A 57671-nucleotide genomic window follows, 5' to 3' on the forward strand; every position below is an offset into this window, starting at 1 on the left:
ATCTTGCGGTAAGAAAGCCGAGGCGGCGGAGTGCCGCGCTGAAGCAGCAGGAAGGTGCTGCTGACGATCAGGCCTAATAGCAGGCCAGTGATCACTTCTGAGGTGGAATGGACGTGAATCGCCAAGCGTGAATAACCTACCGCGATGGCCAGCACATACCCCACAATCACCGCCACGCGCCGCACTATTGGTGAAAAACGCCCGCTAAGCAACCACAACATCACTGGCCAGATACTGGCCGACAGCGCCGAGTGGCCGCTGAATCCGGTGAAATCAAACTCGCGGCTGCCAATACCCCAGCCCATAAATGCCAATTTTGATATACACACCACGGCTCCGACGCCGCCGAACAGCAGTGTCCATTCCCAGGTGGGTTTTCTGCTGGCGGGTGCGAACATCAAAATAATAAAGATAATGGCTGCACAGGGTAGCAGCAGCATGCTATCACCGAAAAAGGTCAGGAAATGCCAGTTCATGTGCGGCGGCACTCCACGGTGGGAAATAAATCACGTTGTTTCACGGGTTTGAAGACTCGTTGAAAGTGAGCAGGATATTAATAAGACGATTGTACGCTGAGAGCCGGGTTTGCAGTAGCGGAAATGTTCTGAAAACGCCGTTCGGCGTCTATACAAAAATAATTCGAGTTGCTTGTAGACGGCAAGCACTGGAGAGCCCAAGAGCACAGATCACTATGTGACTGGAGCGACAGAGCGCAGTCAACACCCAAGCAACTTGACGTATGAAGTGTGTAAAGGGATAAACACTGGCGTCATATGGGGTAACTCCCTATAATCAGCCCGTTCTAGTTCCCCCTTTCCTCACTATAAATCAGGTCTTTAATTTTATGACTGACAAGCCGCATCAGTGCGTCATTATTGGTATCGCTGGCGCATCTGCCTCCGGAAAAAGCCTTATCGCCAGTACTTTGTATCGTGAACTCCGCGATCAGGTGGGGGATGAACATATCGGTGTGATCCCGGAAGACAGTTACTATAAAGACCAGGCCCATTTGACCATGGAAGAGCGGGTCAAAACCAACTACGACCACCCGAGCTCCATGGATCACGATCTGTTGTTTCAGCATCTGCAAATGCTGAAGGCTGGTCAGGCAATTGAATTACCGCTGTATAGCTACACCGAACATACGCGTAAAAAAGAGACGGTTCTTCTGCAGCCGAAAAAAGTCATCATTCTGGAAGGCATTTTGTTGCTGACGGATATCCGCCTGCGTCAGGCGATGAATTTCTCGATCTTTGTCGACACACCGTTGGATATTTGCCTGATGCGCCGCATGAAGCGCGACGTGAATGAGCGCGGCCGTTCGATGGATTCCGTGATGGCGCAGTACCAGAAAACCGTTCGTCCAATGTTCCTGCAGTTTATTGAACCTTCCAAGCAGTATGCCGATATCATCGTTCCGCGCGGTGGCAAAAACCGTATTGCGATTGATATTCTGAAAGCCAAAATCAGCCAATTCTTTGAATAACACGCTTTAATGGCTGGAAAAGCGCATTTTTCCAGCCATTGGCGGACTAGTTTGCGCTCTGACATAGACCTTCGGTCTGTTATGTGGCAATTTTTGTATGAATTCATACCCAAAGTACTTGGAGTTGCAGGTAGGCGGCAACTGAGAGAATCCCCAGGAGCTTACTCAAGTAAGTGACTGGGGTGAGTGAAGGCAGCCAACATCCCTGCAACTTCAAGTAAGAAGGGTATATGCGCTTTGATGGAATGGAGATAACTAAATGAGACTGTGCGACCGCGATATAGAAGCCTGGCTGGATAGCGAAAAACTGGTCATTTCGCCTCGTCCGCCGATTGAGCGTATTAACGGGGCCACAGTGGATGTCCGCTTGGGCAATCAATTCCGCGTATTCCGTGGTCATACAGCCGCATTTATCGATCTGAGCGGGCCCAAAGACGAAGTGGGCGCTGCGCTTGATCGCGTGATGAGCGATGAAATTGTGTTACCAGAAGGGGAAGCTTTCTTCCTGCACCCGGGTGAGCTGGCGCTGGCGGTAACGCTGGAGTCGGTGACGCTGCCAAACGATCTGGTGGGCTGGCTTGATGGCCGTTCTTCCCTAGCGCGCCTGGGTTTGATGGTGCACGTTACTGCGCATCGTATCGATCCGGGTTGGCGCGGCCGAATTGTGCTGGAGTTCTATAATTCAGGTAAGCTGCCGTTGGCGCTACGCCCCGGTATGTTGATCGGTGCCCTGAGTTTTGAACTGCTTACCGGGCCAGCTGCGCGCCCTTACAACAGCCGCCAGGATGCGAAATACAAAGATCAGCAAGGGGCAGTCGCCAGCCGCATCGATAAGGACTGACCGCGCTGGGTGTTTGCCGGTGTTGTGCTGATAATGAGGATGGCATGAGAAGATTACTGACAGCTTTGGTGATTTTGCTGGTAGTGCTGGTGGCAGGTATGACTGCTTTGGTGCTGCTGGTCAATCCGAATGATTTCCGTGCCTATATGGTCAAGAAGGTTGAACAGCGCAGCGGTTATCATCTGACGCTGGAAGGTGACCTGCGCTGGCATGTCTGGCCGCAGCTCAGCATTCTGGCAGGGCGCATGACCTTGACCGCGCCGGGGGCCAAAGCGCCGGTGGTCAGTGCTGATAATATGCGGCTCGATGTTAAACTTTGGCCGCTGATTTCCCACCAACTGTATGTCAAACAGGTGATGCTGAAAAATGCCGTCATCCGCTTGACCCCCGATAGCGAAGAACAAACGCAGCCGAATGCGCCGATCGCCCCTGGCGGTAACCAGGCAGATGATACCACCGAGTCCACGTGGAAATTTGATATCGATAATCTGCGCGTGGTGGACAGCCTGCTGATCTGGCAGCGCGCCAATAACGAACAGATTAACGTTCGCGATATCAATTTGACCTTGCAGCAAAACGGCCAGCATCAGGCACAGATGGAACTTTCCAGCCGGGTGAACCGCGATCAGCGCGACCTGACGTTTATAATGGCCGCCGATCTCGATCTGCAGCAATATCCCCGCCAGATTGGTGCCAAAGTCACACAGTTCAGCTATCAGTTTGAAGGTGCAGATATTCCTGCCGCAGGCATCAGGGGGGAAGGTAGCGTACAGGCGGTGTATCAGCAGTCGCCACAGCAGATCGCCTTCAGCCAACTGATGTTCAGTGCTAATGACAGCCAACTGGCCGGTGATGCCAGCGCGCAGTTAGGATCGATCCCCAGCTATACCCTGAATCTCAGTTCAAGCCATCTTAACTTTGATGCGCTTTCCGGCTGGCAGAAGAAAAACTCTGATGAAGCGCAACAGACGGCGGCAATGACGTCTGCGCCGGTTATTGCCAATCAGCTAGACGATCCACAACAGAATTTGCAGATGCTGCGTGATTTTAACGCCCAGTTGAGTCTGAAGGCTGAGCAGGTGACCTACCGTGGGCTGAGCATCAGCCAACTGGTGGCGCGGGCGGATAATCAACGGGGATTACTGGCGGTAAAAAACTTGTCTGGCAATGTGGCCGGCGGGGATTTTGCCTTGCCGGGTTCGCTGGATGCTCGCGGCAGCAAACCGGTCATCAAATTACAACCGGTATTGCACAAGGTTGAGCTGGGGGAGGTGCTTAAAGCGTTCGGGATGCCATTGGTGTTAACCGGAACCTTCAGTATGCAGGGGGATCTGACGGGCGATCGCCTGACGGCCTCTTCTTTTGAGCATCGCTGGCAGGGTACGGCTGAAATGGCTATGCAAAACGCCCAGTTGCACGGATTGAACATTCAGCAACTGATTCAGCAGGCTGTAGCACGTAGCAATAGCAGCGTACACGGGCAGGATAGCTATCAGCGCTATACCGAAGTGAAGCAGGTGAGTGCCAAAGGTAGCCTGCGTAACGGGACTATCAGCCTCAACGATCTAGCGGCAGACTCTGAACTGTTCAGCCTGACCGGTGGCGGCACGCTGGACATGCCGGGTAAACAGTCTGATATGACGCTGAACGTGCTGGTGACCGGCGGTTGGCAGGGTGACAATGCCTTGATTGCACAGTTGAGGAAAACGCCGATCCCACTGCGGGTTTATGGGCCGTGGGAAGAGCTCAATTATCAGCTACAGGTCGATCAGATTCTGCGTAATGCGCTGCAAGATCGCGCCAAAGATGCCTTGAATAAGTGGGTAGAGAAGAACAAGAGTTCGCGCGAAGGGCAGGATCTGAAGAAACTGCTGGATAAACTGTAACTTTTGGCCTGATGTGTAAGGTGTTCTACTTGGGTAGGGGAGACACCCCTAACCCTCTCCCACAGGGAGAGGGAACTGTCACCAGCGCGCATTAAGTTTATTTTCAGCACCCTCACCTTTGGGGAAGGGATTGTCACCAGCGCGTATTAAGCTTTTATTGCTACTATTTTTTGCCCCCTCTCCTTTGGGTAGAGGAGAAACCACAATCTGCCTCACTTATCAATACCACCGCAATCCCGCCTGAAGTTTCATTATTTCTTGATAGTTTCCTCTCGCAACGTTGATGAATGTCATAATGTCCTATGCCGATTTTCTGCAGAGTGTGGCGGTATTCTTCGGCCATAGTCGGTTGGGCTGAAACAAAACAATTAAGTTGAGGATTTATGATAGAACTTCTGATTGGTGTGGTAGTAGCGGTAGGCGTTGGCCGTTACATTATCAAAGGTTATTCGGCCACAGGAGTGCTGATGGTCGGAGGGCTGATGCTATTGACGATCAGCGCATTGATGGGCAAAAGCGTGTTGCCTGCCAGTGCAACGTCAACCGGTTGGCGCGCTACAGATATTTTCGAGTATGTGAAAATCCTGCTGATGAGCCGCGGTGGCGATCTCGGCATGATGATCATGATGCTGTGCGGTTTTGCCGCTTACATGACACACATTGGTGCCAACGATGTGGTGGTGAAACTGGCCTCGCGCCCGTTGCAGATGATCAACTCCCCTTATTTACTGATGATCGCCGCCTATTTCGTTGCCTGCTTGATGTCATTGGCGGTGTCTTCTGCCACCGGCTTGGGCGTACTGCTGATGGCGACGCTGTTCCCGCTGATGGTGAATGTAGGGATCAGCCGCGGTGCGGCAGCGGCTATCTGTGCCTCCCCAGCGGCGATTATCCTTTCACCGACCTCCGGTGACGTGGTGCTGGCGGCCAAGGCGGCTGAAATGCCGCTGGTTGATTTTGCCTTTAAAACCACGCTGCCTATTTCGATTGCCGCCATTGTTTGTATGGCGATTGCCCATTTCTTCTGGCAGCGCTATCTCGATAAGAAAAACAACGAACAGCATCACATTGTTGATGTGAGTGAAATCACCACCCATGCACCCGCTTTCTATGCCATTCTGCCGTTTGCGCCGATCTTGGGTGTGCTGGTGTTTGACGGTAAATGGGGCCCAGAGCTGCATATCATTACCATATTGGTGATCTGCATGTTCCTGACTGCGGTGATTGAGTTTATCCGCAGCTTCAATGCAAAAACCGTATTTACTGGGCTGGAAGTGGCTTACCGTGGTATGGCGGATGCGTTTACCAGCGTGGTGATGCTGCTGGTTGCTGCGGGGGTCTTTGCGCAGGGGCTGAGCACCGTTGGGTTTATCAGTGGCTTGATCGGCCTGGCGCAGTCGTTTGGCACCGGTGGCATTATTATGATGCTGGTTCTGGTGGTGATTACCATGCTGGCGGCAATGACCACCGGCTCCGGTAATGCGCCTTTCTACGCGTTTGTTGAACTGATCCCGAAACTGGCCGCCCAGATGGGGATTAACCCAGCTTATTTGGTGATCCCGATGTTGCAGGCATCAAACCTTGGCCGAACGCTGTCGCCGGTTTCCGGGGTGGTTGTGGCGGTGGCTGGGATGGCAAAAATATCGCCGTTCGAAGTAGTGAAGCGCACTTCTGTGCCAGTGATCGTAGGGCTGATTGTGGTAGTAGTGGCAACGGAACTGCTGGTTCCATTACGCTGATAGCCGATATTGCTGTACTAAAGCCCCTCTCCCTGAGGGAGAGGGGGAAAACATGACTAGTGTCTTCTCCTTTGTGGACAGGGGGAAGTTAACCGCACTACAAATCCCCACTCTGTTCTTCCACAAGATGAAAGGGAAACGCCGGTCAGTTCCTTCTCCCTTGGGGTTAGGGTGAGGGGGCGATCACCGCACTACAAGGCCCCATTCTGCACTTCTACAATTCAAACTTCGTAGTCTTCTTCCGGCGCGATTAGCGGGGTGATTTTTACTTTCATGATGCGGTGGCTGCTGATCTCCAGCGGTTCAAACAGATAGTCGCCAATCTGCAATTGTTCACCTTCTTGCGGAATGCGCTGGCAATGCTCCATCAATAAACCGGCCAGCGTATGGTATTCACGCTTTTCTTCTATTGGCAGCGGTACATATAACACCAGATCTTCCAGCGGCATGTGACCATTGGCGATCCAGCAGCCGTTGGCGGTTTGCTGGATGTCGTGGCGTGCGTCGATCTCCTCATCCGCTTCTGGCAGGTTACCGGCGATGGTTTCCATCACGTCGGTCAACGTGACGACACCCTCGATCGAACCAAACTCATCGACGACAAAGGCAAAGTGCGTTTTTGCCTGGCGGAATTGTTCCAGTGCAGAAAGTAACGTCAATTGCTCAGGGAAGATCAGCGGTTGGCGCACCAAGGCGCGCAGATCCAGTGAATCCTGTTGCAACTGCTGTTTCAACACGTCGATGGTGTGGATCACCCCCAAGGGTTCATCGCTGGCGTTGTCTTCTGTTACCACGATGCGCGTATGCTGGTTTTTACCCAGTAACTGCGTCAGCTTTTCTTGTGCGTCGTTGAGCGCAAGATATTCCACATCATGCCGTGAGGTCATGATACTGCTGACCGTACGCTGCGCCATGCCCAGCACGCGCTCGATCATGTGGCGTTCCTGCCGGTTGAAAATCTCACCGCTTTCACTGGTGCTGTCCGCCAGCAGGCTGGCAGAATGGCTGTCTACTTCTGCTTCTTCATGTTTGCCGCTCAACATACGTAATACCGCTTCAGCGGTGCGTTCACGCAGGGGGCGAACCTTGGAAAGAAAGCGACGCCGATTGAATTGCGCCAGTTGGTTCAATGCTTCGATCATTACTGAGAAGCCAATCGCAGCATAGAGATAGCCTTTCGGGATATGATAGCCGAACCCTTCCGCGACCAGGCTGAAACCGATCATCAGCAAGAAGCTGAGGCACAGAATAACGATGGTGGGGTGAGCATTAACAAAGCGCGTAAGCGGCTTGCTGGCAAGCAGCATCAGGCCAATCGCGATACAGACGGCGATCATCATTACCGCGAGGTGATCGACCATCCCAACAGCCGTGATTACCGAATCCAGAGAGAATACCGCATCAAGCACGACTATTTGCGCGACGACCGGCCAAAAACGAGCCCCTTTACGCTGCCCGTGCTGCTCTTCGTCTTTGCCTTCCAGCCGTTCATTTAGCTCCATCGTGGCTTTGAACAGCAGGAAGATACCGCCGATCAGCATGATCAGATCCCGGCCACTGAACGGGTGACCCGCGGCTGTAAACAGGGGCTTGGTGAGGGTTGCCAGCCATGAGATTGAGGCAAGCAGAGCCAAACGCATCAGCAGTGCCAGCAAAAGGCCAACAACGCGTGCTTTATCTCTTTGTTTTTTCGGTAACTTTTCCGCCAGGATGGCGATAAAGATGAGGTTATCTATCCCCAGTACAATCTCCAGCACAACCAGGGTGGCCAAGCCGGCCCAAATTGTTGGATCTGCGATCCATTCCATACGCCCAATTTCACCTTTATGTTCGGCGGCACATGCCGCGATCGGAATGATGGACGCTGATAAAGGGGAATTCAACTTTAAATCAACATATAGGAAGTTAGACAATAGAAAAGGTGAGTAATTAAGCATTACAATGGCTTTTTGATGGGGTGATAGGCGATGCAAAAAAATCGGTCAGTTTTTTAGGTATAATCCCAAGGCCTAAATTATATTCTTTTAAATCAATAAATTATTTATGTTGCAAAATGCATTAATGTGCACGGTAAAACCACAATAGTAGTCTTATTCTGAAAAGGCCTATACATGTTTATCTAAGGCTTGTTTCAATAGGTCAATAGTATAAGAATCTTAGCCCATCTATAGATGATGATAAGTGCCGTTAGCTTGTCAGCAAGGTGCTGCATTCTCGTTTTATTGTGAACTGTGTCTCATTACATTGAGTGCAAACCCCCAGATTCATCATAAGGTGTGGTGCTAGTCACGCCTTTTGATTCAAACATTTTCTACAGTGCATTGGTAGCTGAAAGCCAGGGGCGGTAGCGTGTAAAAAATTAGCATAACGGTTTGATGGTTTTTCACAATACAATGATTTAAAAGAGAAATTTTAATCCGCTAATATCGTTGCTCTTTCTGGTTCTGTTATACTTCTTGTTATTTTTCGGTGGAAAGAAACTATGCAAAAGAGATTAAAGGCCGTGATCCCCGTGGCGGGTCTGGGTACACGCATGCTACCTGCGACCAAGGCTATCCCGAAAGAAATGCTGCCGGTGGTGGATAAACCACTGATTCAGTACATCGTTAGCGAATGTGTAGCGGCAGGCATTAAAGACATTGTTCTGGTCACGCATTCATCTAAAAACGCGATTGAAAACCACTTTGATACCTCTTTTGAACTGGAAGCGGTGCTTGAAGCACGCGTGAAGCGCCAATTGCTTGCCGATGTACAGGGGATCTGCCCGCCGGACGTAACCGTTATGCAGGTGCGTCAGGGGCAAGCTAAAGGCCTTGGTCACGCCGTGTTATGTGCCAAACCGATGGTGGGTGATGAACCTTTTGTGGTGTTGTTGCCGGATGTGCTGCTGGATGATGCCACTGCCGATTTGCGCAAAGAAAACCTGGCCAAGATGATCCAGCGTTTTGAGCAAACCGGTTTCAGCCAGATTATGGTTGAACCTGTGCCTGAGCAGGATGTGTCTAAATACGGCGTTGTAGACTGCGGTGGTGCAAATCTAGCCGCTGGTGAAAGCACCCCGATGACCGCAGTGGTAGAAAAACCCGCGCGCGAAGATGCCCCTTCGAACCTTGCTGTAGTGGGCCGCTATGTGCTTTCGGCCGATATCTGGCCACTGTTGGAAAAAACTCCGCCGGGTGCGGGCGATGAGATCCAGTTGACCGATGCAATTGCCATGTTGATGGAACAGGAAACCGTTGAGGCTTTCCATATGACCGGGAAATCGCACGATTGCGGCGACAAACTGGGCTATATGAAGGCTTTTGTGCAATATGGCCTGCGCCACCCTTCTGAAGGTGAAGGTTTCACCCAGTGGTTGAAGCAGACGCTAAACAGCAAGTGACAGCTAAGACCGCTGGCATGATCAGAAGATTCAGAGAGGGTTATCATGACTAAGATGTTGAAAGCTGTCATTCCCGTTGCTGGTTTGGGTATGCGCATGTTGCCAGCAACCAAGGCGATTCCAAAAGAGATGTTGCCGATCGTCGATAAGCCGGTGATCCAATACATCGTGAATGAGTGTGTTGCCGCGGGCATCAAAGAAATTGTTCTGGTGACGCATTCCTCCAAGAACGCAATCGAAAACCATTTTGATACCTCTTACGAACTTGAAGCCATGCTGGAAGCGCGCGTGAAGCGCCAACTGCTGGATGAAGTGAAGTCGATCACTCCGCCGGGCGTTACCTTGATGCACATCCGCCAGGGGCAACCTAAAGGGCTGGGGCATGCGGTGCTGTGCGCCAAGCCTTTGGTAGGCGATTCACCGTTTGTGGTGCTGTTGCCGGATGTTTTGCTGGATGACGCGAAAGCCGATCTGAAAAAAGACAACCTGGCGCATATGATCGCCCGCTTTAAAGAAACTGGTTTGAGCCAGGTGCTGGTGCAGGCGGTAGATGAAAGTGTGTTGTACAACTACTCGGTGGTTGAGTGTGAAACTAACACTTTGCAGCCTGGTGAAAGTTCGTTCATGACGTCGATCATTGAAAAGCCGAGCCGTGAGATTCAACTGAAATCTAATTATTCTGCCGTTGGCCGCTATGTGCTTTCTGCCGATATCTGGCCGATTTTGGAGCAAACCAAGCCGGGAGCTTGGGGGCGCATTCAGTTGACCGATGCTATTGCAGAACTGCTGAAGCAAAAACCGGTCGAAGCCATGAAGCTGGTGGGGGAGTCATTTAACTGCGGTGAAAAGCTGGATTACCTGCGGGCATTTGTGACCTTTGGCCTGCGCCACCCAACGCAGGGCAAGGCATTCCGCGAATGGGTAGAGAAGTTGGAATTGTAAGCATTCGTAGCGCTTTGCTGTTTATCTAGGCAGTAGCAGCAACAAGCTAAAATTAACGCCCCCTCTCGCTGAGGGAGAGGGCCGAGGTAAGGGGGACTAGCAACAGCGATGCCCCTTCACTTCGTAAAAATGCACAATAACGTTGCACCAAGCTGAAATTAACGCCCCCTCTCCCTGAGGGAGAGGGCAGGGGTGAGGGGGGACTAGCAACGGCGATGCCCTTTTTACCTCCGCAAAAAATGCACAATCGTGTTGCACCAAACTGAAATTAACGCCCCCTTTCCCTGAGGGAGAAGGCCGGGGTGAGGGGGGATTAGCCACAATTGGGCTTGCAATCAGGCGCGTGTTGCCTGCCAGCCTATATATAATCGTCATCAATAATTCCCCATGGTATTAATGAGTTTGCTGCTGAGGTTTTATAAAAGCGAAATCGTTATTTGGTCTTATTTTCGCAATCTGCAAAATTTTAATTATTTTAATTAAAATCAGATAATTAAAAATTATTATCAGCGTAAAAGTCTGCGTGTAGACACGCAAATAGTGGTCTTATTCTGAAAAGGTTTATGTGGCCTTTCTGAGGCTTGTTTCCATAAGTCAATAGTATAAGAATCGTATCATCACAATTTGGCATTAGTTCAGATCTTATGCGGTTACGCCTGGATTTTGCATTCGTGATGCTATGACGGATGAGATATTTACATCTTTTTGATTTCCATAAGAAAGCATGGAGCACTCGGGTATTTACGCTAAAGAATTCTCACAAACAGAACATGGTAACTGAGAATCAAGAACTCTAGCGTGCCTGTATTATTTGGATTTGGAGTTATAACTATTTGATTATGGTGAGAAAATGCAAGAATCGATGGTGGTCTTCGTCGGCGCGTTTCTGATGCTGCTAGCAGCAAGAAAGGTCGCTTTTTATGTTGGCTTGGTTGATAAACCGAATGCCCGTAAAAAGCATGATGGGCACATTCCGTTAGTGGGTGGAGTGTCGATTTATTTGGCACTGTGGGTGCTTTATGTGTTGCACCCAGACTGGATGCCGCAATTTAGTCTTTACATGATCTGTGCAACAATTTTACTGGTTGTTGGCGTATTGGACGATAGGTTTGATTTACCTGTGTTACCAAGGGTTGGGGTTCAGGCCTTAGTTGCTGCCGCCATGATGTGGTCTGGGTTGGTTTTGACAAGCCTTGGATATGTTACTGCGGATATTGAGCTGGTACTGGGAGTGTTTGGTTACTCGTTAACCTTGCTTGCAGTATGGGGAGCAATCAATGCTTTTAACATGGTTGACGGCATTGATGGCCTGCTGGGGGCATTATCATGCGTTACGTTTGCCGCCTTAGCCGTAATGTTCCAACTCGGCGGCAACTCAGAACTCGCAAAATGGTGCGTGTGTCTGTTAGTGGCATCCTTGCCGTACATTATGTTGAATCTTGGCATCCCAATGGGGAAAAGATTCAAGGTGTTTATGGGGGATGCGGGTAGTACGCTGATTGGCTTTACCGTTATCTGGCTGCTGGTGTTGGCTACCCAAGGTGATAAAGCTGTGATGCGGCCGGTATCTGCACTGTGGGTAATTGCGGTACCATTAATGGATATGGCCGCGATCATGGTGCGCCGGATCCGCAGGGGGGATAGCCCGTTTAAACCCGACCGTGAGCATCTTCACCACATCCTGATGAGAGCCGGGTTAGGCCCACGCCAGACGCTGTTGGCGATTGTTGGTTTTTCAGCGTTGTTGGCGGCAATTGGCATTATTGGTGATAATGCCGGGGTGCCTGAATTGCTGATGCTGGTGGGATTTTTGGTTGTTTTTGCAGCTTATTTTTGGTCTATTATCCGGGTTTGGAAAATTTTGACCTGGATCCGAAAGGCAGGCCGTAAGCAAGGGATGAGTGAGATCGGAAATTCGCCTTCAAACAAGTAATTAGCCACTTGCTTGGCAGGTACTTTGCTCTTTTTGAGCAGCTTTCCGTTTATAGAACTCGAATGTTAGATTGGATTGCTTTCCTTATAATAGCGAATAATTGGATGACAAAAGTTACGTTTAAACTGATATCAATACTGATATCTGCAAGTTTTATCAGTGGATGTACCATAGTGCCAGGGTCACATCTTTCGACATCAGGCAAGGCTGTTGTAAAGCAATCCGATGCAGATTTTAATATCGACGAGCTGGTCAATGTCTACATGATGACGCCGCAGTTGATCGAGACAATGCGCCCGAAAGCGGTTGTGGCCCAGCCGAACAAAGATTTAGAAAACGAACTTAAAAATTACGAATATCGCATCGGGGTTGGCGATGTTTTGATGGTAACAGTTTGGGATCACCCAGAGCTGACAACACCAGCCGGGCAGTATCGCAGTGCAAGCGACACCGGTAACTGGGTTAACGCTGATGGCACCATTTTCTACCCTTATATTGGCAAGCTTAAAGTTGCAGACAAGACGATAGCTGAAATCCGCAGCGAGATCGCCAGCCGTTTGGCACAATATATTGAAAGCCCGCAGGTGGATGTGAGCATTGCGGCTTTCCGTTCGCAAAAGACCTATGTGACAGGCGAGGTGGCGAAATCTGGCCAGCAGCCTATTACCAACGTGCCGCTCACCGTGATGGATGCAATTAATGCCGCTGGCGGCCTGACCGAAAACGCAGATTGGCGTAACGTGGTATTAACCCATGACGGCAAAGAGAAACGAATCTCCCTTCAAGCCTTGCTGCAAAAAGGTGACCTGACCGAAAACCACCTGCTTTACCCCGGTGATATTCTTTACATCCCCCGCAATGATGACCTGAAAGTGTTTGTGATGGGTGAGGTGAAAAAACAAACCACGTTGAAGATGGACCGCAGCGGCATGACCCTGACAGAGGCATTAGGTAATGCAGAGGGGATGGACCAGGCAATGGCAGATGCCACCGGGGTGTTTGTGATCCGCTCATTACGCGGTAGCGAAGGCAAAAAAATGGCGAACATCTACCAGTTGAACGCATCAGATGCCAGTGCGTTAGTGATGGGGACAGAATTCCAGCTTCAACCTTATGATATTGTGTATGTGACCACTGCCCCAATAGTGCGTTGGAACCGCGTTGTCAGTCAATTAATGCCAACAATTACGGGTGTTAATAACATGACTGAATCCGTGCGTTGGATAAGGAATTGGCCGAACTGATGTTTAACTCGATACTTGTGGTATGCGTTGGCAATATTTGCCGTTCACCAACCGGGGAGCGATTGTTAAAAGCCCGTTTGCCCGGTAAACGGATTGATTCTGCCGGGCTGGGAGCATTGGTGGGTAAACCTGCCGATGCCACCGCCAGCGAAGTTGCCAGCCAAAATGGCGTTTCGCTATTGGGGCACCAGGGGCGACAACTTACTGCCGAAATGTGCCGGGAATACGACCTGATTTTGGTGATGGAGAAAGGGCATATTGAAGCCGTTTGCCAGTTGGTGCCAGAAGCCAGAGGCAAGATAATGCTGTTTGGCCACTGGCTGGCCAAACGGGATATTAACGACCCTTATCGCCAAAGCCGCGAGGCATTTGAGTTTGTATATCGTCTTCTTGATGATTCTGCCCAAAAGTGGGCAGGCGCTTTAAGTCGCTAGTTAGCCGGGATTTATAATGTCAGAGAAAAACAGAGTAAATATTAGCAGAAACGAAAAGAACGATGAGATTGACTTAAAGCGTTTATTTGGAGAGGTTCTTGATAATCGTTGGTTAATAATCGCTGTGACCTCGGTCTTTTTGACCTTGGGGATTTTATATAGCCTACTGGCAACACCTGTTTACCGTGCTGATGCTTTGATACAGGTTGAGCAGAATTCTGGTAATTCGTTATTAAAGAATATTAACCAGATGTTACCGAGTGGGCAACCTGACTCTGCCCCAGAGATTGAATTGCTTAAATCCAGAATGGTTTTAAGCAAAACGGTTAATGATTTAAATCTTGAAACAGTAGTGGAGCAGAACTACTTCCCTATTTTTGGTAAAGGCATTGCGCGTTTAACCAAAGAACCCGAAGGTAAGATTGCCGTATCTAGGTTAATGCTCCCGGCAGAATGGGAAAATGATCCTACTATTGAGGTGGTAATAAAAGATGATAAACATTTTAATGTTAATAGAGATGGCGATCTTCTTGCAGAAGGTACTATTGGGACATTACTAAAAAGGGGGGGGGTCTCAATACTTATTAGCGATGTGGATGCAAAACCTGATACATCGTTCACTATTACTAAACTTCCAGAACTGAAAGCTGTTAACTCTATCTTGGATACATTTAATGTTCAGGATAAAGGCAAAAATACTGGAGTGTTGGGACTCACCTACACGGGCAATGATCCAGTGTTGAATCAGAAAATATTGAACAGCATAACAAACAACTACCTTGCTCAGAATGTCGAAAGAAAATCTGAAGAAGATGCCAGGAGCTTAGATTTTTTAAGGGAACAACTACCCAAAGTACGTAGTACACTTGATACTTCTGAAAATTTATTAAATAAATATCGGCAACAGAATGATTCTGTTGATCTTTCTTTAGAGGCTAAATCTGTACTGGACTCTATCGTTTCTGTAGATGCGCAATTGAATGAGCTGACGTTTAAAGAAGCAGAGATATCCAAACTATATACTGTGGAACACCCGTCATACCGAGCACTCTTAGAGAAAAAGAAAATTCTGGAGGACGAGCGTAATAAATTGAATAAGCGTGTCAGCAGTATGCCAAAAACTCAGCAAGAGATTTTAAGGCTAAGCCGTGATGTTCAATCTGGACAAGAGATATATATGCAACTCTTGGCTAAAGAACAGGAGTTGAGTATTTCTAAAGCCAGTACTGTAGGTAATGTGCGGATCATTGATAATGCGATGACACAGGACATTCCTGTAAGTCCTAAGAAGTTACTTGTCATAGCACTCAGCCTAATATTGGGGGGAATATGCTCGGTAGGTTATGTATTGGTACGTTCTTTCTTATACAATGGTATAGCAAGCCCAGAACAGTTAGAAGAGCTGGGAATAAATGTCTATGCCAGTGTGCCGTTATCTGAATGGCAGCGTAAACAAGATATTGCGATAGGGGAGAAGAGAAAAAATAAAAGAACTGATACTTCCCAGAATGTGCTATTAGCATTTGGTAACCCCGTAGACCCATCCGTTGAAGCGATACGCAGCCTACGGACAAGCTTGCATTTTGCAATGATGGAATCCAAAAATAATGTGCTAATGATATCCGGTGCTAGCCCTGGCATTGGTAAAACCTTTATCAGCGCTAACTTGGCGGCTGTTATTTCACAAAGTGGGCAGCGGGTACTATTCATTGATAGCGATATGCGCAAAGGTTATGCCCATGAATTGATGAGTGTTGATGGTAAATATGGTCTTTCAGATGTGCTTTCTGGCAAGTTAAGCGCTCAAGATGCCATTCAAAAAACCAAATATAATAATCTTGATTTTATTGCACGCGGCCAGATCCCCCCTAACCCTTCAGAATTATTGATGCATAGCCGTTTTGCAGAGTTAATTGAGTATGTTGCAGAAAATTATGATTTGGTGTTGGTTGACACGCCCCCGATTTTGGCAGTGACTGATGCCGCAATTATTGGCACGCTTGCAGGAACGTCGCTAATGGTGGCGCGTTTTGAGCGGAATAGCCCGAAAGAAGTAGAGATCAGCATCAAACGTTTCGAGCAAAATGGTATTGATATCAAAGGCGTGATTTTAAATGCGATAGTGAAAAAGTCAGCTAATTATTACAGCTATGGCTACTATAACTATGAGTATAAATCTGACAGCTAAGAAAAAAGCTAACTGTTACTCTGCTATCAAGAAACTCTGTCTAAACGTTGTGTCTGGAGTTTTGTTGAATAAATTGAATTTACGCGATTTTGGGACATGGGTGCTCTTGTAAATAACTGATTTATCATTTTTAACAACTTTCTTTTTGACCATTCGTCCAAACGGAAGTTGTTTAGGTCCTATTTCGTTTAGGGTCATTTTCACTTGCCATTCTGAATCTGTACTGTGTTCGAAATATTTATTACTCTGTGTTCGTTGCGGTTTCTGCGCGTTGTGTAACCAAAGTGCCTGCGCTAATAACACTATTGGCACGGGCACTTAATTGATTAGACGTAAACTATTTAAATCGTAAAAGACAGCATTAGATTAATTGTTGTTCAATGTGCTCTCTCGCCCTGATTTAAGATACGGTCTAGAAGTTTAAAACGATATCTTTTACATCAAGCATAAAATTCTCTTGATGTTAAAACATTACTATTGCCAGTGAAACCATGTCGTTTGGGATGCGGCAATAGCAACTCCTATTATAGTTGGTAACAAGATTGAATTCATGCATAATTTTATAACCAAAAATAGATCAGCGTTATACTCAATCTGTTCGTTATTTCTAAAACTGATGAGTGGGCCATTAGCGGTCCTTTTAGTTGCTACTAAATTAACCCCCGAAGTACAGGGGGTTTATTATACTTTTATTTCTATATCTACTATTCAGTGGATATTTGAAATTGGTTTTTCTACTGCTATTGTGCAGCATTTGTCTGCAACTAGAGTTAAAAAGCACTTTAATAGTTATGTTAAAGTCGCCTTGTTCTTTTTCACTATTATGTCAGCATTAGTGTTTTTATGTTCTCAATTATACGCGCTGTGGGTTTTCTCTGACACCACTAAATCAATATGGTTAATTCCATGGCTTCTATACTCTCTTCTGTTTTGCATAAATATAGCAAATAATACTGTTTTGCTTGTTGAAGAAGGTAGAATTAACGCTGAGAAAGTTTACTTATCAAAACTAATTAGTGGTATTTCATACTCAGCTGGATTGATAGTATCATTGTGGTTAGGTGCTGGTTTATATTCTTTGTTTTTTTCACAGCTAACTATGCTTTTGGCAAACATATATTTATTTAAAAGTGATTATTCAGTTGTATTTTTTGAATATAAGGATAGTTCGACAAAAAGAGCTATTGTTGTAGCTAAAAAAATGTTGTCATTTCAGTATAAACTTTCCTTAGTTTGGATTTTTGGTTACTTTTATTGGAATATTTATTCTATTTATTTTTATAAATTTATAGGGCCTGTTTTTGCTGGTCAATATGGAGCAACAAATTCAATTATAAATGCTCTGGCAATTGCAATGACTGCTTGGATTCAGACCAAAAGATCTCATTTAGGTAGTCTTGTGGCGGAGAATAGAGTTCTAGAAACGATACCCATATTAAAGCAGGCATTTTATTTTGGCCTGACCGGTTATATTTTCATCGTTTCATTGTTTGTTATTTTCCTGAAGCTTGATATTTTAGATTTACAGCATAGGTTTCTTGCTACGGGGTTATTGTTACAGCTAGCAATAATGAGGTTTGCTATTTTAGTTCATGAAATAGTGTTTATGTATTTTAGAACATTTAAAGATGAACCATTCTATCGCTTATCTATAGTAAACTATATCGTTACTCCTTTGGTTGTTATCTTAGCTCACCGATATAACTCTCTCGAAAATTGTTTTATATTTGCGATAGCAATACAATACATAATGATTGTGCCAATTTATTTTAAATCTAAAAGAATGATTATGGGGCGAATTTAAATGATTAGCGTTATTATGCCAGTTTATAATGGCGAGTTGTATTTGAGAGAGGCAGTTGAAAGTATATTAAATCAAACATATGCCGACTTTGAGTTAATTTGTATAGATGATGGTTCTACAGACAATACATTATGCATTTTAAATGAGTATTCAGCTATTGATGAGCGTATTGTTATTATTAGTAGAGAGAACAAGGGGTTGATTGCCACCTTAAACGAAGGGATTTCACGGTCAAAATATGAATATATTGCAAGAATGGATGCTGATGATATATCACTACCAACCAGATTTGAAAAACAGATAAATTATCTAATGTCACATGAGGATGTAGGGGTTGTTGGTTCTTCATATATATATATTGATCAAAAAAGGAATGTTCTTGGCGTGAGACGCTTGTGGAATATAAATTATGTGCTTAAAGCAATATGCATATTTGGGGCGCCCTTTGCACATCCTAGTATTATGTTTAATAAATCGATCTTGGGCAAGGAGTTTTATTATTCATGCAAATATAAGCATGCCGAGGATTATGAGCTATGGACGAGGCTTGAAAAAATAACAAAATTTGCTGTTTTAAGAGAACCGCTATTAGAGTATCGAATTTTACAGACAAGTATTTCACGGGAAAACCAAATGGAACAAAAGGAAAATATGCTTATTGCAGCATGTGATAATCTTTTGGTCTGTCACCCTAAGAGGATGAATTCTGTCCTGAGTTTTTATCTGGATGGGAAAGTTAATTTAGATTTCATCCGATTTCTTTTCCTACAAAAACGCATCAACAACATATTTATTCAGCTTTGCTATCTTTTTGTGAGATGTATTAAATGGAAAACTTAATTCTGTTGTCGATGCTGTTTTCGACTAAATATATGCTCCCTTCTGTTATGGGGATAAGTAAGTATCTATTGTTTATCTCTATGATAATTAATATCTCAGGGGTTGTATGGAATAGTTTTTCCCATCAATGGTTGACAAGAAAAAAACTTATTGTAATAGTCTTATTTTTTATTACAATGACATTCATTAACTTGGCTAAATTAAATTCTATTTCATTCACTTTGGATGATATGTATCCAACCGATATTTATATATTTAGTGCGGTCTTGTTGGTTATATCTACAAAGTATAAGCCGTTACTTAATGCTACTGTAAAATATTTAAAAGTTAATGCACTGATAATTTTTCTTGGTATCCTTCTGTTTTCTTTAGATGCGTTTAATTTTATTCGTCCTATTGGTCTGGTGAGTGCACCAGATCATGCAAATCTGGACGGTTATCAAAATTTATATTATTTAGCATATTATCCCTCTTGGATAACACTCGATCTTTCTGGGATTACTATACATCGTTTCACCTCTGTTTTTTGGGAGCCTGGGACTCTTGGACTGTACTTAATAGCATTTATTTTAATTGAAGCATTGTTTTTTATTTATAATAAGCAGTTTGCGAGTTGGAAGCGTGGTGCCATATTTTTTATTGCAGGGTTTCTATCATTATCATTATTATTTAACTTGCTAATAGTCCCAGTGATATTATTTATTTTAGCTTTAAATAAACGATGGGGTGTTTTATTTGTCATTCTTTTCGTGCTGTCACTAGTGGCTATCTATTTTTATAATCAGTTGTATGATTTGATTTTTTATCGATTGGAGTTTGATGCTGAGCGAGGTTTCGTAGGGAATAATAGGGCGAGTGCATTTGATATTATGCTTAGTTCTATGATGAGTGCTGATTTGGCAACAGTTTTGATTGGCCACGGACCGAAGGCTATTTTTCTTGGCGACTCGACTTCCTTTCCAATTAAAATATATCAACGAGGAGTATTAGGGATAGGAGGGTTGGTTTTTGCATTAGTTTATTCAGCTATTACTTTTCCGAAATATAAAACAGCTACATTTTTTGTATTTATACTGATGTGTGCATTGTTTACTTTAACGCAAATAGAAGGTGCTATAATAATGCTTTACTTTGGCATTTTAATGCTGGCTTCTTATAATGAATTTTATGAGCACATTAATAAGGTTAGATGATGATATCTATTTCTATATCTACTATATCTACGCGTATAGAAAAAATAATACTTCCCAAAGCATTAAATATCGAATATGTGATCGTTCATCAAAAGCCACATGAGGCAAAACAATCAATAATTAATGAATTGATGTCTCGAAGTGATGTTGTTTATACTCCTCTACAAGAAAGCGGATTAACTAAAAGTCGGAATGTTGGGATTGCTAAAGCATCTGGTGATTATGTTTTAATCATGGATGATGATGTAACATTCTCTATTGAAAGTGTATATGAACTAGTAGATATAATGACTAAGGAGCGTGTTGATGTAGCGACTTATTATCATAAGTTTCTTGATGGCAGAACAACAAAAAAAACAAATAAGAAGTATTTGTTAAATAAATTGACTATTGCGCAACCATCTTCAATTGATATTTGTTTTAATAAAAGAGTACTGACTGAACACAATATTAAGTTTGATGAGGATTTTGGGTTAGGTGCAAAGTACCCCTCTGGCGAAGAAATGATATTTTTATCAGACTGTCTATCTTCTGGGCTTGTTGTTAAAAGATATCCATTAGAGATATGCGTACATCCCCCTATTACCTCTGGAGTGGATTTCTATAGTTCTCAGCAAAAAATTTCTGCTAAAGCCGCCATGTTTGCAAGAGTTTATAATAAGTGGTGGCGTTTTATGTTCTTACTGTTTGTGATAAAGAAAATACCGAGAGTATTTAAAGCTGGATATACATTGTTTTTTATTTCACACGTATGCAATTACTTAACTAGTAAACATTGATGAACCGTCATCTAGTGGTATCAATTATAATGCCAATTTATAAATCTAGTTTGACGATGTCTAACTAGATTAATAGCATTTTAAGTCAACCCTACCACACCGATGATTGTCTGAGTGATAATACTGAGCAGTATGCTGATCCATTACCACGGTATTGATGCTGAAGCGTGTTTTCGGCCTGACTTTTCGGGCCCTTAAGGTTTCATCTACTCCTTTTTACACTGATGAAAGTGCCGTTGGATTATCCTGATTACACGTGAGTCAGCAAGCTGGCAACGTCCGTCAATATTCCTTTTAAAATGCCAACGCGAGGTGAAATCGCGCACTTTGTTATCTATTCCACCTGACTCAAAGTCTTTTATGAAAGGGATTGGAAGGTGAAAAATATGGTAAGGAAAAACTGCATTTGGCGGTAGATGCCCAAACGCATAAAGTCATCTGTGCTGATTTGTCCCTGAGCAATATTACTGACACGGAAACCTCGCCTGACGGATCGTAAAATCAAGGTCGCCTCAGCGGATGATGATTACAATATACGTGTCAGTCACGATTAATTAATACGCAAAAAATTGAGGCGTTAATTTCTCCCAGAAGCGGAGTTCGCTATTGGCCCGCAGACTACGCAGACCGAAGGTGAACCAGCGTCTTGCCGGGGACAACGCGCGCATTGGACAAGATGACGTTCGAAGGTATGCCAAGAAGTGTGCATTCTACCTGAGATATGACTTATTCAACAAAGCCGTTTAACTGCGGTATACAATGCAGATGTTTTGTGAAAAAAAGTGCCATTCATTAGAAAACGACAAGATATGAGATTGGGGCTTTCTTTGTTAAAAGAGTTCGGTACTATACGCTCCATACTTCAAATCGCTTGAGTGTTGGCTGCGTAAGCTCGCACCAGTCACATAGTTATCTATGCTCCTGGAGACTCTCAGACTGGTATCTACAAGCAACTCGAATTATTTTGGGTATATATATTTACCTGATGTCTTGACAAAACACAGAGCAGATACAGGAATGACACGAAGTAAATGTAGTAAAATACCAACGGGATTTTTACAGGGATGTTGTTAGTCTTGGCGTGATAAAGCCTTTTTAGGAGGCTATGCATTGAAATATTAGTTGCGATTTTTAATGCCATTCCTATTGCTTGGTGATTAATTTATTAGTTAATATTAAAGGGTCGTTTTATGACGATGAATGACTTAGTTTCGATAATTATGCCAACGTATAACTCTGAAAAAACAGTATCAGAGAGTATTGAGTCTATAAAGGCTCAAACTTATGATAATTGGGAGTTATTGATTACTGACGATTGTTCGACAGATGGAACATGGGATGTTATCAGCCAGTATGCAGAACAAGATTATAGAATCAAAATTTTTAAAAACCCTAAAAATTCAGGTGCTGGCTATAGTAGGAATAACTCAATAGCTAATGCAAAAGGCCGCTTTATAGCTTTTCTTGATAGTGATGATCTGTGGGTTCCAGCAAAATTAGCTAAGCAAATTAATTTTATGCTAGATAATAATTACCACCTTGTTTATGCTTGGTATCAAAAGATTGATAATAGTGGTAATAAAAAAGGCATTATTCAGTCGCCGGCTAATACCAGTTATAAAAAAATGTTGTATAGCAACGTTATCGGCTGTTTAACAGCGATCTATGACACTCAAAAGGTTGGTATTATATATATGCCACTAATCAGAAGAAGACAAGATTTTGGCTTATGGCTAGAGATTATGAAGAGAATAGAAGGTGCATATTGCTATCCAGAAGTCTTAGGATATTACCGTACTGGTAATAGCTCACTATCGTCCAATAAATTACAACTTATTCGTTATCAATGGCAGTTCTATCGTGAGGTGGTAGAACTCGGCATATTTAAGTCCTTTGGTTATTTTTTTATGTCTGTGGTTTTAAGTCTTATGAAGTATAATAAGTGATTTTTTGCTGAGTCTTTATGATAAAAATCATTTCTCCATGAGTTTGATGAAAAACTTTTTATTAAAAATGAAGGGGGTTGTTGTGTCAAAAATTGGTGTAATCGGTGGGGCTGGCTTTATTGGTTCGAGACTGGCTAAATTATTTAGTGAAAATGGTCTTGATTTTAAAGTGATTGATAAGGTAAAGAGTGCACAGTTTCCTGAAAAGTGGCAATATGCTGATGTGATGAAACCAGAAACACTTGATGCAGCACTTTTAGATGTTACAGTTATTATAAATCTTGCTGCTGAGCATAAAGATAACGTCAGCCCTATTAGTTTATATTATGATGTCAATGTTACCGGGGCTACGAATGTTTGTAATGCGGCTGAGCGTGCTAAAATTGATACTATCATTTTTACTTCTTCTGTTGCAGTGTACGGTTTCGTCGAAAAAGAAACAGCTGAAGATGGTGAATATAACCCTTTTAATCATTATGGGAAATCAAAGCTAGAAGCGGAAATGGTTTACGATAAATGGCAGCAGGAAGATGTGAAAAGAAAATTAATTACTGTTCGCCCTACTGTGGTTTTTGGCGAAAATAACCGCGGTAATGTATATAACTTGTTTAAGCAAATAGCATCACGAAAATTTTTGATGATAGGAACGGGTGATAATAAAAAATCTATGGCGTATGTTGATAATGTGGCGCACTTTTTAAAATATACTATAGAATTACCCTCTGGGAGGCATGTTTTTAATTATGTTGATAAACCAGATTTTACTATGAATGAATTAACAGGTATTATTTGTCAAGCATTATCTAAAAAGTCAAGTAATGTTAAAATACCCTATGTAATTGGTATTTTAGGTGGAGCGTTACTTGATATGGTCTCGAGGTTCACAGGTAAAGAATTTCCTGTAAGCCGTGTTAGAGTGAAGAAGTTTTGTGCAATAACCCAGTTCAAGTCAAATTATATTGATACTACAGGGTTTGTCGCCCCAGTTTCTCTTGAAGATGGTATTAAAAAAACTGTGCGTTATGAGTTTGAATAATCATATTTTTTGGTTTTTTATATTTAACTTAGACCTCTCAGAGGTTATGGGAATTGGTTGGTTTTTTATATGTGAATAACTGTGTTTTTCTATTTAATAGGGCATTTTTTTTTGCGGTAAAAACATATACTAATGAAGGTAATTTTACCTTTCATAAAATTTATATAATTTTATGTCCTGTTTTTGGTAATAGCTGATGCTGTATTGTGTGGTCTAGATTAAATTTAGTGCCAACGGGGGATTGTTTATCATAACCTTTGCGCGGCTCATGCTGCCCTCAGTATCAGAATAGTTGCCCCCTCTTCTGAATATTAACCCAGTGTTTGATGTAATTATAAACCAGTATGTTGGTAAAATTGCTGCCTTTACAACATTACCGCCGCAGTCTGTGGCAATAGAATTTTGTTAACACTCTCAGAGCGCTGGAAGGTTACTACGCAATATTTACTGGGCTGCTATGCGGCCCTTTTTTACATCAATGTTTTTCATTTTTGTTGAATACTATTACTGGCTTGCTGGTTACAATAGCGTAAGAAACCCCCATTTTTGGCGCCAAGGGCGCAAGCAAGGAGTTCGCATGGCAATTTTAGTCACCGGCGGTGCCGGTTATATTGGTTCCCACACCGTTCTGGCGCTGTTGGAGCGGGGTGAGGACGTGGTGGTGTTAGACAATCTCTCCAATGCATCTGAAGAGTCACTGCAGCGTGTGGAGCAGCTAGCAGGTAAAGCGGCAATCTTTTATCAGGGCGACGTGCAGGATGCCGAATGCCTGAACCGCGTTTTTGATGGCCACAACATCTCTGCGGTGATCCATTTCGCAGGGCTGAAAGCGGTAGGGGAATCCACTCGTAAACCTTTAGAGTATTACCAGAACAACGTTACCGGCACGCTAGTTTTGCTGGATGAAATGCGCCGTGCTGGTGTGCACCAGTTTATCTTCAGTTCCTCTGCTACTGTTTATGGCACGCCGGAGCATGTTCCTTTAGTTGAAACCTCTCGTGTTGGCGGCACCACCAATCCCTATGGTACTTCCAAACTCATGGTTGAACAGATTCTTCAGGATTTTGCTAAGGCAGAGCCTGAGTTCTCTATCACCACGCTGCGCTATTTCAACCCGGTAGGCGCACATGAATCCGGCCTGATAGGTGAGGATCCTAACGGTATTCCAAACAACCTGATGCCTTATATTTCGCAAGTGGCTATCGGCAAATTGGAGAAGTTATCAATTTTTGGTAATGACTATCCAACGCCAGACGGAACAGGCGTGCGTGACTATATCCATGTCATGGACCTGGCAGAAGGGCATCTTAAGGCTATTGATCATATTAACGATCAAAAAGGGTTCACTGTTTACAATCTTGGCACGGGTAAGGGTTACTCGGTACTGGATATGTTGCAGGCCTTTGAAAACGCTGCCGGGTGCAAAGTGGCCTATCAAATTGTGCCGCGCCGCGATGGCGATATCGCAGAGTGTTGGTCTAACCCGGCGTTAGCGGCAGAGAAGCTTGGCTGGCATGCAAAGCGGGATCTTAACGCTATGATGCGCGATGCATGGAACTGGCAGAAGAAAAACCCACAGGGTTACCGTTGAGCTTAGCCTTTATCAGCACAGTTTAACTATAGTTACACGTATTCCGATAGCAGACAGTAATAGATTCTTGTACAATGCTTCGCTTTGTTGCGTTGAGAATGTTCTTAACGCATTGATTATTAGGTCTTTCATTTTGCGATGGTTCTTTGATGAACAGTGTCGCTATTTAGTGGTGTTTGTTGAGTTTGAAAGCATAGACGCGGGTGTGGTCGAGTTTTGGCCGCACCCTGTTGTTTATAGAGGGTTATATGAAAATTATCGTTACCGGTGGCGCTGGCTTTATTGGCTCAGCCGTTGCTCGACACATTATCAACAACACCAAGGATCACATCCTGATATTGGATAGCCTGACCTATGCAGGTAATCTTGAATCGTTGCAACCCATCGCAGGTAGTGAGCGTTACCAGTTTGCGCAGGTGGATATCTGCAACCGTCAGGCATTGGATCGCATTTTCGCTGAGTTTAACCCCGATGCGGTGATGCACCTGGCGGCAGAAAGCCATGTCGATCGCTCCATTGATGGCCCAGCGGCGTTTATCGAAGCCAATATTGTGGGCACCTACACCCTGCTGGAGGCTGCACGCCAGTACTGGCAAGGTCTGGGCGAAGTGGCGAAAAAAGCATTCCGTTTCCACCATATTTCAACTGACGAAGTGTATGGAGATCTGCATGGCACTGACGATCTGTTCACAGAAACTATGCCTTATGCACCGAGCAGCCCCTATTCAGCTTCAAAAGCTTCTAGCGATCACCTGGTCAGAGCCTGGTTACGCACCTATGGCTTGCCGACTCTTGTGACAAATTGCTCAAATAATTACGGCCCTTATCATTTCCCAGAAAAGCTGATACCGCTGACAATCCTTAATGCATTGGAAGGGAAAGCGTTACCGGTCTATGGTAATGGGGCACAAGTGCGTGACTGGCTTTACGTTGAAGACCATGCCCGTGCTTTGTATCAGGTGGTTTGTGAAGGTGAAGTAGGCGAAACCTATAACATCGGTGGCCACAACGAACGGAAAAATATAGAAGTAGTACAAACAATTTGCCGTCTGTTGGATGAGTTGGTGCCAAATCAGCCAGGTAACGTGGCCAAATATGAAGAGCTGATCACCTTTGTTACCGATCGCCCAGGCCACGATCTGCGTTATGCGATCGATGCGTCAAAAATCGAGCGTGAGCTGGGTTGGAGGCCGCAAGAAACTTTTGAAAGTGGCATTAGAAAAACCGTTGAATGGTATCTGGCTAACGAGGCCTGGTGGAGCCGTGTAAAAGATGGTTCCTATGCTGGCGAACGTTTAGGGTTGACCCATTAACCTAAAGTATAAAAATGAAAGGTATTGTTTTTTAGTGGATGGTTTATGTACGTGTCTTTACCCCCGCTGGAGGCAGAAGCCAAGTTGCTTAGTAAGACCTCATATGTGCAATACTTATCGCAAATGATTGTGGAGAAATAGAATGCAAGTCACAGATACCAAAATCGATGGCGTGAAGATCATTCAACCAAAGGTATTTGGGGATTCGCGCGGATTCTTTCTGGAAACGTTCGAAAAAAAGCGTTACCAGGAAATGCTGGATATCGATCTGGATTTTGTGCAGGACAACCATTCGCGCTCTTCGCGCGGGGTGCTACGTGGGTTACATTTCCAAAAGATAAATCCCCAGGGGAAACTGGTTCGTGTCGTCCGTGGGGAGGTATTTGATGTGGTCGTAGATATTCGGCCAGATTCTCCCACCTACGGTTTATGGGAAGGGGTAGAGCTGTCAGAAGAGAATAAAACCCAGTTCTGGATCCCACCAGGCTTGGCGCACGGCTTTGTGGTGTTATCAGATACAGCAGATTTTGAATATAAATGCACCGACTATTACAACCCCGCGCATGAAGATTGCCTGTTGTGGAACGATCCTGAGGTAGGAATCGAGTGGCCTATTGCCAACCCGCTGCTATCAGAAAAAGATAAACTCGGTAAGTTATTGAAGGAGTTAGGGCAATGAAAGTATTACTTACCGGCGCTAAAGGGCAACTAGGGCGTTGTTTTTGTGAGCGTTTACCAACCGGTTGGAGCGTTCTTGCAACGGACTCCGACAGCCTGGATATTACCGATCTTGAAAAAGTGAAGGCAGTTGTCGCCGAATATCAGCCAGATGTTATCGTCAATGCCGCTGCTTATACGGCGGTAGATAAAGCAGAGGCTGAAGAAGATATTGCAATGTTGATCAATGAGGTGGGGCCTAAAAACTTGGCGCTTGCGGCTAATGAGTGCGGTGCCCGCTTGGTCCATATCTCTACAGACTATGTTTTTGATGGTGAGGCAACGGCGCCTTACGTGGAAATGGCCACGACCAACCCATTAGGTGTGTACGGTAAAACTAAACTGAATGGCGAACTTGCCGTCAGTGAGATCCAACCTGCGGCGTTGATTATCCGCACCGCATGGGTGTTCAGTGAATATGGTAATAATTTCGTCAAAACGATGCTGCGTCTGGCTCAAGGACGAGACAGTTTAGGCATTGTAGCTGATCAGCGCGGTTGCCCAACGTACGCTGGCGATATTGCTACTGCGCTACTTGTATTATTGCAAAAGGAAGCGCCCGGAGGTATTTACCATTTCTGTGGTAACAGTGAAGTTGCCTGGAGTGAATTCGCAGAAATTATATTTGCCTCAGCATTGCAGCAGGAAGTATTAACTCAGGTTCCTGCAGTCAATGGCATCACAACTGAACAGTATCCAACCCCAGCCAAAAGGCCAAAATATTCCGTTTTGAATTGTACAAAAATTCAGAATGAAGGCGTTGAGTTGTCACCGTGGAAAGAACGCGTTAGCTTTGTTGTCGCCCGCTGCCAGGTGTAATAACGCTGTTGTCATGCAGGCTTGTTTTTGATTAATTGATAAGCCTGCGTGATTTCTTGGTCAACTCGAGTACATCCTCCCTCCATACATCCCGCCTCAATCCATAAAATTACAACTCATCAAATCCTTACAGTAGGCTGTTTTCTCAGAAAATTTTAGCCAAACCATAGAACCTGCCTAGCCGTTAGGCGCTGATTGATTTATAGGTGCGTGAAAAATAGTCAGTGATAACTTTTGTAGCCAAGTTTTTTATGGCTAGTGTCGGATATTTTGAGGATTTGTGCTAACCTCCGGTGCTTCGTTTATGATACTCGCGCTGAGTCTTTGGGGGCTTGGCCCAGAGTAGTTTGCGCATAGTTCTCTCTTAGAAACTGTTGTTACAGTATTGCCTCTTCACTGGATGAAATGAAAGGGATAAGGTTGTCCCCTTTGGCGCTTTACACATTGAATTATACGTTTTCGTTCCGTTTGGGCGAATAATGAGCGCAACCATCACCCAATCTGTATGGCTATGCATCATGGCAAGTATTACGGGTTCAGGAACTTCATACGGCATGTCATTAGAATCAAAACAATATCAGATTGTTGCTTCAATTGTGTTGTTCAACCATAGCTACGCTCAGTTGGAGGATACGCTGTCATCTTTGCTTAGCGAGTCCTGCGTTGAAAAGATTGTATTGGTCGATAACGGTGGTTCAGAGTGGGCTGCCACGTTGAATAATCCGCGAATATGCTACCTTTCTCTTGGGCAGAACAAAGGGTTTGGCTGCGGGCACAATCTTGCTATGAAGCACTATCTGGACAAATGCAGTTACTTTTTGATTTGTAATCCAGATATCAGCTTTGCCCAAGGAGAACTGGAGCGCCTGTACCACTTTGCCCGTGATGGAAAACACAAGTTTGTTTCTCCACGTATCCACTACAACGATGGGCGTTTTCAATACAGTTGCCGTTTGTTGCCGACACCGGCAAATTTGTTCCTGCGCCGTTTTATGCCGAACTGGGGTGCAAAGCTTGACGTTATCTATGAGCTTCAGCACGCGGATTACTCAAAATCTTTTTCTGTTCCTTCGGTCTCTGGCTGCTTTATGCTGATGGAGTCACAATTGCTGAAGCAACTGGATGGGTTCGACGAACGATATTTCATGTATTTGGAGGATGTCGATCTCTGTAGGCGTGCATTACCGCTGACTGAGATTCTTTTCTATCCCGATGCAACAATCACTCATGTTTTCAGTAAAGGCTCTTATAAGAGTTTGAATTTATTTATTTATCATATTAAATCGGTTATTTCATACTTTAGCCGATGGGGATGGTTTTTTGACCAAGAACGAGTCCTTGCTAACCAAAAATGTTTAAAGACGATTCCCATGACTTCTCCTGCTGAGAAGCGGTAAAATGTTCGATTAGCAGAAGTGGCGGTTTTATGAGTCTAATTAAATCTAAGGTAGTGCTAATGTTGTTTGTAACTGGGTGTCATTTTGATGTGGGGCATGCTGTGCGTGTGCTGGGGGTGGCTAAATGAGCAATCCGCATAAAACGCGGCCTCTTTCGCCACTAGCCTTGATTCGCAATATTTGGGGATTTAGATCTCTCATCCTACAGATGGCGAAACGTGAGGTCGTTGGCCGTTACAAGGGCTCCACGATGGGGCTTGCTTGGTCATTTTTGAACCCGCTGTTCATGCTAATCGTTTACACCTTTGTTTTTTCAGTGGTTTTCAAGGCGCGCTGGTCTGTTGGTGGTGATGAGAGCCGTACTCAATTTGCCGTGATTTTGTTTGTTGGCATGATTGTTCACGGTTTTTTTGCGGAGGTGGTTAACCGGGCACCGCAAATCATTCTGGGCAATACCAACTATGTGAAGAAAGTGGTGTTTCCTTTGGAAACGCTGTCAGTGATTAGCCTCTGCGCCGCGCTGTTCCATACGTCAATCAGTGTGATTGTGCTGCTGTGTGCCTTCTTCCTATTTAATGGTTTCCTGCACTGGACGATCGTTTTCTTACCGCTGGTGTTATTGCCGCTGGTGATATTTTGCTTGGGGTTGGGGTGGATCCTCGCATCTTTGGGGGTATTCATTCGTGATGTGGGGCAGACAACGTTGATTATCACCACGGTTATGATGTTCCTATCACCGGTCTTTTTCCCCATTACTGCCTTGCCGGAAAAGTACAGGATCTGGATCATGCTGAATCCTCTGACCTTTATCATTGAGCAATCTCGTAATGTACTGATTTGGGGGCGTATTCCTGACTGGTTAGGGTTGGGTATTTATACCTTGGCCGCAGCGGTTGTGGCCTGGTTGGGTTTTGTCTTCTTCCAGAAAACTAGAAAGGGGTTTGCTGATGTCCTCTAATGAGGTTGCCATTGAAGTTATGGGATTAAGCAAGTGTTATCAGATTTACGATCGTCCACGTGATCGTCTGAAACAGTTTTTTGCCCCTAAATTACAACGTGCTGTGCGTCGTGAAAGTCGTACTTATTTCCAGGAATTCTGGGCATTACGGGATGTTTCTTTTCGTATTTACAAAGGTGAAACTGTAGGCATCATCGGTCGCAATGGGGCTGGTAAATCAACCCTTTTACAGATGATCTGTGGAACATTGACGCCAACTTCGGGTGATATCCAAGTTAATGGCCGTATTGCAGCTTTATTAGAATTGGGTGCTGGATTCAACCCTGAGTTTACTGGGCGTGATAATGTTTATCTGAATGGAGCTGTACTCGGCCTTAGCAAAGAAGAGGTTGATGATAAGTTTCAGAGTATTATCGATTTCGCAGATATTGGACATTTTATCGATCAGCCGGTTAAAACGTATTCTAGTGGAATGTATGTGAGGCTTGCATTCGCTGTACAGGCATGTGTAGACCCTGAAATTCTCATTGTTGATGAAGCGTTAGCTGTAGGGGATATAGGGTTCCAGTATAAATGTTTTAAGCGTATGGAGGCACTGAAGCAGCAAGGTACGACCATTATTATGGTCACACATTCAACAGGTAGCGTTCTTGAATATGCTGATCGCTGCCTAGTTATGAGTGATGGGATGTTGGTCGGTGATACATCAGATGTATTGGCTGCAGTGCTTGCTTATGAAAAAGGTATGTTGCTTTCTGAGAAAAATACGGAGATGACCGCTAACATTCCCGCACAGTCCGCAACAACTTTTGGGGTGGATGAATTACGGGCTATGCAGCAGACTCATCTCAACACAGAGGTAGATGAAAAACGATTTGGTACTGCCCGGGCAATTATTGAGTCGTTCAAGGTGTATAGAGTAGATGGCACTTCATTAGCAGAGAAACCATTGGTTCAATCCGGTGAGGAGCTGTATTTCAACTTTACACTAGCAGCCGCCGAAGAAATTGCAGATGTTGTCCTAGGTATTTCTATTTCTCGCTCTCAAGGTGGAGATATTTGGGGGGATAATAATGTTGCTGCTGGCCATCCACTCCGACTGTTCCCTGGCAGTCAGACAATTAAGTATAAGGTAAAGTTGCCCATTAATGCTGGTGATTACTTGATACATTGTGGCTTGGCATGTTTTAAAAATGGTGAGCGTGAAGAATTAGACCAGCGGCGACCTATTAGTAAAGTCAAATTTTGGTCGTCACGAGAGCTCGGTGGTGTACTCCATGCACCAATTCAAATAGTTGCTGAATGAGGTTAATTTATGATTAGCGTATTCCTGCCTGCTTACCCGTTCAGAGGAGTCAAAGCGCCATATCTGTGGTTATTCTTCCGCGTATTGACTTCATTAAAGGAACGCACACATTTTATTATAGGTGCCGACTATCTCTCTCCATTGGATGTATGGAAAACTGCAAATCGCTGGGAAATGGAACCCGAGTCCTTGCAGCGTTTGCAATATAACTTACCTGAGTTAAGTACTATCGAAAGTGAACACGATATTAATATAATTAATGAGTCATTTTTTGATGCTTATACTATTGATAAGTGTTTTAATAATCCTGGTGAGCTTTTTCGAAGGTTTATTACTGAGGTTATTCCTGAGCTTGAGCAATCTATTTCATCAGTATTAAGCCAAGCTAATAACATTGAGTGCGTTTTAACCTGGTGCAATTGCCCATCATTAAATTCTGCAGCGAAAAAAAATAATATACGTGTTGTGAATCTGGAAGTTGGCCCTCTCAGAGCACCTGATTATTTATCAACGGCTTATTTTGATTTTAAAGGTGTTAACGGCAATACTGAAGCTGAGAGGCGCTATCTTAGCGCTAACTGTAAACTCAATGAAGACGTTGATCTGGATAAATTGCGCGCTTTTTTTAGCAACATAGATTCAAATACAGATATTAAGAGTTTGAGTGGCCTAGAAGAGCCTGAGTATGATGTCGGTGTTGTATTGCAAGTTGAGAATGATTCCAACATTATTGCTTTCAGTAATTCATTCAATAATCAATCACTTATTGATTATGCAGAGCTTCATTTTGAAGGTAGAAAACTGATTCGAAGTCACCCAGGTAGCCGGTTTATATTAAATCCAGGTAAAGATACTATAGATCATTCTGCAACCAGCATTGAGTTCATAAAAAAATGTAAACATATTTTGACAATAAATTCAAGTGTGGGCTTTGAGGCGATGTTAATGGGGGTTCCTGTCACTATTTTAGGTGACTGCTCATATGCATTTTGCAATGTTACAACCCATGAGGAGAGAGTGAATCGTCTGGCATTCTACTTGTATTCATACTTAATACCATTTGGTGTTTTATTTGATGCTGACTATATCCGTTTTCGACTTTCCTCTCCTTATGAACGTGAAATTATAGAAAAACATATTAATTACTATGCTGAGTGTGGTGAGTATATGAATAGTGGAGATATGGATATTAACACATCCCTCTTTTTTGATGATAAGTGTACCGGAGATAACGCTCATATGATTGAGAGTGAAATACAGAAATTGAAATCAGAGCTTGAGTTGAAACAGACAAAAATAAACGAGTTGGAAAGTAACGTTAGGATGTTGAATATATTAGTAGATAGGCAATCAGAAGTTATCGTTGATGTTATTGTACCGGTTTATGCCGGTTTGCAAGAAACGCAGGAGTGTATCGAGTCTGCGTTGGCTACCTTACCACAATGGGCGCAACTGGTCGTTATTAATGATGCATCACCAGAGCCTGAGCTCACTGAATGGTTGCGGGAAAGGAGCAAAATTGCTCGGTTTACATTACTTGAGAATGAACAAAATCTTGGTTTTGTTGCGACCGTAAATCGAGGAATGAAACTTAATCTCAAACGAGATGTTTTACTACTGAACAGCGATGTTGAAGTAGCCAACGACTGGCTTGAGCGTATTCGGGATGCCGCATATTCATCCAGCAGGGTTGGGAGTATTACTCCATTCTCTAATAATGCGACTATTTGTAGTTTCCCTAATTTTTGTGAAGATAATCAGCTCTTCATGGGCATGAATGTCCAGCAACTCGATGAACAATTTGCGACATTCGGTAATAAGAATAATTTGGTTGAGGTACCTACTGGGGTTGGTTTTTGCATGTATATCCGCCGTGATTGTCTTAATGAGGTGGGTTACTTTGATGTAGAGACATTTGGGCGTGGTTATGGAGAGGAAAATGATTGGTGCCAACGTGCTGCAAAGGCTGGATGGCCCAATTTCCACCAACTGAATGTCTTTGTCTATCACAAGGGCGGGGTTAGTTTTGCTGGGGAACAAAACCCGCGTAAAACTCGAGCTCTCGAACTGTTGAACGATTTGCACCCTAACTACACTAGGGACGTAATGGATTTCATTGCGCAGGATCCAGCAAAGAAAGCTCGTCAGCAGATGTTATTACGTATTTTGGCAAAGAGAAATGTCTGCAAAGTTCTCTTGATTTCACATAAAATGGGTGGCGGAGTAACGCAACATGTTAAGGAACTTGCCCGTTTTTATAAAGATAAGGCTCATTTCTTATTATTGACACCTGAGGTGGAGGGACAAAGTGTAAGCCTGTCACTAAGTACTGATGATGCAGTATCGCGTGAAAAATTTATTATAGATTTCAATTACGGTTACGACATTCTGGTTAGTCTCCTACGCTTTATCGGTGTCGGCCATTTGCATTTTCATCATCTGATTGGTGTTCCCGATAGAATATTTGAGTTAAAGGATAGCTTGGCATGTACTTATGATGTTACCGTGCATGACTACTATTTTATTAACGCCAATCCAACTTTGACAAATAAGTATGGGGTGTTTACCGGGGATCAGGTGGCGGAACGAGATCGTCTCTGTGCTGAGCACTATCCTATTCCTCAAAACCTATCAGCAGAACAGTGGCGTACCAAATTGTCGCCAGTGCTGGAAGGGGCTGAACGAATTATTTTCCCTTCTGCAGATTGCCAGGCACGGTTCACCAAGGATTTTCCACAGTCTTTAGAAAAAAGTGTTATCGCATGGCATCCAGATTTTGAGATGTGTGCACCTTACCCAAAAGCCAAGTGCCAATACCAAGCGGGTCAAAAACTTAAGGTGCTAGTGTTGGGTGCGCTTAGCCGTGAAAAAGGTGCGCTGATGTTGGAAGAGGTTGCCAACGAACTTAAACATGATGACATCGAATTCCATCTTCTGGGTTATGCATTTCGGTCTTTAGGAGATGCGGTGAAATGTCATGGTGCTTATTCTGAGCTGGATTTGCAACAAAAATTGGTTGATATTCAGCCTGATATCGTTTGGTATCCTGCCCAATGGCCCGAGACTTATAGCTACACACTAAGCATTGCTCTTGAATGCGGATTGCCTGTTGTAGTGCCTAATATTGGTGCATTTGCTGAACGTGTCGTCGGGCGTAACTATAGCAAGGTTATTGCTTGGGATATTTCAGCCAAGGAAGTGTGCGGTCTTTGGCGTTTACTGTATCAGGATCCTCTAGCTTTCTTCAATACAGAAAATGCATTGCCGCAACTCGATATTTCTCAAACTGAGAGAACTGAGAGTTTTTATCAGCAAGATTATATACAGACGAGTTGGCTGAGGGATGGTGAGTTAGGACGTACTGATTATACTATGCTTCTTGCTTCTGTATATTCTTCTAATTATGTCAATGTTGTCCCAGCCATTTCAAATGTACTGCGGGGACGTAAAGAAAAGTTGTTGGCTATTCTCTGGAAGTTGAGCCAACATCCTACATTATCATGGGCTGTTAAGCTTATACCATATCGTATTCAGCGTTATGTTAAAAGACACTTATCGCGCAGGGCTATCCATGAAATAATTGACTGACTTCCATTGTCTGATTTAGTCCTTGTTGGCGGTCGTAGATCGCCAATTTATTGTGTTCCGCATGTATTACATATAGTTATTCTTGTTTAATGTTCGTAATTATATTCGGAGATAATAATACAAGATGATTAGGAAGCCTTGGGCCGACCTCTGTAGAGTTGTTGCTATCTTTGGTGTGATTGTGATTCATGCTTGCGTGAACAGTTTTTATCAGTTCGGGAAAATTCCTCTGGAGGATTGGCTTACTGCCAATGCATTAGATTCCTTTGCTCGCTGCTCTGTTCCATTATTTGTGATGATATCTGGTGCTCTTATTTTAACTAGGGACAATGAAGTAATTACACCTAGTGCGATTTTTAAACGTGTCTGCAAGGTGGGTATTCCATTATTAACTTGGAGTGTAATATATCTTGAATATATTTCTTATTTCACAGAGGAAAGCATTGATTGGTTAAGTATCTTTAAACAACCATCGATGTATCATCTGTGGTTTGTCTATATGATTATTGGTATATATCTATTGTTACCTATGTTACAAGGGGTGTTCTATATATTAACAGATAGACGAAATTTGCAGATATATCTTCTTGCTTGCTGGTTTATTGTGACATGCATTCCAGTATATCAACCAATACCATTGCTATCCTTATTAGATCAGACTAGTTTATTAGGTTTTTGTGGGTATTTCTTGATGGGTGGAATAATATCTAACTCCGTAACAAAGAAAAATGCTGTGTCTTTGTGGTTCGCTGTTTACCTTATCTCAGTTGTAGTCACTATAGCACTAACATGGTATTACTCTGCTCACGTTAACTTGGCAAACGAGAAAGCTTATAACTATTTTAGTCCTAATGTGTTTGTAGCCTCTATTGCATCCTTCATAATATTCACAAGAATAAGGTGCAGTGAAGGCGTGTCAAAGATTATCTCTTGGATATCTAAACACTGTTTTTTGATTTTCTTTATGCATGTGGTTGTTTTAGAAAGAGTTATAAATTACATTGTATCTTTAAACTGGCAATTGCCAGTATTTGCTGAAATATTAGTAGGGGCATTGATAACATTTTTTATCAGTTTAGCTATATCCTCAGTGCTAAAATTAACTCCAAAGTCAAGTATGATATTAGGATGATATTAAACTCACTTTCAAAGGACCTCCACAACGGGCCAGGCGTCATTAGTATACAAATTAGCGCAGTGGCCATTAACCACTACGCTTTAGGTTGCTTTTTACTTTACAGCTATTTCTGTTGGGCGGCGTTCTGTCAGTAGATTTGTCTTTTTTCGTAGGAATCGTCGTTCAACAAAGTGCCAAGAAAATGCACCTAAGAGTATTGTTATACAAGCACTTGCCAGCATGCTGGTATAAAAACCTAGCCCAGTATTATTAATAATAATTTGTTGCGTAGGGAATGCATAAATATATATTCCGTAAGAGTAATCAAATCGTCCATAGATAAGTTTATCTGTCAAAGATACACCTATGATGATAACTAATGCCGGAACGATAATGTAGCCTAAGACGCGGATTTCATAACTTCCTTTCAGAATGTAGAGCAAAACCATGCCGGATATTAAGATAAATATCTTGGTTTTTTTGTTGTTCCAATGCTCTTGGCTTAATGCCATTAGTGAGCCTAAGAAAAATGCAATAGCCCTTGGTGTGAAAAGTTGTAAGGAAATTGAATAAAAGCCAAGATCTGAAGGGGTGAAAAGTAAGTATATCGTCAGTGCTGTCATTAAGATAAATACAACAAGTATTGAGCGTATGTTCTTAACAAAGCAAAATGCAATTCCAAGTATAAGATAGCAGGCAAATTCTAAAGGTAATGTCCAAAGGCTACCATTAATGGCATTGGGATAAATATAATGCTGTACCATTGCAAGTGGGTCTGCTCCTCGAAGTGCAACGAGATTAATGGCTGCTATTAATGTTCTCTTTGAAAATAAATTTTCAGGTTGAAGTATTAAACCCACTATGCCATATAATGTCAGACTGCAGATAACTAATGCTGGGAATATTCTCTTTATCCTTTTTTCCATAAATGAGATAAAGCTATCACTTCTCATGCCTGACAGTGCGATGAGATATCCTGATATACTAAAGAATATTGTTACCCCCAACCCACCAAAACTTTCAAGACCCAGAAATGAGGGTTCAGCTTTCCCACTTAGAGCGAAATGGTGAGAATAGAGAACGAGTAATGCAGCGATAATGCGAATGACATCAAAGCAATTCTTTTGATGAGTGCGTAATGGTTCCATATTAGTCCATACAATTTTTATGGTAAAAAATTATTTCATGATCTTAATTCATATTTGTCAAAATTTAAAGATGTTCTTCGTATAGCCATAAATTTTTGGGTCAGAAACTATGGCTGTTCAGTACAATGTTACAATCAAATGCTAATTCTGTGACCTATCGCACCAATCACTACCCACCGCCCTCAATCCTGAGTTAACATGTGAGCCACATCAAAAAACCTGTTGGCCACGAGCCGTGATACAGGTGCTATCTTCAGACAGGAGTTCTTAATGTCCAAACAACAAATCGGCGTTGTCGGCATGGCGGTGATGGGCCGCAATCTGGCATTGAACATCGAAAGCCGTGGTTACACCGTTTCTATCTTTAACCGTTCAGGCGACAAAACTGACGAAGTTATTGCTGAGAATTCGGGTAAAAACCTGGCCCCTTATTACACCGTCGAAGAGTTTGTCGCATCGCTGGAAAAGCCGCGCCGCATTTTGCTGATGGTGAAAGCGGGCGAAGCGACGGACAAAACCATTGCCTCTCTGACTCCACACCTGGAAAAAGGCGACATCCTGATCGATGGCGGTAACACCTACTATCAGGACACTATCCGTCGCAACCGTGAACTGTCTGCTCAGGGCTTTAACTTCATTGGTACCGGCGTTTCCGGTGGTGAAGAGGGGGCGCTGAAAGGGCCTTCTATCATGCCGGGTGGCCAGAAAGAAGCTTACGAACTGGTAGCACCTATCCTGAAGAAAATCGCTGCCGTGGCCGAAGGCGAGCCTTGTGTGGCTTACATCGGTGCTGACGGTGCTGGTCACTACGTGAAAATGGTGCACAACGGTATCGAATACGGCGACATGCAACTGATCGCAGAAGCTTACTCTTTGCTGAAGCAGGCGCTGAACCTGAGCAACGAACAGCTGGCAGAGACTTTTGCCGACTGGAACAAAGGCGAGCTGAACAGCTACCTGATCGACATCACCAAAGACATCTTCACCAAGAAAGATGAAGAGGGTAAATACCTGGTTGATGTGATCCTGGACGAGGCAGCCAATAAAGGCACCGGTAAATGGACCAGCCAGAGTTCACTGGATCTGGGCGAACCGTTGTCGTTGATTACCGAGTCGGTGTTTGCACGTTACCTGTCTTCTCTGAAAGACCAGCGCGTTGCGGCATCTAAAGTGTTGACCGGCCCGAAAGTGGCTGCTGTCAGCGGCGATAAAGCCGAGTTTGTGGAGAAAGTACGTCGCGCTCTGTATCTGGGCAAAATCGTTTCCTATGCGCAGGGCTTCTCTCAGTTGAAAGCCGCTTCCAAGGAAAACAACTGGGATCTGAACTACGGTGAAATCGCCAAGATCTTCCGTGCCGGTTGCATAATCCGCGCCCAATTCTTGCAGAAGATCACCGATGCCTACGCGGAGAATGCCGATATCGCTAACCTGCTGCTGGCACCTTACTTCAAGCAGATTGCCGACGAATACCAGCTGGCGCTGCGTGATGTGGTTTCCTATGCGGTGCAGAACGGTATCCCAACGCCAACCTTCTCTGCGGCGATCGCTTACTATGATAGCTACCGCTCAGCGGTGTTGCCAGCTAACCTGATTCAGGCGCAGCGTGACTACTTTGGTGCTCACACCTACAAACGTACCGACAAAGAAGGCGTATTCCATACCGAATGGATGGAGTAATCCCGATAGTTGAACGATAAAAAAAGCCGCCGAGGTTAACGCCCGGCGGCTTTTTTATTACTTCTGATGCCGCTCCCGCAGGCGGCCAATCACTTTACTTAAGTCCAGATCCTGATCCTGCAACAATACCAGCAGGTGATAAATCAGGTCGGACGCCTCGTTGGTCAGTTCTTCGCGATCGTGCACCGTGGCGGCCAGAGCGGTTTCTACGCCTTCTTCACCGACTTTCTGCGCGATACGCTTGGTGCCGCTAGCATACAGCTTGGCGGTATACGAACTTTCCGGGCTGGCGGTTTTGCGTGACGCCAGCAACTGCTCAAGCTGATACAGGAAGCCCCAGTCGCTGCTTACCGGGTGGAAGCAGCTGTTGTTGCCCAAATGGCAGGTTGGGCCGATCGGGTTCGCCAGGATCAGCAGCGTGTCGTTATCGCAGTCTGGTGTGATACTCACCACGGTGAGGAAGTGGCCGGAGCTTTCGCCTTTGGTCCACAATCGCTGTTTGGTGCGTGAGAAAAACGTCACTTTGCCGCTTTGCTCGGTCACCGCCAGCGCTTCCTGATTCATATAGCCGAGCATCAATACTTCGCCAGAAACGGCGTGCTGGACGATCACCGGCAACAGATTGTCGGTTTTTACCCAATCCAACTGATTTCTTTGTTGTTCTGTTAACACAAACGCATCTCCACGCCACGTTCCGCCAGGAACCTTTTCAGTTCGCCGATATTAATGATTTGCTTATGGAATACCGAAGCCGCCAGCGCACCGTCAACGTCTGCGTCGCGGAAGGCTGCCAGGAAGTGTTCCATGGTGCCAGCACCGCCGGAGGCGATCAGCGGCACTTTGCATACGTCACGCACTTTCCTCAGCTGTTCCAAATCATAACCGTTACGCACGCCGTCCTGGTTCATCATGTTAAGCACGATCTCCCCAGCGCCGCGCTTCTGCACTTCTTGCACCCAATCGAGGGTTTGCCACTCGGTCACCCGGGTGCGGCTTTCGTCGCCGGTATATTGGTTGACGTGATATTTACCGGTTTCGGCTTCATACCAGGTGTCGATACCGACCACGATGCACTGCACGCCAAAGCGGTCTGCCAAGCGGCTGATCAGGCTAGGGTCAGCCAGCGCTGGCGAGTTGATGGAGATTTTATCTGCACCAAACGACAGGATCTGGCTGGCGTCTTCGGCGCTTTTGATGCCACCGGCCACGCAGAATGGAATGTCGATCACTTCCGCCACCCGCGATACCCAGCTTTTATCCACCACGCGCCCATCGCTGGAAGCGGTAATATCATAAAACACCAGTTCGTCAGCCCCTTCCTGCGCATAGCGCTGGGCCAGCGGCACGATATCGCCAATGATCTCGTGATTGCGGAACTGTACGCCTTTCACCACTTGCCCATCTTTAACGTCCAGGCAGGGGATTATCCGTTTTGCCAGCATGCGATTGCCTCCTCGACGCTGAATTTACCATCCAACAGGGCGCGCCCGACGATCACCCCTTCAACACCGCTGCCGCGTAACTGGGCGATATCATCCAAGTTACCGATACCCCCAGAAGCCTGGAAGGCGATCTGCGGATAGCGCTCGCACACTTCCTGATACAGCGCCACGTTGGAACCTTTCAATGTGCCATCGCGCGAAATATCGGTGCACAGCACGTGTTTCAGGCCGAATGGCAGGTATTGTTCCACCACCTGTTCCAGCGTGGCGTCCGAGTTTTCCTGCCAGCCGCTGATGGCCACGCGCTTGGTGCCTGTGGCATCAATGCGCACGTCCAGCGCCAGCACCATGGCGTCGGCACCGTAACGCTCGAACCAACCCTGTACCATCTCCGGCTGTTTCACGGCGGTAGAACCAATCACCACGCGGGTGGCACCGGCTTCCAGCAGCGCTGCAACGTCCTGTTCATTACGAATGCCACCGCCAACCTGCACCGGTACGCTGATACCAGCCAGCAGCTTGCGCAGCAGCGGGATCTGGCGCGCAGCCGGATCTTTAGCGCCGGTCAAATCCACCAGATGCAACACCTGTGCGCCTTGGCGCTGGTAATCTTGCAAACGCAGCAACGGGTCGTTGCCGTAGTCACGCTGCTGGCCGTAATCGCCCTGATGTAGGCGCACCACGTTGCCGTCGATCAAATCCAAAGCGGGAATAATCATGCTGCCTACATCTCCAGAAAGTTTTTCAACAGTTGAGCCCCGGCCGTGCCAGATCGCTCGGGATGAAACTGCACGCCAAAGAAGTTGTCTTTTTGTACGGCGGCGGTGAATGGCTCGCCGTAGTTCGCCTGAGCGATGGTGCTTGAGCATATCGGCATCGCATAACTGTGAACAAAGTAGAAGTAAGCACCGTCCTCGATGCCACGGAACAGGTGGTTACCCGCCTGAGAAGTCACCTGATTCCAGCCCATGTGCGGCAGTGGCAGGCCGAAGTCGTTCATCTGCTTCACCGGGGTATCGATAATGCCCAGCGCTTTGATACCGCCACTCTCTTCACTGCTTTCTGCCAGCAACTGCATGCCGAGGCAGATGCCCAGCACCGGCTGGGTGCAGGCTTTGATCAGCTCGATCAGATCGCGCTGTACCAACTGCTCCATGGCCGCCTGCGCGGTACCCACGCCGGGCAGAAACAGTTTGTCGGCGCGCAGCACGATCTCGGGGTCACGGCTGACTTCTGGCTGATAGCCCAGCCGCTGCACTGCGTAATTAACAGAAGCCAGGTTGGCGCAACCGGTGTCCAGGATCACCACGTTCATCACAGCACCCCTTTCGAGCTCGGGAGGGTGTTGCCCTCAACGCGAATCGCCTGGCGCAGCGTGCGGCCAAACACTTTGAACAGGCTCTCAACGCGGTGATGATCGTTTTTGCCCTTGGTTTTCAGGTGCAGGGTGCAGGCCATGGTGTAAGACAGCGAACGGAAGAAGTGCTCGACCATCTCAGTGCTGAGATCGCCCACGCGCTGATAGTTGAACTCGGCGCGGTATTCCAGATGCGGGCGGCCAGAGAGATCCATCGCGCAGCGCGCCAGGCATTCATCCATCGGCAGCACAAAGCCGAAGCGTGCGATGCCGCGCTTGTCGCCCAGCGCCTTGTTCAGCGCTTCACCCAGCGCCAGCGCGGTGTCTTCCACCGTGTGGTGATCGTCAATGTACAGATCGCCATTCACCTGAATGTCCATGCGGAAACCGCCGTGGGTGGCGATCTGATCCAGCATATGGTCGAAGAAGCCGACGCCGGTCTTAATCTTGCTGCCGCCTTCGCGATCCAGCCAGACGTTAACGTCAATCTGCGTCTCTTTGGTCACGCGGTTAACGTGAGCGTGGCGATCGCGCTGGGTCAACTGCTGGGTAATGGCTTTCCAGCCCAGGGTTTCACGCTGGTACAGCAGCCCCTGAATGCCCATATTGTTGGCCAACTGGATATCGGTTTGGCGATCGCCAATCACGTAGCTGTTGGCGGCGTTCATCACGCCCGGCTCCAGATAGCCTTTTACCATGGCGATTTTCGGCTTGCGGCAGTCGCAGTTATCTTCCGGCTTGTGCGGGCAGATCAGAATATCGTCGAATTTCACGCCCTGTGAACTGAGGATCTGCATCATCAGGTTGTGCGGTGGATCGAAGGTTTCCTGCGGGAAACTGGCGGTGCCGAGGCCGTCCTGATTGGTGATCATCACCAGCGTAAAGCCCGCCTGCTGCAACGCCAGCAGAGAAGGGATCACATCCGGCTCCAGCGCCAGTTTATCCAAACGATCAACCTGAAAATCTTCAGGTGGCTCAGCAATCAGCGTGCCGTCGCGGTCAATAAAGAGGAATTTCTGGCTCACATAGGCTCCTTTGTGCCAAGCAGGGGTTTGAGTGCGTTAACGACGCGTTGGCATTCTTCACGCGTGCCAATGGTGATGCGCACGCAGCCGGCAAGACCGGGCTGTTTATGTTGATCGCGCAAGATAATGCCCTGATCCCACAGCGTTTTAAACACATTGCTAGCAGCGTTGCAGCGCACCAGCAGGTAGTTGCTGTCGCTGGTGAACACCTGTTCAACGCAGGCGCAGTTTTGCAGCGCCTGTTGCAGCCAACTGCGGTTAGCGCTGACTTCCGCAACCCGCTGGCGCATCAGGTTTAGCCCTTCGGTGCTCAGTGCCTGGGCCGCAATGTCGGCTACCGGAGTCGAGAGCGGGTAGGGCGCGATGACTTTCAGCAGCAGGGCGAGCACCTCGGTATTGGCCAGGGTAAAACCGCAGCGCAGGCCAGCCAGCGCGAAGGCTTTTGACAGCGTGCGTAGAATCACCAGGTTAGGATAATCGCTCAGCCAGCCCGCGACCGAAGCCTGTGGGCAGAATTCGATATAGGCTTCGTCAACCGCGACGATCGCTTTACCGTTGGCCATCTCCAGCAGCGCACGCAGATCGTTCGGATCCAGCAGATTACCGGTCGGGTTGTTCGGGCTGCAGGCGTAGATCACCTTGACGTTATCCAGGCTGGCGGCAATGGCGGGCAGATCGAGCTGCCAGTCGGCTTTGGCGGCCACGGTACGGCGCTCAACCCCGAAAGTCTCGGCGCTGACGGCGTACATACCGTAAGTGGGCGGGCAGAACAGAATGGCGTCTTTGCCCGGCTCACAGAAGGCGCGGATCAGCAGTTCGATGCCCTCATCTGCGCCACGGCTGACCAGCACCTGATCCTGATTCACCCCGGCGTAAGCGGCATAGCGCTCGATCACCAGCGCCGGTTGGCATTCCGGGTAGCGGTTGAAGGTCTGTGCGGTCAGTTGGAACTCTGGCGCGACCGGGTATTCGTTGGCATTCAGCCATACGTCGCCCTTGCCACCCAAACGGCGTGCCGACTGGTAGGGGATCAGCTCGCGCACGTTTTTACGTGCTAATTGTTCAATGCTCATGCTTGCTCCTTCAAGGCGGCGACGCGTAAGGTCACGGCGTTTTTGTGGGCGATCAGTTGCTCGGCAGCTGCCAGCGTTTCGATAGTGGCGGCCAAGTTCATAAAGCCTTGCGGCGTCAGTTCCTGCACCGTCATGCGCTTTTGGAAGTCCGCCAGCCCCAGGCTGGAACAGGTGGCGGTATAGCCATAGGTCGGCAGCACATGGTTGGTGCCTGAAGCGTAATCTCCGGCAGATTCCGGTGACCAGTCACCGAGGAACACCGAACCGGCGCTGGTAATGCTGTCTACCAGATCGCGCGCGTTGCGGGTTTGAATAATCAAATGTTCCGGGCCGTATTGATTGCTGATGGTGATACATTCGGCCAAATCCTGTGTGACGATCAACCGGCTGCTGGCCAGCGCCTGGCGGGCGGTTTCTGCACGCGGTAATGCGGCCAACTGCTGCTCAACCGCTGTTGCCACCGCTTGTGCCATGGCGGCATCCGGCGTCAGCAGGATCACCTGTGAATCTGGCCCGTGTTCGGCCTGTGACAGCAGATCGGAGGCGACAAACGCCGGCGTCGCGCCACTGTCGGCAATCACCAGTACTTCGGAAGGGCCGGCAGGCATATCAATCGCCGCGCCGTCCAGCCGCTGGCTGATCTGGCGTTTGGCTTCGGTGACAAAGGCGTTGCCCGGCCCGAAGATCTTAGCCACCTGCGGCACGGAATCGGTGCCGAACGCCATAGCGGCAATTGCCTGCGCGCCGCCGACCTGAAACACTTCCTGCACGCCGCACAGCTTGGCGGCATAGAGGATCTCATCGGCAATCGGCGGTGGTGAGCACAGCACCACGCGGCGGCAACCGGCGATACGTGCCGGGGTAGCCAGCATCAACACCGTAGAGAACAACGGTGCAGAACCGCCAGGAATATACAGGCCGACCGAGTCGATCGGCCGGGTTACCTGCTGGCAGCGCACGCCGGGCTGAGTTTCCACATCCACCGGTGGCAGTTTTTGCGCATTGTGGAAGGTTTCCACGTTGCTGACGGCAACGGCCATCGCCTGCTTGATTTCGTCACCCAAGCGGGCGCTGGCCTGTTCGATCTGTTCTGCGGTGACGCGTAGCGCACCCACTTCCGTTTTATCAAACTTGGCGCTGTATTCACGCAGCGCGCTGTCGCCGTTAGCCTTCACGTTGTCGAGGATCTCGCGCACCGTGCGGGTGATGCTGTCTGAAGCGGAGATCGCCGGGCGCATCAGCAGTTCTGCACGCTGTGGTGCGCTGCATTCTGCCCAATTGACGATGGTATTGAAGTTCGACATGGCGTTACTCCATCATCTTCTCAATTGGCAGCACCAGAATGGAGCTGGCACCCAGGGTTTTCAGTTTTTCCATGGTTTCCCAGAACAGGGTTTCGCTGCTCACCATGTGCATCGCAACGCGGTTCTGCGCACCGGCCAACGGCAGGATGGTAGGGCGTTCAGCCCCGGGCAGCAGGGCGATGATCTCATCCAGACGATCGCTTGGCGCGTGCAGCATGATGTATTTGGATTCACGCGCCTGAATCACCCCTTGAATACGGGTCATCAGGCGGTCGATTAACTGCTGTTTGGCCGCAGGCATTTCGCCGTCGCGTTGGATCAGGCAGGCTTTGGAGCGATAAATCACTTCCACTTCGCGCAGGCCGTTGGCTTCGAGCGTGGCGCCGGTAGAAACCAGATCGCAGATGGCATCCGCCAGGCCAGCACGTGGTGCCACTTCCACCGAACCGTTCAGCAGGCAGGATTTAAAACGAACGCCTTGTTTATCGAGGTATTGCTTCAGCAGGTGCGGGTAAGAGGTGGCGATGCGGGAGTCTTGCAGGCTTTGCGGGCCGCTATATTCGCTGTCCAGCGCGGTAGCCAGCGACAGGCGGCAGGAGCCGAAATCCAGACGACGCAGGGTGAAGTAACGCGGATCTTCGCCTTGCGCACGGCGGTTGAGCAGCTCTTCTTCCAGCACGTTTTCGCCGATGATGCCCAGATCCACCACGCCATCCATCACCAGCCCAGGGATGTCGTCATCACGCACGCGCAGGATATCAATCGGCATATTCTCGGCGAAGGCAATCAGGCGTTGCTGCTGTAGGTTGATTTTAATACCGCAACGGGCCAGCAGTTCCTGAGAGTCTTCACTCAGGCGGCCTGATTTCTGCATTGCTATCCGTAAACGTGTTTTATCCAACATGGTAACCTCTGTTTAATCTGTAATTTTATGAATTTATTGTAAAAACTATTTTTCTGTCTGTCCGGAGCCAAAAAAAAACCCTCGGAAGATATCTTCCGAGGGCTTTCTCTTGCGTTTGTTAGGTTCTACGCGCCACTGGAAGATTTTAAACCGTCTTCCAGCACACATCGCCCGAAAGACTAGTCTGGGTGATGGTGATGATGGTGGTTGAACTGAACGCGAGTCATGTGTTTTCTCTTTAAAATAAATCAGCCAATGCTGAGTTGCTGATTAACCTAAACTATCAGCATGGTCTCGCGCAACTGTTTTTTATCAACATCAATTTAATTCATTGAAACAGGCTGAATTATTAGCCAGCTACGGCTTTACGAACCTTTACCTGAGTTGATTGTATCCCTATGCCGAGTGGCGTAGCCTTAATCACCGAGCGTTATCATTTTCAGGAGAATTAAGTTAATGAAAAAAGTCGCCATTATTGGCCTGGGCTGGTTGGGCATGCCGCTGGCTTTATCGTTAATGAGCCGCGGGTTTGAGGTAGTTGGCAGTAAAACCACGCCGGACGGTGTCGAAGCCGCGCGGATGAGCGGTATTGAATGTTATCAGCTCGAACTGACGCCTGAACTGATTTGCGAAGCTCATGATTTGGAGCAACTGCTGTACGCTGACGCGTTGGTGATCACGCTGCCAGCCCGCCGCACCGTGGAAGGCAGCGAAGGCTACTTTAATGCCGTGCGCATGCTGGTGGACAGCGCGATGGCGTTTGGTGTGCCGCATATTATTTTTACCAGCTCGACCTCGGTGTATGGCGAGACTACCGGCCTGGTGCGTGAAGATTCACCGCTGCAACCGGTGACCCCTTCGGGGCGGGTGCTGGCAGAGCTGGAGCGCTGGCTGCATGAATTGCCGAATACCTCGGTCGATATTTTGCGCTTGGCGGGTTTGGTCGGTGCCAATCGCCATCCGGGCCGTTTCCTGGCGGGCAAGGTTGACGTCAAGGGCGGGGCGCAGGGGGTCAATCTGGTACACCAGGATGATGTGATCGCCGCTATCCAACTGTTACTGAAATTGCCCAAAGGGGGGCACGTTTATAATCTCTGTGCGCCAAGCCATCCGACCAAACGTGAGTTTTATCCGGCGCTGGCGGCACAGTTGCAGTTGCAACCTCCGCAGTTTGCCGAAGAACCGGAACAGGCAGGGCGGCTGGTGGACGGCAGCCGTATCTGCAAGGAACTGGGGTTCGAGTATCAATACCCGGATCCGGCGCGTATGCCGATCAGTTAAATCGAATTGGGCTGATCAGGGCAGCGTGGCACGCTGCAGGTCAAGTCCTCTAACAGCGCCGCCAGCGACTTTTTTGGCTGACCGGGGCGTGTGACCAGGCTTAACTGCGCCTGGTAAGTGAGCGGTTGGCCCCCTAGCTGCTTCATCAAACCCTGTTCGACCCAACGGCTGGCGAAATGGGTGGGCAGATAGCCCAGGTATTCGCCGCTGAGGATCAGATGAGCCACGCTTTCCATGTGGTAAGCCATGGCACCAAACTCCAGCGGTGCTACCGGGCAAAGCTGTTGTGCCAACAGGTAGCCGCGTTTTACCCAGCGAGCATTTTCGATTTGCTCGCGGTTTGGGGCATCAAGGGTAAACAACGGGTGCTCGCTGCTGCAATAGATCGCCTGCGATTCCTGGCACCAAGGGTGATAAACCAGTTCGTTCAACTGCTGGCCGAAATAACCAATCCCCAGATCCAACTGCTGATTCAATAATCCCTGCTCAATCTCCGCGGGTGAACAGATACGGCATTGAAACTGCACGTCCTGACGGCGGCGGCGAAATTGCCTGATGGCTTGGCTGAAAGGGATCCCTGGCAGCGAAACCAGATTATCTACCAGGCCGATCATCAGATCGCCGCTTAGCATGCCATTGAGTGACTGGCTGACGCGCGTGAAGTCACGTGTGGCGTTGAACAGCGTGCGGCAGGCGCTCAGCATTCTTTCCCCTTTTGGCGTTAACTGAAAGCCGGATCGCCCGCGCTGGCACAGCCTGAACCCCAAGCGCGTTTCCAGCGTGCCCAGATGGGTGCTGATAGTGGATTGATTCATCATCAGGGCATCCTGCGCGGCGCTAACCCCCCGAGCTTCCGCTACCGCCACGAATACCCGCAGCAGTTTGAAATCGATCTCGCTGAGATTGGTGATCATCTTCGCTCTCCCTGAATGTTCACTATTTAACGCCACAGCAACATATCTGATACGGGCGCTAGTGATAGGCGTTTCCTCTACCCTTTATGTCTGTGAAAAAAATAAAAATCAATATGTCAATGTGTTATGACACATCGGCTTTTCCAATGCTTACATTAAAAACCGGGAATAGTAACGCGGGTCGGTTAGGGCATAGGCTGTCGTTGTTGCGTAAATGTTATAAAAATGATTATCTGACAAGGAAAACCTATGCTGAATCAACCTCAAAGCGGTAATGAAATGCCGCGTTTTGCTGGCCTGCCGACCATGATGCGTTTACCTGCTGCCGACAATGCACAGGGGTTGGATGCTGCCTTTGTTGGCATTCCTTTGGATATCGGAACCTCCAATCGCAGTGGTACGCGTTTTGGGCCGCGACAAATCCGCCAGGAGTCGGTGATGCTCCGCCCTTACAACATGGGGAGCGGCGCTGCGCCGTTTGAGCGGTTACAAGTTGCCGACTTGGGTGATATTGCCACCAATCCCTATAACCTGACAGACAGCGTTAGCCGCATTGAACTGGCGTACGACGAGATCCTGCACCACGGCTGCATCCCTCTCACCCTCGGTGGCGATCATACCTTGACGCTGCCGATTTTGCGTGCGGTGGCGCGCAAGCATGGCCCGGTCGGGCTGATTCATATCGATGCCCATTCCGATACCAATGACGAGATGTTTGGCGAAAAACTGGCGCACGGCACCACCTTTCGCCGGGCGCACGAAGAAGGTCTGTTGGCTCCGCAGCGGGTGGTGCAGATTGGCCTGCGCGGCAGTGGTTATGCTGCGCAGGATTTTGACTGGTCGAGGCAGCAAGGGTTCCGCGTGGTGCCAGCAGAAAGCTGCTGGTATCGCTCACTCGCCCCGTTAATGGCCGAGGTGCGTGAGCAAATGGGGCAGGGGGCGGTTTATCTCAGCTTTGACATCGACGGGCTGGATCCGGCGTTTGCCCCCGGAACCGGCACCCCAGAAGTCGGTGGACTATCGGTCTGGCAAGGGTTGGAGATCGTCAGGGGATGCCAGGGGCTAAACCTGGTGGGCGCGGATCTGGTAGAGGTTTCCCCGGCATACGACAGTTCCGGCAATACCGCCTTGCTGGCGGCCAATCTGCTGTTTGAAATGCTGTGCGTGCTGCCGACTAAACGTTCCATATAACCCAATAAATAACAACATGATAGGGGATACTTTATGCAACTCGATCTGTTTGTGGTCGTGCTCTATTTTTTGGTTATCGGTGCGGTGGGTTGGCTTGGCGTTCGTAAGGCCACCACCAAGGAAAATTATCTGGTCGCTGGCCGCAATCTGGGGCCGGGTTTGTATTTAGGTACGCTGTCAGCGGTGGTGCTCGGTGGGGCTTCGACCATTGGCAGCGTAAAGCTGGGCTACACCTATGGCATTTCCGGGCTGTGGCTCTGCTTCGCGCTGGGTATGGGCATTGTGGTGCTGAGTACCGTCTTGGCCAAGCCCTTGCTCAAGCTGAAGCTCTATACCGTTAGCCAGGTACTGGCGCAGCGCTATCATCCGGCGGCTAGGGTCACCAGCGGTATCATTATGCTGGCTTACGATCTGATGGTGGCGGTGACTTCGATTATTGCCATCGGCAGCGTAATGCAGGTGATGTTTGCGCTGCCGTTTGCTGCCTCAATACTGATTGGCGGTGGGATGGTGGTGCTCTATTCAACGCTAGGGGGCATGTGGTCGCTGACGCTGACGGACATTATCCAGTTTGTCACCATGACGGTGGGGATGATGCTGGTGCTGATGCCGATGAGCATTGTCAAAGCGGGTGGATGGGAGATCTTTACCCAGCAACTACCGGCGAGCTATTACCAACTGTCCTCCATTGGTTTCGACACCATCATTCTGTTCTTCCTGATTTACTTCTTCGGCATCCTGATTGGGCAGGATATCTGGCAGCGGGTATTCACCGCCCGCAGCGTGCCGGTGGCGCGCTACGCTGGCTTGGGTGCGGGTATCTACTGCGTACTTTATGGCGTTACCGGCGCGATGATCGGAATGGCGGGGAAGATCGTGCTGCCGTTGCTGGATAACAGCGATGGTGCGTTTGCCGCCATCGCTCAAGCGGTACTGCCCGCAGGCGTCAGCGGGTTGGTGGCCGCAGCGGCACTGGCTGCGCTGATGTCAACCGCCAGCGCCTGCCTGTTGGCCTCTTCGACCATTGCCTTGGAGGATGTTCTGCCCGCCATTCGCCAGCGGCCATCGGGCGGTTTAGCCGCGGGGCGTTTAACCACGTTGGTGATGGGAGTAGTGATGCTGGGGTTGGCTTTTCTGGTGCGGGATGTGCTGTCGGCTTTGACGCTGGCTTACAATCTGCTGGTGGGTGGGATGTTGATCCCGCTGGTGGGGGCGATTTTCTGGAAGCGCGCTACCAGTACCGGCGCGATAGCCAGTATGGTGATGGGCAGCCTGTGCGTGTTGGGCTTTATGTTTTATCACGGGATTCAGGCTAACAGCCCGATCTACAGCGGTTTACTGGTGGGAGCGCTGGCCTTTATCGTCGGTAGTTTATTAACGCCGGAACAACGGGCCGTCGCAACGGCCTGAATCGGTTGCGCTGAGGTTACGGGAAGGCATCACGCCATCCCGTAACCTGCTTGATTAGACCAGCGAACCCCAGAGATCGTATTCGTCGGCGTTTTCGATCTTCACTTTGACGATCTCGCCCACTTTCACGCCGGTTTCACCGTTCAGGTAGACCGCACCGTCGATCTCCGGTGCATCGGCCATGCTGCGGCCAATCGCGCCTTCTTCGTCCACTTCGTCGATCAGCACCAGCAGTTCGCGGCCAATCTTTTCCTGCAAGCGCTGGGCAGAGATCTGTTGCTGCAACTGCATAAAGCGGTGATAGCGCTCTTCTTTCACCTCTTCTGGTACTTGATCCGCCAATTCGTTGGCGGCAGCACCTTCTACCGGGCTGTATTTGAAACAGCCGACGCGATCCAGCTTGGCTTCCTGCAGGAAGCTGAGCAGCATCTGGAAGTCTTCTTCGGTTTCACCAGGGAAACCAACGATGAAGGTGGAGCGCAGCGTCAGATCCGGGCAGATTTCACGCCAGCGTTTGATGCGCTCCAGCGTGCGTTCTACGGCGCCAGGGCGCTTCATCAGCTTGAGGATTTTCGGGCTGGCGTGTTGCAGCGGAATATCCAGATACGGCAGGATTTTGCCTTCCGCCATCAGCGGGATTACGTCATCCACATGCGGGTAAGGATAAACGTAGTGCAAGCGCACCCAGGCACCCAGGCTTGAGAGTTGCTCACACAGGCTAACCATGCTGGTTTTCACCGGCTGGCCGTTCCAGAAACCGGTACGGTGTTTGACATCAACGCCGTAGGCCGACGTATCCTGCGAGATCACCAGCAGCTCTTTGACCCCGGATTCCACCAGGCGCTTGGCCTCATCCAGCACTGAACCGATCGGGCGGCTGTCGAGATCGCCGCGCATCGATGGGATGATGCAGAACGTACAGCGGTGGTTACAGCCTTCAGAGATCTTCAGATAGGCGTAGTGCTTCGGCGTCAGTTTTACGCCTTGCGCTGGGATCAGGCTGGTAAACGGGTTATGTTCCGGCTTCGGCACATAGTGGTGAACGTGGTTCAATACCTGCTCATAGCTGTGTGGCCCGGTAATTTCTAACACCTTCGGATGCACTTCACGGATCTGGTTTTCTTTGGCACCCAAACAGCCGGTCACAATCACCTTACCGTTTTCTTGTAGTGCTTCACCGATCGCTTCCAGTGATTCTTGCACGGCACTGTCGATAAAGCCGCAGGTGTTGACGATCACCAGTTCGGCGTCGTCGTAACTTGGTACGACCTCATAGCCTTCATTACGCAGTTCGGTCAGGATCCGTTCAGAATCAACCAGGTTTTTCGGGCAGCCTAACGATAAAAATCCAATCTTAGCCATTTTTTGTACAGTATGTTATTCAGAATCCGCAGAGTATACACATGCGCAAATTATCCCGCTATATCCGGTATCTGCTGGGTATCATGTAAATATCGCGCTGTAGCCCATGCACGTTTTGAGATCTCGATATTTACCAAAAGGTTAAGCAGCAGGAACCTTTTGCACATCAATTCAGGCGAATCTTAAATAAGGCGGATTGCAAGGCGTTCCAATCGGCTTCGCTGCTGTGGATCAGTTCAATGCGGCTGTCCAGTGGGGCAACGGGGCGGGTTTCGATATTCAGATCCTGCCCTTGGCGGTTGATCAGTAAACTCCCTTCGGGAATGCGCACCACCGCTTTAGCCCGTTCAACCGGTGCCAGCCTGATCCATTCCATCATGCCCACGGTGTCGAACAGGGTTTCGCTGTCAAAAATCCAGCCACAGCTGGTATAGCCCTGGCCCTGATTCAGGGCCCGGCGCCAGCGCGCATTTTCTGGCAGGCGCAATGCCGCCAAGCCGCGCGTTTTGGCTTGGGCGTGATGATGATGTTGCGCATCCGGCAATTCGCTGTGATTGGCTCGTGGCTGGTCAAGCCATGCGACGTTCATGCGCCCTTGCTCAATACGGTGAACCGGCCGCTGCTGGCCATATTGTGTCTGCCATTGCTCCAGAGCCAGGTCATCTTGTGGCTGCCAGGTGTCGATCTTATTAGCGATGATGATGTCTGCGGCCGCCAACTGGTCGCGGAAGTTTTCATTTTCGCGATACTGGGGCTGGCTGAGTTGACGGGCATCGAGCAGGCAAATCGTTGCCAGCAGTTCGATCCAACCGGCGTACGTTTCCTGTGTCAGCAACTCCAGGATCTGTTTTGGGTGGCCAAGACCGGTGGGTTCGATCAGTAACCGATCGGGTTTTTCCTGTTGCAACAGCATGTTCAGCCCAACCTGCATGGGTAGGCCGTTGACGCAGCACATGCAACCACCAGGGATCTCCTTGAGCACGGCACCGCTGTTTGCCAGCAGGGCCCCATCGATACCAATTTCACCAAATTCGTTAACCAGCACCGCCCAACGTTCGTTCTGTGGCTTATTGTCCAGCAGATGACGAATGGTGGTGGTTTTACCACTGCCAAGAAAACCGGTGATCAGGTTGGTTTTTGTCATTTTTTATTTCCTGGTTAAATGTTTTTTATTCTATTGATAACCATAGCTTATGGGTTTTGCATGCGGTTTGAACATTTTATCTGGGCGAAGTCACAAATTTAACATTTGCTTTCGTGCGTTTCCTAACTCGATAGAGTTATTTTTATTTAAGATAATTCCCAATAAAAACGAGGGATTATAAAAATCAATTGTGTCGTATTGATGCTTTCTCCGTGGCTAATGCGCCGAATAGCGTCCAAAAACCCCCGCTGGCCTTGCGATTATTCCTAAAAAAATATTCTATGATTAAAGTGACTTAACAAAAAGTGAGGTTGCCATGAATAGCTTACGGTTATTTTTGATCGCAGGAGCGTTACTTTCATGGATGGCAGCAGGTCATGCGGGTACCCCAGGTACCGTTGGTGGGGTCATCAACTTTGTCGGTTCGATTGTTGAAGGCCCTTGTCTGGTCAATGTTGTCAACTCATCGGCTAATACCCAGTGTTATCGTAATGGGCAAAACTACACAGGCACGCAAGCTCTGGCAAGTTTTAACGCTAGCAGCAAAGAACTCCCACTGAACTTAGGTACCACTGAAATGAGGTGGGTGGACCAGCAACAGAAGCTTGCGATAATGACTGTAGTATACCGTTAAGTCGCTTGCGTCATGCCGGGCTTATGCCCGGCATGACCTCCCAAACCTCAGGCTACTCGATCCATTACCCACTGTTTCACCGTCTGACGCGCACCGCGATCGCGCAATGACAGATAAGCCTGGGTTACCGCCGCAACAAACTTCTCATCAGCCGGTAATTGTTCGCCAAAAACGCTCTTAATCGCCAGCAACGCAGCCACACGGGGTTCACCGTCTTGCGATGAGCCAACCACCTGCTGCAAAGTTGCCAGCATAGGGTCGCGAATATCAATCTGCTGCCCGGCATCGTCAATACCGCCCACATAACGCATCCAGCCAGCCACACCCAGAGCCAGCCCGGCATAGCTGCCGCCATGCTGCAAATGCCAGCGGGTAGAGTCCAGCATGCGTTGTGGCAGTTTCTGCGTGCCGTCCATGGCGATCTGCCAGGTCTTATGTTGCAGCGCCGGGTTGCTGTAACGCGCGATCAGCCGATCGGCATAGGCGGCCAGATCGATACCGCTCACTTGCAGCGTTGGAGCCTGCTCATGCAGCATCAGGTGATAAGCCGCACGGCGATAATATTCATCCGCCATGCAGTCATTAATGTGCGGATAACCTGCCAGATAGCCGAGATAAGCCAGGAACGAGTGGCTGCCGTTCAGCATGCGCAATTTCATCTGCTCAAATGGCAGTACATCATCCACCAGTTGCACGCCAGCGGCTTCCCACTCTGGGCGGCCAGCAACAAAGTTATCTTCTACTACCCATTGAATAAAAGGTTCGCAGGCAATGGCGCACTCGTCGCGCACTCCGCCCAACGCTGCGGCGACTTCATCCAAGGTTTCCGGCGTGCTGGCAGGCACGATGCGATCGACCATGGTGCTGGGGAAAGTGACGTTGCTGGCAATCCATTGTGCCAGCTCCGCATCGCGGGCCTGTGCCAGGCCGGTGACCGCATTACGCACGACATGGCCGTTTTCTGGAATATTATCGCAGGAGAGTACGCTGAAGGCGGGCAGGTTACGTTGGCGCCGCCGATGCAGCGCTTCCACCAGGATCCCCGGTACGGTGGTGGGCCGGGTCGGGTCAGCCAGATCGGCTAGAATGGCCTCATGCTGCAAGTCTAACTGGCCGCTGCCGGGTTCGATGCAGTAGCCCTTTTCCGTAATGGTCATTGAGACGATCGCCACCTGCGGTTCCGCCAGTTTCTCCAAGACGGCATCAATATCTTCCAGCTTGCGGTGCACGCTTTCGTGAACGGCACCGATCACGATCGCCTGATTACCCGCCGCCCCTTTTTCCAGCACGGTGTAGAGATGATCCTGGGCACGCAGGGTTTGGAACAGCTTATCGCCGCCGAACAGGCTGATCTCACAAATCCCCCAGTCGCCACCTTTACGGTTAAGCACGCGATCGGTCAACAGCGCCTGGTGGGCACGATGAAAGGCACCGAAGCCCAGGTGTACCATACGGCTACGCAGCAGGCGGCGATCGTACTGCGGTTGCTGCACCTCAGCAGGAAGCGATGAGTTGGCGATAGTCTTCATGAATGGCTCCATTACAAGAGAAAGTCCTGGCCGGTAGCTTGCATAAAGTTATCAGACCAGTTGGCCGTGCGCAGTCTGTTGCTGATGCGCCGGTCTCCGTGTGTTGTTATCTGCCGCCACTCTAAGGTGGTTGCGGGGCTAATAAAATGGGTCAGTCCAAAATAAGCCAGAAGCGTGAGTTGGATCAACCCATCAAGATTTCTATTTTGACAGCATGCGGCTAAAGAGTAAGGTTAAAGATGAATGATATCTATCTCAATGTGGTATAACAAGATTGATTTGATTTTGCGATCTACTTCACCACTGGCAACAAACCTCAGATGACTGAGCGACTATTCACAAGGATAAATCTATGGAACAAACATGGCGTTGGTATGGGCCTAACGATCCGGTTTCGCTGGATGATATACGGCAGGCGGGGGCAACCGGTGTGGTGACGGCGTTGCATTATATCCCTAACGGTGAAGTGTGGCCGGTTGAGGAAATAAAAACGCGTCAGGCTCTGCTGGCTGAGAAAGGGTTGGTGTGGTCGGTGGTGGAAAGCATCCCGGTGCATGAGGAGATCAAAACCCGCAGCGGCAATTATCAACGTCATATCGCCAATTATCAGCAGTCGCTGCGTAATCTGGCGGCCTGCGGTATCGACACCGTATGCTACAACTTTATGCCGATCCTCGACTGGACGCGCACCGATCTGGAGTATTTATTGCCAGACGGTTCAAAAGCGCTGCGTTTTGACCAGATCGCCTTTGCCGCTTTTGATCTGTATATCCTGCAACGTAAAGGTGCCGAAAAAGATTACAGCGCCGAAGAGCAAACCGAGGCGCGGGCCTATTTCAACGCGATGAGCGCGGCGGAGATTGCCAAGCTGACCGGTAATATCATCGCTGGGCTGCCAGGTGCAGAAGAGGGTTACACGCTCGATCAATTCCGCGCGCGGCTGGCCGAATATGATCATATCGACAAAGCCCAACTGCGTGAAAATATGGCGGTGTTTTTGCGCGCCATTGTACCGGTGGCGGAAGAGGTGGGAGTGCGCCTTGCGGTGCACCCGGACGATCCGCCGCGCCCGATCCTTGGCCTGCCACGCATTGTTTCCACCATTGAAGATATGCAATGGCTGAAAGAGACCGTTGATAGCATTCACAACGGTTTTACCATGTGCACCGGTTCCTACGGCGTGCGGGCGGATAACGATCTGGTACGGATGATTGAGACCTTTGGCGATCGTATTCACTTTACCCATCTGCGCTCGACCTGCCGCGAGCAGAACCCGAAAACCTTCCATGAAGGGGCGCATTTGCAAGGGGACGTGGATATGGTGTCGGTGATTGAAGCCATTCTGACCGAAGAACAGCGCCGCTTGCAGGCGGGCGATCGTCGGCCAATCCCGATGCGGCCGGATCATGGTCACCAGATGTTGGACGATCTGAAAAAGAAAACCAACCCTGGCTATTCGGCTATTGGCCGTTTGAAAGGTTTGGCGGAAATTCGTGGCGTGGAGTTGGCGCTGAAGCGGCGCTTTTTCCCGGAATTACTCTGAGGTTTGAAGGCAGGGCGCACCGCTGCGCCCTGAATCACAATCAGTCGGCACGGCCCATATAACGACGCTCGGCAATATGAATGCGGATTTTGTCGCCTGGGCTCAGGTATTCCGGCACCAGAATAGTCAAACCGGTCGCCATGGTGGCCGGTTTGTTACGGGCGCTGGCCGAAGCCCCTTTGATGCCCGGTGCGGTTTCGACAATTTCCATATCCACGGTTTGCGGCAATTCCAGCGCTAACACCTGGCCTTCC

General features: G+C 47.8%; 48 protein-coding genes, 1 pseudogene and 1 other annotated feature (1 of these 50 running past the window's edge). Of the genes and pseudogenes, 32 read left to right on the top strand and 17 right to left on the bottom strand.

Translation table 11 applies throughout. From position 1 onward, the window contains the following. A partial coding sequence (locus AC2A1E_RS19545; protein ID WP_484385133.1) for a phosphatase PAP2 family protein occupies positions 1-476 on the bottom strand: 476 nt, incomplete at its 3' end. A gap of 368 nt (positions 477-844) precedes the next feature. Between AC2A1E_RS19545 and udk the strand changes: the two genes are divergently transcribed. From udk to dcuC, 4 genes are all read left to right on the top strand, one after another. After that, positions 845-1486, top strand: coding sequence for a uridine kinase (gene udk, locus AC2A1E_RS19550; protein ID WP_459399173.1), 642 nt, complete (start codon positions 845-847; stop codon positions 1484-1486). A 259-nt stretch (positions 1487-1745) separates the two neighbouring features. After that, positions 1746-2327: a dCTP deaminase gene (gene dcd / locus AC2A1E_RS19555; RefSeq protein WP_459399172.1), complete on the top strand. Its 582-nt coding sequence runs from the start codon at positions 1746-1748 to the stop codon at positions 2325-2327. 44 nt (positions 2328-2371) lie between these two features. Continuing rightward, positions 2372-4213: an outer membrane assembly protein AsmA gene (gene asmA, locus AC2A1E_RS19560; RefSeq protein ID WP_484385134.1), complete on the top strand. Its 1842-nt coding sequence runs from the start codon at positions 2372-2374 to the stop codon at positions 4211-4213. A gap of 383 nt (positions 4214-4596) precedes the next feature. After that, entirely contained in the window at positions 4597-5952 is a 1356-nt protein-coding gene (dcuC, locus tag AC2A1E_RS19565; protein WP_484385135.1) for an anaerobic C4-dicarboxylate transporter DcuC, read from the top strand. Between the two features lie 221 nt (positions 5953-6173). Here the strand turns inward: dcuC and AC2A1E_RS19570 are convergent, their stop codons facing one another. Further along, positions 6174-7760 (bottom strand): TerC family protein, encoded by a 1587-nt coding sequence (locus AC2A1E_RS19570; RefSeq protein ID WP_484385136.1) that lies wholly within the window; start codon positions 7758-7760, stop codon positions 6174-6176. A gap of 674 nt (positions 7761-8434) precedes the next feature. Here AC2A1E_RS19570 and galU (AC2A1E_RS19575) point away from each other — a divergent pair. From galU (AC2A1E_RS19575) to AC2A1E_RS19680, 22 genes and pseudogenes are all read left to right on the top strand, one after another. After that, positions 8435-9334: a UTP--glucose-1-phosphate uridylyltransferase GalU gene (galU, locus tag AC2A1E_RS19575; protein ID WP_484385137.1), complete on the top strand. Its 900-nt coding sequence runs from the start codon at positions 8435-8437 to the stop codon at positions 9332-9334. Positions 9335-9379: 45 nt separating this feature from the next. Next, positions 9380-10276, top strand: a complete 897-nt coding sequence (galU, locus tag AC2A1E_RS19580) for a UTP--glucose-1-phosphate uridylyltransferase GalU (protein ID WP_484385138.1) — start codon at positions 9380-9382, stop codon at positions 10274-10276. 850 nt (positions 10277-11126) lie between these two features. Beyond that, positions 11127-12209 (top strand): UDP-N-acetylglucosamine--undecaprenyl-phosphate N-acetylglucosaminephosphotransferase, encoded by a 1083-nt coding sequence (gene wecA / locus AC2A1E_RS19585; RefSeq protein WP_484385139.1) that lies wholly within the window; start codon positions 11127-11129, stop codon positions 12207-12209. 104 nt (positions 12210-12313) lie between these two features. After that, positions 12314-13453 carry a polysaccharide export protein gene (locus AC2A1E_RS19590; protein WP_484385140.1) on the top strand — a complete coding sequence of 380 codons (1140 nt, stop codon included), beginning with the start codon at positions 12314-12316 and terminating at the stop codon, positions 13451-13453. Continuing rightward, positions 13453-13887 (top strand): arsenate reductase/protein-tyrosine-phosphatase family protein, encoded by a 435-nt coding sequence (locus AC2A1E_RS19595; protein WP_484385141.1) that lies wholly within the window; start codon positions 13453-13455, stop codon positions 13885-13887. Before AC2A1E_RS19590 ends, AC2A1E_RS19595 begins: the two co-directional genes overlap by 1 nt. A 16-nt stretch (positions 13888-13903) precedes the next feature. Further along, positions 13904-16075, top strand: a complete 2172-nt coding sequence (gene wzc, locus AC2A1E_RS19600; protein ID WP_484385142.1) for a tyrosine-protein kinase Wzc — start codon at positions 13904-13906, stop codon at positions 16073-16075. Between the two features lie 550 nt (positions 16076-16625). Then, complete coding sequence (locus AC2A1E_RS19605) at positions 16626-17879, top strand: MATE family efflux transporter (protein ID WP_484385143.1); 1254 nt, start codon at positions 16626-16628, stop codon at positions 17877-17879. Next, positions 17880-18719 carry a glycosyltransferase family 2 protein gene (locus AC2A1E_RS19610; RefSeq protein ID WP_484385144.1) on the top strand — a complete coding sequence of 280 codons (840 nt, stop codon included), beginning with the start codon at positions 17880-17882 and terminating at the stop codon, positions 18717-18719. Then, the gene (locus tag AC2A1E_RS19615) at positions 18707-19912 is read left to right on the top strand and encodes a hypothetical protein (RefSeq protein ID WP_484385145.1); all 1206 of its coding nucleotides are present in this window, start codon (positions 18707-18709) and stop codon (positions 19910-19912) included. The genes AC2A1E_RS19610 and AC2A1E_RS19615 overlap by 13 nt, the downstream gene beginning before the upstream one ends. Further along, positions 19909-20691, top strand: a complete 783-nt coding sequence (locus AC2A1E_RS19620; RefSeq protein ID WP_484385146.1) for a glycosyltransferase family 2 protein — start codon at positions 19909-19911, stop codon at positions 20689-20691. The genes AC2A1E_RS19615 and AC2A1E_RS19620 overlap by 4 nt, the downstream gene beginning before the upstream one ends. A 139-nt stretch (positions 20692-20830) precedes the next feature. Then, a pseudogene (locus tag AC2A1E_RS19625) lies at positions 20831-21322 on the top strand (transposase); the annotation flags it as partial. A 559-nt stretch (positions 21323-21881) separates the two neighbouring features. Beyond that, positions 21882-22637 carry a glycosyltransferase family 2 protein gene (locus tag AC2A1E_RS19630; protein WP_484385147.1) on the top strand — a complete coding sequence of 252 codons (756 nt, stop codon included), beginning with the start codon at positions 21882-21884 and terminating at the stop codon, positions 22635-22637. A 46-nt stretch (positions 22638-22683) separates the two neighbouring features. Beyond that, positions 22684-23673 carry an NAD-dependent epimerase/dehydratase family protein gene (locus AC2A1E_RS19635; protein WP_484385148.1) on the top strand — a complete coding sequence of 330 codons (990 nt, stop codon included), beginning with the start codon at positions 22684-22686 and terminating at the stop codon, positions 23671-23673. 577 nt (positions 23674-24250) lie between these two features. Further along, on the top strand, positions 24251-25264 hold the full coding sequence (gene galE / locus AC2A1E_RS19640) for a UDP-glucose 4-epimerase GalE (RefSeq protein WP_484385149.1): 1014 nt from the start codon (positions 24251-24253) through the stop codon (positions 25262-25264). 248 nt (positions 25265-25512) lie between these two features. Then, positions 25513-26577, top strand: a complete 1065-nt coding sequence (gene rfbB, locus AC2A1E_RS19645; protein WP_484385150.1) for a dTDP-glucose 4,6-dehydratase — start codon at positions 25513-25515, stop codon at positions 26575-26577. A 142-nt stretch (positions 26578-26719) separates the two neighbouring features. After that, a complete protein-coding gene (gene rfbC / locus AC2A1E_RS19650) occupies positions 26720-27256 on the top strand; it encodes a dTDP-4-dehydrorhamnose 3,5-epimerase (protein ID WP_484385151.1) in 537 nt (178 codons plus the stop codon). Further along, positions 27253-28113 (top strand): dTDP-4-dehydrorhamnose reductase, encoded by an 861-nt coding sequence (rfbD, locus tag AC2A1E_RS19655; protein WP_484385152.1) that lies wholly within the window; start codon positions 27253-27255, stop codon positions 28111-28113. Before rfbC ends, rfbD begins: the two co-directional genes overlap by 4 nt. 479 nt (positions 28114-28592) lie before the next feature. Then, entirely contained in the window at positions 28593-29510 is a 918-nt protein-coding gene (locus AC2A1E_RS19660) for a glycosyltransferase (RefSeq protein ID WP_484385153.1), read from the top strand. Between the two features lie 124 nt (positions 29511-29634). After that, the gene (locus AC2A1E_RS19665; protein ID WP_484385154.1) at positions 29635-30468 is read left to right on the top strand and encodes an ABC transporter permease; all 834 of its coding nucleotides are present in this window, start codon (positions 29635-29637) and stop codon (positions 30466-30468) included. Beyond that, complete coding sequence (locus tag AC2A1E_RS19670; protein WP_484385155.1) at positions 30458-31774, top strand: ABC transporter ATP-binding protein; 1317 nt, start codon at positions 30458-30460, stop codon at positions 31772-31774. The genes AC2A1E_RS19665 and AC2A1E_RS19670 overlap by 11 nt, the downstream gene beginning before the upstream one ends. 9 nt (positions 31775-31783) lie before the next feature. Continuing rightward, the gene (locus tag AC2A1E_RS19675) at positions 31784-35362 is read left to right on the top strand and encodes a GT99 family glycosyltransferase N-terminal domain-containing protein (protein ID WP_484385156.1); all 3579 of its coding nucleotides are present in this window, start codon (positions 31784-31786) and stop codon (positions 35360-35362) included. Positions 35363-35486: 124 nt separating this feature from the next. Next, on the top strand, positions 35487-36494 hold the full coding sequence (locus tag AC2A1E_RS19680; RefSeq protein WP_484385157.1) for an acyltransferase: 1008 nt from the start codon (positions 35487-35489) through the stop codon (positions 36492-36494). A gap of 98 nt (positions 36495-36592) precedes the next feature. Here the strand turns inward: AC2A1E_RS19680 and AC2A1E_RS19685 are convergent, their stop codons facing one another. Beyond that, entirely contained in the window at positions 36593-37627 is a 1035-nt protein-coding gene (locus AC2A1E_RS19685) for an acyltransferase family protein (protein ID WP_484385158.1), read from the bottom strand. A 270-nt stretch (positions 37628-37897) separates the two neighbouring features. Between AC2A1E_RS19685 and gndA the strand changes: the two genes are divergently transcribed. Then, the gene (gene gndA / locus AC2A1E_RS19690) at positions 37898-39304 is read left to right on the top strand and encodes an NADP-dependent phosphogluconate dehydrogenase (RefSeq protein WP_484385159.1); all 1407 of its coding nucleotides are present in this window, start codon (positions 37898-37900) and stop codon (positions 39302-39304) included. A gap of 57 nt (positions 39305-39361) precedes the next feature. Here gndA and hisIE read toward each other — a convergent pair whose 3' ends face one another. The 9 genes from hisIE to hisL form a co-directional block, all read right to left on the bottom strand. Continuing rightward, a complete protein-coding gene (hisIE, locus tag AC2A1E_RS19695) occupies positions 39362-39976 on the bottom strand; it encodes a bifunctional phosphoribosyl-AMP cyclohydrolase/phosphoribosyl-ATP diphosphatase HisIE (protein ID WP_484385160.1) in 615 nt (204 codons plus the stop codon). After that, positions 39970-40746 (bottom strand): imidazole glycerol phosphate synthase subunit HisF, encoded by a 777-nt coding sequence (hisF, locus tag AC2A1E_RS19700; protein ID WP_473190734.1) that lies wholly within the window; start codon positions 40744-40746, stop codon positions 39970-39972. The genes hisIE and hisF overlap by 7 nt, the downstream gene beginning before the upstream one ends. After that, complete coding sequence (gene hisA, locus AC2A1E_RS19705; protein WP_473190735.1) at positions 40728-41465, bottom strand: 1-(5-phosphoribosyl)-5-[(5-phosphoribosylamino)methylideneamino]imidazole-4-carboxamide isomerase; 738 nt, start codon at positions 41463-41465, stop codon at positions 40728-40730. Before hisA ends, hisF begins: the two co-directional genes overlap by 19 nt. 5 nt (positions 41466-41470) lie before the next feature. Then, positions 41471-42061, bottom strand: coding sequence for an imidazole glycerol phosphate synthase subunit HisH (hisH, locus tag AC2A1E_RS19710; RefSeq protein ID WP_484385161.1), 591 nt, complete (start codon positions 42059-42061; stop codon positions 41471-41473). Beyond that, complete coding sequence (gene hisB, locus AC2A1E_RS19715) at positions 42061-43128, bottom strand: bifunctional histidinol-phosphatase/imidazoleglycerol-phosphate dehydratase HisB (RefSeq protein ID WP_484385162.1); 1068 nt, start codon at positions 43126-43128, stop codon at positions 42061-42063. Before hisB ends, hisH begins: the two co-directional genes overlap by 1 nt. Then, entirely contained in the window at positions 43125-44201 is a 1077-nt protein-coding gene (gene hisC / locus AC2A1E_RS19720; RefSeq protein ID WP_484385163.1) for a histidinol-phosphate transaminase, read from the bottom strand. Before hisC ends, hisB begins: the two co-directional genes overlap by 4 nt. After that, entirely contained in the window at positions 44198-45505 is a 1308-nt protein-coding gene (gene hisD / locus AC2A1E_RS19725) for a histidinol dehydrogenase (protein WP_484385164.1), read from the bottom strand. Before hisD ends, hisC begins: the two co-directional genes overlap by 4 nt. A gap of 4 nt (positions 45506-45509) precedes the next feature. Continuing rightward, positions 45510-46409 carry an ATP phosphoribosyltransferase gene (gene hisG / locus AC2A1E_RS19730; protein ID WP_459399135.1) on the bottom strand — a complete coding sequence of 300 codons (900 nt, stop codon included), beginning with the start codon at positions 46407-46409 and terminating at the stop codon, positions 45510-45512. A 69-nt stretch (positions 46410-46478) separates the two neighbouring features. Then, positions 46479-46613: a sequence feature (His leader region), on the bottom strand. Further along, entirely contained in the window at positions 46589-46636 is a 48-nt protein-coding gene (hisL, locus tag AC2A1E_RS19735; RefSeq protein ID WP_100396937.1) for a his operon leader peptide, read from the bottom strand. (Overlaps the previous feature by 25 nt.) 229 nt (positions 46637-46865) lie before the next feature. Between hisL and AC2A1E_RS19740 the strand changes: the two genes are divergently transcribed. Beyond that, positions 46866-47690 (top strand): SDR family oxidoreductase, encoded by an 825-nt coding sequence (locus AC2A1E_RS19740; RefSeq protein WP_484385165.1) that lies wholly within the window; start codon positions 46866-46868, stop codon positions 47688-47690. On the opposite strand, the gene AC2A1E_RS19745 is transcribed toward AC2A1E_RS19740, so the two are convergent. Further along, positions 47687-48604: a LysR family transcriptional regulator gene (locus AC2A1E_RS19745; RefSeq protein ID WP_484385166.1), complete on the bottom strand. Its 918-nt coding sequence runs from the start codon at positions 48602-48604 to the stop codon at positions 47687-47689. The genes AC2A1E_RS19740 and AC2A1E_RS19745 overlap by 4 nt on opposite strands. A 249-nt stretch (positions 48605-48853) precedes the next feature. On the opposite strand from AC2A1E_RS19745, the gene speB reads away from it, so the two are divergent. Together speB and AC2A1E_RS19755 are read left to right on the top strand one after the other, a co-directional pair. After that, complete coding sequence (gene speB / locus AC2A1E_RS19750; RefSeq protein WP_484385167.1) at positions 48854-49795, top strand: agmatinase; 942 nt, start codon at positions 48854-48856, stop codon at positions 49793-49795. A gap of 33 nt (positions 49796-49828) precedes the next feature. Beyond that, entirely contained in the window at positions 49829-51205 is a 1377-nt protein-coding gene (locus AC2A1E_RS19755) for a sodium:solute symporter family protein (RefSeq protein ID WP_484385168.1), read from the top strand. A 54-nt stretch (positions 51206-51259) separates the two neighbouring features. On the opposite strand, the gene rimO is transcribed toward AC2A1E_RS19755, so the two are convergent. Continuing rightward, positions 51260-52567 carry a 30S ribosomal protein S12 methylthiotransferase RimO gene (rimO, locus tag AC2A1E_RS19760; RefSeq protein WP_484385169.1) on the bottom strand — a complete coding sequence of 436 codons (1308 nt, stop codon included), beginning with the start codon at positions 52565-52567 and terminating at the stop codon, positions 51260-51262. A 166-nt stretch (positions 52568-52733) separates the two neighbouring features. After that, entirely contained in the window at positions 52734-53711 is a 978-nt protein-coding gene (locus AC2A1E_RS19765) for a CobW family GTP-binding protein (protein WP_484385170.1), read from the bottom strand. Between the two features lie 316 nt (positions 53712-54027). On the opposite strand from AC2A1E_RS19765, the gene AC2A1E_RS19770 reads away from it, so the two are divergent. Continuing rightward, positions 54028-54345 (top strand): type 1 fimbrial protein, encoded by a 318-nt coding sequence (locus AC2A1E_RS19770; RefSeq protein WP_459399128.1) that lies wholly within the window; start codon positions 54028-54030, stop codon positions 54343-54345. A gap of 47 nt (positions 54346-54392) precedes the next feature. Here AC2A1E_RS19770 and AC2A1E_RS19775 read toward each other — a convergent pair whose 3' ends face one another. Next, positions 54393-55874 carry a mannitol dehydrogenase family protein gene (locus tag AC2A1E_RS19775; protein WP_484385171.1) on the bottom strand — a complete coding sequence of 494 codons (1482 nt, stop codon included), beginning with the start codon at positions 55872-55874 and terminating at the stop codon, positions 54393-54395. A gap of 352 nt (positions 55875-56226) precedes the next feature. Here AC2A1E_RS19775 and uxuA point away from each other — a divergent pair, with 352 nt between their 5' ends. Continuing rightward, on the top strand, positions 56227-57417 hold the full coding sequence (gene uxuA, locus AC2A1E_RS19780; protein ID WP_484385172.1) for a mannonate dehydratase: 1191 nt from the start codon (positions 56227-56229) through the stop codon (positions 57415-57417). Positions 57418-57457: 40 nt separating this feature from the next. Here the strand turns inward: uxuA and yeiP are convergent, their stop codons facing one another. Then, positions 57458-57671 carry the final stretch of an elongation factor P-like protein YeiP gene (gene yeiP / locus AC2A1E_RS19785; RefSeq protein WP_473190747.1) on the bottom strand. The gene runs 359 nt beyond the window's last position, so 214 of the gene's 573 nt are visible here — the last part of the coding sequence; its start codon lies off the right edge, out of view; the stop codon is at positions 57458-57460.

It is taken from the genome of Serratia sp. HNCC26DJ206, from assembly GCF_057180605.1.

Coding starts and splice junctions, on each gene's coding strand:
- udk (WP_459399173.1), top strand. CDS start 845: ATGACTGACAAGCCGCATCAGTGCGTCATTATTGGTATCGCTGGCGCA.
- dcd (WP_459399172.1), top strand. CDS start 1,746: ATGAGACTGTGCGACCGCGATATAGAAGCCTGGCTGGATAGCGAAAAA.
- asmA (WP_484385134.1), top strand. CDS start 2,372: ATGAGAAGATTACTGACAGCTTTGGTGATTTTGCTGGTAGTGCTGGTG.
- dcuC (WP_484385135.1), top strand. CDS start 4,597: ATGATAGAACTTCTGATTGGTGTGGTAGTAGCGGTAGGCGTTGGCCGT.
- AC2A1E_RS19570 (WP_484385136.1), bottom strand. CDS start 7,760: ATGGAATGGATCGCAGATCCAACAATTTGGGCCGGCTTGGCCACCCTG.
- galU (WP_484385137.1), top strand. CDS start 8,435: ATGCAAAAGAGATTAAAGGCCGTGATCCCCGTGGCGGGTCTGGGTACA.
- galU (WP_484385138.1), top strand. CDS start 9,380: ATGACTAAGATGTTGAAAGCTGTCATTCCCGTTGCTGGTTTGGGTATG.
- wecA (WP_484385139.1), top strand. CDS start 11,127: ATGCAAGAATCGATGGTGGTCTTCGTCGGCGCGTTTCTGATGCTGCTA.
- AC2A1E_RS19590 (WP_484385140.1), top strand. CDS start 12,314: ATGACAAAAGTTACGTTTAAACTGATATCAATACTGATATCTGCAAGT.
- AC2A1E_RS19595 (WP_484385141.1), top strand. CDS start 13,453: ATGTTTAACTCGATACTTGTGGTATGCGTTGGCAATATTTGCCGTTCA.
- wzc (WP_484385142.1), top strand. CDS start 13,904: ATGTCAGAGAAAAACAGAGTAAATATTAGCAGAAACGAAAAGAACGAT.
- AC2A1E_RS19605 (WP_484385143.1), top strand. CDS start 16,626: ATGCATAATTTTATAACCAAAAATAGATCAGCGTTATACTCAATCTGT.
- AC2A1E_RS19610 (WP_484385144.1), top strand. CDS start 17,880: ATGATTAGCGTTATTATGCCAGTTTATAATGGCGAGTTGTATTTGAGA.
- AC2A1E_RS19615 (WP_484385145.1), top strand. CDS start 18,707: ATGGAAAACTTAATTCTGTTGTCGATGCTGTTTTCGACTAAATATATG.
- AC2A1E_RS19620 (WP_484385146.1), top strand. CDS start 19,909: ATGATGATATCTATTTCTATATCTACTATATCTACGCGTATAGAAAAA.
- AC2A1E_RS19630 (WP_484385147.1), top strand. CDS start 21,882: ATGACGATGAATGACTTAGTTTCGATAATTATGCCAACGTATAACTCT.
- AC2A1E_RS19635 (WP_484385148.1), top strand. CDS start 22,684: ATGAAAAACTTTTTATTAAAAATGAAGGGGGTTGTTGTGTCAAAAATT.
- galE (WP_484385149.1), top strand. CDS start 24,251: ATGGCAATTTTAGTCACCGGCGGTGCCGGTTATATTGGTTCCCACACC.
- rfbB (WP_484385150.1), top strand. CDS start 25,513: ATGAAAATTATCGTTACCGGTGGCGCTGGCTTTATTGGCTCAGCCGTT.
- rfbC (WP_484385151.1), top strand. CDS start 26,720: ATGCAAGTCACAGATACCAAAATCGATGGCGTGAAGATCATTCAACCA.
- rfbD (WP_484385152.1), top strand. CDS start 27,253: ATGAAAGTATTACTTACCGGCGCTAAAGGGCAACTAGGGCGTTGTTTT.
- AC2A1E_RS19660 (WP_484385153.1), top strand. CDS start 28,593: ATGAGCGCAACCATCACCCAATCTGTATGGCTATGCATCATGGCAAGT.
- AC2A1E_RS19665 (WP_484385154.1), top strand. CDS start 29,635: ATGAGCAATCCGCATAAAACGCGGCCTCTTTCGCCACTAGCCTTGATT.
- AC2A1E_RS19670 (WP_484385155.1), top strand. CDS start 30,458: ATGTCCTCTAATGAGGTTGCCATTGAAGTTATGGGATTAAGCAAGTGT.
- AC2A1E_RS19675 (WP_484385156.1), top strand. CDS start 31,784: ATGATTAGCGTATTCCTGCCTGCTTACCCGTTCAGAGGAGTCAAAGCG.
- AC2A1E_RS19680 (WP_484385157.1), top strand. CDS start 35,487: ATGATTAGGAAGCCTTGGGCCGACCTCTGTAGAGTTGTTGCTATCTTT.
- AC2A1E_RS19685 (WP_484385158.1), bottom strand. CDS start 37,627: ATGGAACCATTACGCACTCATCAAAAGAATTGCTTTGATGTCATTCGC.
- gndA (WP_484385159.1), top strand. CDS start 37,898: ATGTCCAAACAACAAATCGGCGTTGTCGGCATGGCGGTGATGGGCCGC.
- hisF (WP_473190734.1), bottom strand. CDS start 40,746: ATGCTGGCAAAACGGATAATCCCCTGCCTGGACGTTAAAGATGGGCAA.
- hisA (WP_473190735.1), bottom strand. CDS start 41,465: ATGATTATTCCCGCTTTGGATTTGATCGACGGCAACGTGGTGCGCCTA.
- hisH (WP_484385161.1), bottom strand. CDS start 42,061: ATGAACGTGGTGATCCTGGACACCGGTTGCGCCAACCTGGCTTCTGTT.
- hisC (WP_484385163.1), bottom strand. CDS start 44,201: ATGAGCATTGAACAATTAGCACGTAAAAACGTGCGCGAGCTGATCCCC.
- hisD (WP_484385164.1), bottom strand. CDS start 45,505: ATGTCGAACTTCAATACCATCGTCAATTGGGCAGAATGCAGCGCACCA.
- hisG (WP_459399135.1), bottom strand. CDS start 46,409: ATGTTGGATAAAACACGTTTACGGATAGCAATGCAGAAATCAGGCCGC.
- AC2A1E_RS19740 (WP_484385165.1), top strand. CDS start 46,866: ATGAAAAAAGTCGCCATTATTGGCCTGGGCTGGTTGGGCATGCCGCTG.
- AC2A1E_RS19745 (WP_484385166.1), bottom strand. CDS start 48,604: ATGATCACCAATCTCAGCGAGATCGATTTCAAACTGCTGCGGGTATTC.
- speB (WP_484385167.1), top strand. CDS start 48,854: ATGCTGAATCAACCTCAAAGCGGTAATGAAATGCCGCGTTTTGCTGGC.
- AC2A1E_RS19755 (WP_484385168.1), top strand. CDS start 49,829: ATGCAACTCGATCTGTTTGTGGTCGTGCTCTATTTTTTGGTTATCGGT.
- rimO (WP_484385169.1), bottom strand. CDS start 52,567: ATGGCTAAGATTGGATTTTTATCGTTAGGCTGCCCGAAAAACCTGGTT.
- AC2A1E_RS19765 (WP_484385170.1), bottom strand. CDS start 53,711: ATGACAAAAACCAACCTGATCACCGGTTTTCTTGGCAGTGGTAAAACC.
- AC2A1E_RS19770 (WP_459399128.1), top strand. CDS start 54,028: ATGAATAGCTTACGGTTATTTTTGATCGCAGGAGCGTTACTTTCATGG.
- AC2A1E_RS19775 (WP_484385171.1), bottom strand. CDS start 55,874: ATGAAGACTATCGCCAACTCATCGCTTCCTGCTGAGGTGCAGCAACCG.
- uxuA (WP_484385172.1), top strand. CDS start 56,227: ATGGAACAAACATGGCGTTGGTATGGGCCTAACGATCCGGTTTCGCTG.